43 protein-coding genes (2 of these 43 only partly in view) are annotated in these 57671 nt (G+C 62.6%); 24 read left to right on the top strand and 19 right to left on the bottom strand.

Annotation, left to right across the window (positions count from 1 at the left end):
• The 4 genes from GTW23_RS12645 to GTW23_RS12630 all read right to left on the bottom strand — a co-directional run.
• Positions 1 to 350, bottom strand: partial view of a TRAP transporter large permease gene (locus GTW23_RS12645; protein WP_152010849.1) — the start only. 946 nt of this gene lie to the left of the window's left edge; 350 of the gene's 1296 nt are visible here — the first part of the coding sequence; the start codon lies at positions 348 to 350; its stop codon lies beyond the left edge, outside the window.
• Positions 347 to 910 (bottom strand): TRAP transporter small permease, encoded by a 564-nt coding sequence (locus GTW23_RS12640; RefSeq protein WP_252916022.1) that lies wholly within the window; start codon positions 908 to 910, stop codon positions 347 to 349. The genes GTW23_RS12645 and GTW23_RS12640 overlap by 4 nt, the downstream gene beginning before the upstream one ends.
• 37 nt (positions 911 to 947) lie before the next feature.
• Positions 948 to 1952: a TRAP transporter substrate-binding protein DctP gene (dctP, locus tag GTW23_RS12635; protein WP_252916021.1), complete on the bottom strand. Its 1005-nt coding sequence runs from the start codon at positions 1950 to 1952 to the stop codon at positions 948 to 950.
• Positions 1953 to 2083: 131 nt separating this feature from the next.
• Entirely contained in the window at positions 2084 to 2764 is a 681-nt protein-coding gene (locus GTW23_RS12630; protein ID WP_193217377.1) for a GntR family transcriptional regulator, read from the bottom strand.
• Between the two features lie 221 nt (positions 2765 to 2985).
• Between GTW23_RS12630 and GTW23_RS12625 the strand changes: the two genes are divergently transcribed.
• The 9 genes from GTW23_RS12625 to GTW23_RS12585 all read left to right on the top strand — a co-directional run bounded on the left by GTW23_RS12625 (position 2986) and on the right by GTW23_RS12585 (position 20402).
• Entirely contained in the window at positions 2986 to 4023 is a 1038-nt protein-coding gene (locus GTW23_RS12625) for a Gfo/Idh/MocA family protein (RefSeq protein ID WP_152010853.1), read from the top strand.
• Positions 4024 to 4078: 55 nt separating this feature from the next.
• Positions 4079 to 4912 (top strand): shikimate dehydrogenase family protein, encoded by an 834-nt coding sequence (locus GTW23_RS12620; protein WP_252916020.1) that lies wholly within the window; start codon positions 4079 to 4081, stop codon positions 4910 to 4912.
• A gap of 170 nt (positions 4913 to 5082) precedes the next feature.
• A complete protein-coding gene (locus tag GTW23_RS12615) occupies positions 5083 to 6006 on the top strand; it encodes a hypothetical protein (protein WP_252916019.1) in 924 nt (307 codons plus the stop codon).
• A 388-nt stretch (positions 6007 to 6394) separates the two neighbouring features.
• Positions 6395 to 9538 (top strand): acetate and sugar kinases/Hsc70/actin family protein, encoded by a 3144-nt coding sequence (locus tag GTW23_RS12610; protein ID WP_252916018.1) that lies wholly within the window; start codon positions 6395 to 6397, stop codon positions 9536 to 9538.
• Between the two features lie 10 nt (positions 9539 to 9548).
• Positions 9549 to 10367 carry a hypothetical protein gene (locus GTW23_RS12605; protein ID WP_252916017.1) on the top strand — a complete coding sequence of 273 codons (819 nt, stop codon included), beginning with the start codon at positions 9549 to 9551 and terminating at the stop codon, positions 10365 to 10367.
• Positions 10368 to 10382: 15 nt separating this feature from the next.
• Positions 10383 to 11894: a hypothetical protein gene (locus tag GTW23_RS12600; RefSeq protein WP_193217378.1), complete on the top strand. Its 1512-nt coding sequence runs from the start codon at positions 10383 to 10385 to the stop codon at positions 11892 to 11894.
• Between the two features lie 5 nt (positions 11895 to 11899).
• Entirely contained in the window at positions 11900 to 14737 is a 2838-nt protein-coding gene (locus GTW23_RS12595; RefSeq protein WP_252916016.1) for a penicillin-binding transpeptidase domain-containing protein, read from the top strand.
• The gene (locus GTW23_RS12590) at positions 14734 to 18129 is read left to right on the top strand and encodes an FtsW/RodA/SpoVE family cell cycle protein (RefSeq protein WP_252916015.1); all 3396 of its coding nucleotides are present in this window, start codon (positions 14734 to 14736) and stop codon (positions 18127 to 18129) included. The genes GTW23_RS12595 and GTW23_RS12590 overlap by 4 nt, the downstream gene beginning before the upstream one ends.
• Before the next feature lie 170 nt (positions 18130 to 18299).
• A complete protein-coding gene (locus GTW23_RS12585; RefSeq protein ID WP_252916014.1) occupies positions 18300 to 20402 on the top strand; it encodes a hypothetical protein in 2103 nt (700 codons plus the stop codon).
• A 190-nt stretch (positions 20403 to 20592) separates the two neighbouring features.
• On the opposite strand, the gene GTW23_RS12580 is transcribed toward GTW23_RS12585, so the two are convergent.
• Positions 20593 to 21555 (bottom strand): hypothetical protein, encoded by a 963-nt coding sequence (locus tag GTW23_RS12580; RefSeq protein WP_252916013.1) that lies wholly within the window; start codon positions 21553 to 21555, stop codon positions 20593 to 20595.
• A gap of 148 nt (positions 21556 to 21703) precedes the next feature.
• On the opposite strand from GTW23_RS12580, the gene GTW23_RS12575 reads away from it, so the two are divergent.
• Together GTW23_RS12575 and GTW23_RS12570 are read left to right on the top strand one after the other, a co-directional pair.
• Positions 21704 to 24253, top strand: coding sequence for a hypothetical protein (locus GTW23_RS12575; RefSeq protein WP_252916012.1), 2550 nt, complete (start codon positions 21704 to 21706; stop codon positions 24251 to 24253).
• 202 nt (positions 24254 to 24455) lie between these two features.
• A complete protein-coding gene (locus tag GTW23_RS12570; protein ID WP_252916011.1) occupies positions 24456 to 24761 on the top strand; it encodes a hypothetical protein in 306 nt (101 codons plus the stop codon).
• Positions 24762 to 25176: 415 nt separating this feature from the next.
• Here the strand turns inward: GTW23_RS12570 and bcsN are convergent, their stop codons facing one another.
• The 4 genes from bcsN to bcsA are packed head-to-tail and all read right to left on the bottom strand — an operon-like array spanning position 25177 to position 32868.
• Positions 25177 to 26136: a cellulose biosynthesis protein BcsN gene (bcsN, locus tag GTW23_RS12565; protein WP_152010864.1), complete on the bottom strand. Its 960-nt coding sequence runs from the start codon at positions 26134 to 26136 to the stop codon at positions 25177 to 25179.
• A 6-nt stretch (positions 26137 to 26142) separates the two neighbouring features.
• Positions 26143 to 28260 carry a hypothetical protein gene (locus tag GTW23_RS12560; protein WP_152010865.1) on the bottom strand — a complete coding sequence of 706 codons (2118 nt, stop codon included), beginning with the start codon at positions 28258 to 28260 and terminating at the stop codon, positions 26143 to 26145.
• Entirely contained in the window at positions 28257 to 30620 is a 2364-nt protein-coding gene (locus tag GTW23_RS12555; protein ID WP_152010866.1) for a cellulose biosynthesis cyclic di-GMP-binding regulatory protein BcsB, read from the bottom strand. Before GTW23_RS12555 ends, GTW23_RS12560 begins: the two co-directional genes overlap by 4 nt.
• Positions 30613 to 32868: a UDP-forming cellulose synthase catalytic subunit gene (gene bcsA / locus GTW23_RS12550; RefSeq protein WP_252916010.1), complete on the bottom strand. Its 2256-nt coding sequence runs from the start codon at positions 32866 to 32868 to the stop codon at positions 30613 to 30615. The genes GTW23_RS12555 and bcsA overlap by 8 nt, the downstream gene beginning before the upstream one ends.
• A gap of 665 nt (positions 32869 to 33533) precedes the next feature.
• On the opposite strand from bcsA, the gene GTW23_RS12545 reads away from it, so the two are divergent.
• From GTW23_RS12545 to GTW23_RS12495, 11 genes are all read left to right on the top strand, one after another.
• Positions 33534 to 34448: a LysR family transcriptional regulator gene (locus tag GTW23_RS12545; protein WP_252916009.1), complete on the top strand. Its 915-nt coding sequence runs from the start codon at positions 33534 to 33536 to the stop codon at positions 34446 to 34448.
• 93 nt (positions 34449 to 34541) lie between these two features.
• Positions 34542 to 36206, top strand: coding sequence for a sulfatase-like hydrolase/transferase (locus GTW23_RS12540; RefSeq protein ID WP_252916008.1), 1665 nt, complete (start codon positions 34542 to 34544; stop codon positions 36204 to 36206).
• A complete protein-coding gene (locus tag GTW23_RS12535) occupies positions 36199 to 38289 on the top strand; it encodes a TRAP transporter permease (RefSeq protein WP_252916007.1) in 2091 nt (696 codons plus the stop codon). Before GTW23_RS12540 ends, GTW23_RS12535 begins: the two co-directional genes overlap by 8 nt.
• Before the next feature lie 32 nt (positions 38290 to 38321).
• Positions 38322 to 39293: a TAXI family TRAP transporter solute-binding subunit gene (locus GTW23_RS12530; RefSeq protein WP_193217380.1), complete on the top strand. Its 972-nt coding sequence runs from the start codon at positions 38322 to 38324 to the stop codon at positions 39291 to 39293.
• Between the two features lie 387 nt (positions 39294 to 39680).
• The gene (locus GTW23_RS12525; protein ID WP_152010871.1) at positions 39681 to 40433 is read left to right on the top strand and encodes a helix-turn-helix transcriptional regulator; all 753 of its coding nucleotides are present in this window, start codon (positions 39681 to 39683) and stop codon (positions 40431 to 40433) included.
• A 96-nt stretch (positions 40434 to 40529) separates the two neighbouring features.
• Positions 40530 to 41636, top strand: coding sequence for an ABC transporter ATP-binding protein (locus GTW23_RS12520; protein WP_252916006.1), 1107 nt, complete (start codon positions 40530 to 40532; stop codon positions 41634 to 41636).
• Complete coding sequence (locus GTW23_RS12515) at positions 41633 to 42571, top strand: ABC transporter permease (protein WP_252916005.1); 939 nt, start codon at positions 41633 to 41635, stop codon at positions 42569 to 42571. The genes GTW23_RS12520 and GTW23_RS12515 overlap by 4 nt, the downstream gene beginning before the upstream one ends.
• Before the next feature lie 70 nt (positions 42572 to 42641).
• Positions 42642 to 43418 carry an ABC transporter permease gene (locus GTW23_RS12510; RefSeq protein WP_382266291.1) on the top strand — a complete coding sequence of 259 codons (777 nt, stop codon included), beginning with the start codon at positions 42642 to 42644 and terminating at the stop codon, positions 43416 to 43418.
• 27 nt (positions 43419 to 43445) lie between these two features.
• On the top strand, positions 43446 to 44477 hold the full coding sequence (locus tag GTW23_RS12505; RefSeq protein WP_210385809.1) for an ABC transporter substrate-binding protein: 1032 nt from the start codon (positions 43446 to 43448) through the stop codon (positions 44475 to 44477).
• Positions 44478 to 44536: 59 nt separating this feature from the next.
• On the top strand, positions 44537 to 45769 hold the full coding sequence (locus tag GTW23_RS12500; protein ID WP_252916003.1) for a serine hydrolase domain-containing protein: 1233 nt from the start codon (positions 44537 to 44539) through the stop codon (positions 45767 to 45769).
• 38 nt (positions 45770 to 45807) lie between these two features.
• The gene (locus GTW23_RS12495; RefSeq protein ID WP_252916002.1) at positions 45808 to 47484 is read left to right on the top strand and encodes an amidohydrolase; all 1677 of its coding nucleotides are present in this window, start codon (positions 45808 to 45810) and stop codon (positions 47482 to 47484) included.
• A gap of 60 nt (positions 47485 to 47544) precedes the next feature.
• On the opposite strand, the gene GTW23_RS12490 is transcribed toward GTW23_RS12495, so the two are convergent.
• Both GTW23_RS12490 and GTW23_RS12485 read right to left on the bottom strand, forming a co-directional pair.
• Entirely contained in the window at positions 47545 to 48051 is a 507-nt protein-coding gene (locus GTW23_RS12490) for a flavin reductase family protein (RefSeq protein ID WP_324288350.1), read from the bottom strand.
• A gap of 13 nt (positions 48052 to 48064) precedes the next feature.
• Positions 48065 to 49156: an LLM class flavin-dependent oxidoreductase gene (locus GTW23_RS12485; RefSeq protein ID WP_252916001.1), complete on the bottom strand. Its 1092-nt coding sequence runs from the start codon at positions 49154 to 49156 to the stop codon at positions 48065 to 48067.
• A 109-nt stretch (positions 49157 to 49265) separates the two neighbouring features.
• On the opposite strand from GTW23_RS12485, the gene GTW23_RS12480 reads away from it, so the two are divergent.
• On the top strand, positions 49266 to 49820 hold the full coding sequence (locus GTW23_RS12480; RefSeq protein ID WP_252916000.1) for a winged helix DNA-binding protein: 555 nt from the start codon (positions 49266 to 49268) through the stop codon (positions 49818 to 49820).
• A gap of 12 nt (positions 49821 to 49832) precedes the next feature.
• Here GTW23_RS12480 and GTW23_RS12475 read toward each other — a convergent pair whose 3' ends face one another.
• Genes GTW23_RS12475 through GTW23_RS12465 form a run of 3 tightly spaced genes read right to left on the bottom strand, consistent with a single transcriptional unit; the run spans position 49833 to position 52358 of the window.
• Positions 49833 to 50321 carry a flavin reductase family protein gene (locus GTW23_RS12475; RefSeq protein WP_252915999.1) on the bottom strand — a complete coding sequence of 163 codons (489 nt, stop codon included), beginning with the start codon at positions 50319 to 50321 and terminating at the stop codon, positions 49833 to 49835.
• 7 nt (positions 50322 to 50328) lie between these two features.
• Complete coding sequence (locus GTW23_RS12470; protein WP_252915998.1) at positions 50329 to 51561, bottom strand: styrene monooxygenase/indole monooxygenase family protein; 1233 nt, start codon at positions 51559 to 51561, stop codon at positions 50329 to 50331.
• A gap of 20 nt (positions 51562 to 51581) precedes the next feature.
• The gene (locus GTW23_RS12465; protein WP_252915997.1) at positions 51582 to 52358 is read right to left on the bottom strand and encodes an SDR family oxidoreductase; all 777 of its coding nucleotides are present in this window, start codon (positions 52356 to 52358) and stop codon (positions 51582 to 51584) included.
• A gap of 163 nt (positions 52359 to 52521) precedes the next feature.
• Between GTW23_RS12465 and GTW23_RS12460 the strand changes: the two genes are divergently transcribed.
• Complete coding sequence (locus GTW23_RS12460; RefSeq protein ID WP_252915996.1) at positions 52522 to 53532, top strand: AraC family transcriptional regulator; 1011 nt, start codon at positions 52522 to 52524, stop codon at positions 53530 to 53532.
• 64 nt (positions 53533 to 53596) lie between these two features.
• Here GTW23_RS12460 and GTW23_RS12455 read toward each other — a convergent pair whose 3' ends face one another.
• The 5 genes from GTW23_RS12455 to GTW23_RS12435 all read right to left on the bottom strand — a co-directional run.
• Positions 53597 to 55042, bottom strand: coding sequence for an aldehyde dehydrogenase family protein (locus GTW23_RS12455; protein WP_252915995.1), 1446 nt, complete (start codon positions 55040 to 55042; stop codon positions 53597 to 53599).
• A gap of 170 nt (positions 55043 to 55212) precedes the next feature.
• Positions 55213 to 56463: a lytic murein transglycosylase gene (locus GTW23_RS12450; RefSeq protein WP_252915994.1), complete on the bottom strand. Its 1251-nt coding sequence runs from the start codon at positions 56461 to 56463 to the stop codon at positions 55213 to 55215.
• Positions 56464 to 56520: 57 nt separating this feature from the next.
• Positions 56521 to 56910 (bottom strand): RidA family protein, encoded by a 390-nt coding sequence (locus tag GTW23_RS12445; protein WP_252915993.1) that lies wholly within the window; start codon positions 56908 to 56910, stop codon positions 56521 to 56523.
• An 11-nt stretch (positions 56911 to 56921) separates the two neighbouring features.
• Complete coding sequence (recR, locus tag GTW23_RS12440; protein ID WP_152010884.1) at positions 56922 to 57527, bottom strand: recombination mediator RecR; 606 nt, start codon at positions 57525 to 57527, stop codon at positions 56922 to 56924.
• Positions 57528 to 57567: 40 nt separating this feature from the next.
• Positions 57568 to 57671, bottom strand: the 3' end of a protein-coding gene (locus tag GTW23_RS12435) for a YbaB/EbfC family nucleoid-associated protein (RefSeq protein ID WP_152010885.1). It continues 220 nt past the right edge of the window; 104 of the gene's 324 nt are visible here — the last part of the coding sequence; the start codon falls outside the window, past its right edge; it ends in the stop codon at positions 57568 to 57570.

Genomic DNA, 57671 nt, shown 5'->3' with positions numbered 1-57671 from the left:
GCATCGGCGACGGCCGAACCGGACATGCCGGAAAAGATCAGCGATGCGACGATGTTGACGTGGCCAAGACCGCCCCGAAAGCGGCCCACGGCTGCAACACAGAACTGCAGCAGCCGGTCTGAAATGGTGCCGGCGTTCATGATGTTTGCGGCAACGATGAACAGCGGCACGGCAAGCAGGATGAAGCTCTGGTAGAGCCCGTCCATCAGCACCTTGCCGGCGATGCCGACACCCTGGCCGTTCACCGTCAGGTAGACAAAGGAGGAGACAATGATGGAATAGGCAACGGGAGTGCCGATGCCGGCCAGAAAAAACAGGGTGAGCAGGCAGAGAGCAAACTGCAGCGTCATGGTTTCGCCGCCTCGTCGTGTCCGGGCTGGTCGATGTCGGCGCCATGGCGGAAGGCGCTGATCGCGCGCCAGCCATAGCGGGCCGCGACCACCACCAGGAAGAGAATGTAGATCGAATAGATGTCGCGCATCCGGATCCAGTCACCGAACAAGCCGTTCAGTGTGGCCGTCTTTTTCAACCGCAGAATGAAGAATTTCGACCAGGTCGGCTCCACCGACCAGAGAAGCCCCCCACAGACCGCTGCGCCACCGATGATGGCGAACCAGCGGCGCGCCTTCGGACTGACGTGGCCATAGATGACATCGAAGGTGACATGGTCGCGCTCGCGCACCACGAAGGCCGCACCCCAGAAGACGATCCAGACCCACAGCGCAAGGCACAGTTCCAGCGTCCAGCCATAGCGGCTCGGCTCGAGGATCGGAAACGCTTGCGCGAGCCACTCCAGCTTGGCGGAATAGCGGATCGCAATCTGCAGGATGAAGGTCACAAACATGGCGGCCATCATCGTGGCCGCCACAAATTCCGCGCCACGAAGGAACCATTTCACGATTGACGTCATGTCAGGTCCTCCGTGGCACCGGGAGAGTCCGGGAAGATCAGTTGCCGAGAGCGTTGATCTTGTCGAGGACACCTTCGGGCCAGCTGGCCGCGAATTCCGAGCCGACATATTGCGCCTGGACATGGGTCCGGAAGGCGTTGAGGTCAGGATCGTAGATGTCCATTCCCTTTTCGCGCAGGAACGACACGAGATCTTCTTCCTTCTTCAGCTGCGCCTGGCGGCCGCTTTCGGCAGCATCATCGGCGGCCTTCTGCACGGTTGCCTGCTGCTCGGGTGTCAGCTTGTCCCAGACGGCCTTGGAGAAGGCGACATAGTTCAGGTCGACCAGATGCGAGGTGAGAACCACCTGCTTGGTGACTTCGTAGAACTTGGCGTCGACCACGGTCGGCAGCGGGTTGTCCTGGCCGTCAACCGAACCGGTCGAGAGCGCGGTGTAGATCTCGGTAAACGCCATCGGAGTCGGGTTGGCGCCGAGCGCCTTGCCGAGGAACTGCCAGGCGTCGGAGCCGGGCATGCGCAGATTGACGCCAGCCAGGTCCGCCGGAGTCATTACCGTCAGTTCGTCCTTGCTCTGGCGCAGGTTGACGTTGCGGCGGCCGAGATACATCACCGACAGAAGCTTTACGCCGAGCTCGTCTTCGACCTTCTGCTTGAACGGATCCATCAGCGGATCATTGAAGACGGCGACCTGGTGCGCGGCGTTCTGGTGAACGTAGCCGGTGGCGAAGATCGAGAACTCGGGAAAGAATGTCGCCAGCTCCTGGGCAGAAGCGATCGACATTTCCAGATCGCCCGAGGCGATGGCTTCGAGTTCGCTGCCCTGTGCGATCAGCGAACCGTTGTAATGCGGCTGATAGGTGGCGAAGTCCGCCACCGCCGGCGCAAAGACGCCTGCCAGAGCAACCGAGCGCTGGTCGGTCTCCGATGCCGGGGTCGACATTCTCAGGGTGATCTTGTCCGCAGCAAAGCTCGCGGGCACGAAGCCGGCGGCAGCAACGGACACTGCGCATGCGAGCAGCATGCGGCGGGTAATGCTATTCATGGTTTTCTCCTCCCAATGACAATCCGCTGGCGTCTCGCCCTGGCGGATTTGACAAAAACCTGTCACAAAGTACGGGTCATTTCAACATACATAATCAGTTTCGTAGGATATTTCTGGCTCTACAGGGTTGATCAACGGTCCTGACTACCCTCCTTGCGTGAATTGACGATGAATTCGACACCGCCGAGAATATGCTTGCTCAGGATGTCCGAGGCGCGCTTCACGTCCCGCGCGAAGGCTGCTTCCAGCAGTTCCGCATGCTCGCGCGCCGCGTTTTCGCCCCTGAAGGCCAGCGTCAGCATCTGGTAGCGAAGATATTTGTCGAACAATTGCTCGTGCAGGTCCATCAGCGTCTCGGATCCGCATCCGGTGATGAGCGCGCGGTGAAACCCCCAGTCCGCCCTTTTCCAGTCCTCCCGCGCCGTCATGTCGCCGGCGATCATCCGGTCTTCGAGGCGGTGCAGCTTGTGATGTGCGGCCACCACCTGCGCTTCCCAGTCGAGATCGCCGTGCTCGAACGACCGGGCGATGGCATGCCCCTCGACCAGCAGCCGCAACTCCGCCACCTCCCAGAGATTGGCGTCCGAGACGCTGGCGACCTCGAAGCCCTTCTGCCCTTCGGCGACGACAAGCCCGTCCGACGTGAGCCGGTTGAGGATCTCCCGCAGCGTGGTCACGCTGACATTGTAGCGCTTGCGCAGGGGCTCAAGCCGCAGCTTCTCGCTCGGCCGCAACTGGCCGAATATGATGTCGTTCCTGATGTTGCGGTAGGCGCTGTCGCCGATCGTGTCGTGATCTGCCGCTTCAATCACGCTGTCACCTCCGGGTAATCGTCTTGACTGCAGGAAAGAATATAGGACATAAGAAATAATATAGGCAATTCGAGTTCGGGAGCAACAACAACCTGAACAGAATCCCGTGCTTTCTTCCGGCAGCAGGACCAGACCGTGTTTCATGGCGCACCCCTTATCAACCAGCCTGCAACAGGCATGCATGTGTTGCGGCCATTGGCGGGACTGAAAGGGAGCAGACAATGACCGGGCCGGTACGGATTGCGGTTGCCGGCGCCGGGCTGATTGGCAGGCGTCACATTGCGGCCATCGCTGCAACACCCGGCGTGGAGCTTCATTCGATAATCGACCCCTCGGATGCCGGCCGCGATCAGGCAGACCGCATCGGCGCGTCATGGCACGGCTCCCTGTCCGGGGCGCTGGAAAGGGACAGGCCTGACGGCATTGTTCTGGCGACGCCAAACCAGGTCCATGTGGAAAACGCTCTGGAATGCGTTGCGGCCGGCGTTCCGGCGCTGATCGAAAAACCGCTGGCGACCGACCTTGAGGCCGGCCATGATCTTGTCGTTGCGGGGGAAAACGCCGGCGTGGCCCTGCTTGTCGGACACCATCGCCGCCACAATCCGCTGATTGCAGCGGCGAGGAAGCAGATCAGCGACGGGCTATTGGGAGCACTGGTCGCGGTGCATGGCATGTTCTGGCTGATGAAGCCGGACGACTATTTTGACACCGAGTGGCGCCGCCAGCCGGGCGGAGGGCCGATCTTTCTTAACCTCATCCATGACATCGACCTGTTGCGGCATCTGATCGGCGAGATCGTTTCGGTCCAGGCGCTGGCCTCAAGCGCGGTACGGGGCAACGCGGTGGAGGAAACCGCTGCGCTGGTCTTGCGCTTCGACAATGGCGTGCTCGGCACCTTCAGCCTTTCGGACACCATCGTCTCTCCCTGGAGCTGGGAACTGACGGCTTCGGAAAACCCGGCCTACCCGCCCACCGGCCAATCCTGTTACTTCATCGGCGGAACGCATGGCTCGATGGAGCTGCCAAATGCCAGGGTCTGGACCAACCACGGAAAGCGAAGCTGGTGGGAACCGATCTCGGCAACCCACCACCCCGTCAGCCAGGACGATCCGCTGGTGCGCCAGATCGCACAGTTCGCGCGGGTCATCCGCGGCGAGGAACCGCCCCTTGTGCCTGCAAGGGAAGGGTTGAGAACGCTGCAGGTCATCGATGCGGTGCAGCAGTCGGCGCGCTCGGGCCAGACGGTGGTGCTGTCGTGAAACGGCACAGGCAACACGCGCGGAACGGACAGGCGGCATTTGCAATGAGGACAAGATGATCTCCGGCACCACCAGGCTGATCGCCCATCTGGGCGTCCCGACGGACTCGTTTCGGGCTCCGCTGATCTACAATCCCTGGTTCGAATCCCAGGGCATCGACGCCCGGGTCGTGCCGATGGGCTGCGAAGCGGAGGATTACCCGGCGTTCCTGCCGCTGCTTTTCAGGCTTCGCAACATTGATGGCGCGCTCATCACCATGCCGCACAAGGTGGCAACGGTGGCGCTGCTGGACGAGGCCAGGCCGACGGTGCTGATGTCAGGCTCGTGCAATGCGGTCAAGCGGGACGCGGACGGCCGACTTGTCGGCGACATGTTCGACGGTGAAGGTTTCGTGCGCGGCATGCTGCGCAAGGGCCGCCAGGCGAAGGGCCTACGCGCGCTCGTCGTCGGGGCCGGCGGTGTCGGCTCGGGGATCGCCGCGGCCCTGGCGCAGGCCGGTGCCGCCGAAATCGGGCTGTTCGATGCAAGGGCGGATGCGGCGGAGCAGCTTGCCGGGCGGTTGCGACGCCATTGCCCCGGCATCGGAATCTCGACGGGCTCCAATGACCCGGCCGGATGGGATGTGATCGTCAATGCCACGCCGCTCGGCATGAATGCCGGCGATCCGATGCCGGTCGACGCCGCGCGCATCGATCCGGCCGCGTTTGTCGGCGAAGTGGTGATGAAGCAGGCGGAAACGCCTTTTCTCGCTGCCGCCCGCGAGCGCGGATGCATGACCCAGATCGGGGCCGACATGCTGTTCGAACAGATCCCCGCCTATCTTGAGTTTTTCGGCTTTCCCGCGGCAACATCCGACGAACTGCGACGCATTTCCAGGCTGCAATACTAGAGGCCGGCCCGCCGCCCGGGACCCGCATTTGCATGGCGCGGCGGCAAGACCGCTGCCGGTTTCATCACATGCCGTTGATTTCCGTCCGCATGTCGATAAAGTCTTCATGCAATTGAGCCTGCAAGCACCCGTAGTACAGTCATGTTGATGAACTGCGAAGGGAGGATCTCGTGGAAACCGTTCCGGGCCAGGCAAGAGTATTGAGGTTCGAGGAGGTGTGTTACGGCAAGCCTGTACGCACACAGGACGGGCCCCTGCACGACAGCGCACTATACGGCGTCAACTCGGTCACGCCGGGCGTGGACAATCCGCTGCGCTATATTCCCGCAAATTTTCTCGGGAATGCGAACCTCACCTCGAGCATGATCGATCCCGGCTTTGCAAGCCGCGGCGCCCTGATCGTCAAGGCGGTTGACGAAGGGCTCGCCATCATGCGGATGCGCTACCGGGCCGAGGCCGGTGAAGGCGAGGGCGGCCGCCAGTTCCTGCTGTCGCGAACCCTGTTGCTCCCCGGGATCAGTTTCTGGCACGAAATCCCGCCGGGCCTGTTCTCCTGGTGCGAACAGGCACTGTTCGTACAACCCCACGTCTTCGATCAGCCGACATCGCCCTCGACAGGCGTCATTGAACTGCCCGCCTTTCAGCCGCGGGATGTCAACTGGTTCGACAATCTGAGCCAGCACCGGCAGATCCAGCTCGGCTCTGCCTTTCAGGCGATCACCAGGCGGATTGGCTGGACCGTGTCGAGGATGGTGGCCGAGGAGGAACGGCAAAGGCCGGCCGCCCTGATCGCGGCGGATCTTGACGTGATTTCATCCCTGCCACGGGAGTTTCCGCTCCGGCAGGGCGAGGCTGATCAGTTCATCCTCAACCTGGGCCTGGACCCGCAACTGACCCCGGGTGCGGTCAGCTACTTTCCGGGCTATCGCGGCAGTGCAATCGAGGCTCCCGATCTTCATGCGCTGCGGATCGCGATCAGCAACAACGATGAAAACCAGCCCGTCGGAGCCGACGTCAGGCACCCTTCAGCGACCTCTGACAGCCTCGACCGCAAGATCGGCAGCGAGCCCATCCCGTTGAAGTGGCTTTCATAATAATTTCAAAGAATTATGTTGCATTTTAATCATTAACTTAGTGCGCGGCTTACGGCCACGAACTGTTGCGCTAAGGATTTATAAACTATATCGTCCGGAGTCGGATGGGGTCAGTACTAGCGTTGGGTCTGTAATGTTGGATTGGGATCTAAGTAACCCAAAGAAAACGTATCTGCGCGTAGAGAATAATTCCGTGATCTGCGATCTTGGTGGTTTCTCGCGAACGGCTAGACTGTCTCATTCTACCCTAAATCCCAACGAAGTACTCAAGATATCTGTCGCCGGATACATCGAGGAAGCGCCATGGCTTGGCGCCTCTCTCAAAAATCCGGATACGGGCGAAACTTTATTTCAATATGACCTGAGAAAAGCCAAGAATATTGACCTAGTGCTTGAATGCACCCGGGAGCCGACCGAGGACGAGATCGCGGAAGCCTCCGGTGAGCAGTTTTCGCTTTCGGTGACGCTGCAGACCAAGCGGGCCGACGGCCAGTCGCAAAACCTGAAGGTCGAGCTTGCCAATCCGCGCCTGCAGACGCTGAAATGGCAGCCTCCCCTGGTCCAGGCGCGACAGGCGTCGATTCCGGAGCTCAGCCGGGTCGAAAAACAGGAACACGCGGAAGTCGACCTGTTCACCATCAATGTGAAGCAGCCCGTGACACGGCTGGAATATGGCGGGGCGCCGACCAGCGCGCTTGTTTCTGGCCGGCTGAGTTGCCGGGTCGACGACCAGATCCGCGAGGTGTCGGCAAACTTCACCCAGGGCGCGGCGGTGACGCGCTCGACCGCCGGCATCGCCTGCGAGTTGCGAGCCGGCGACGAGGTATCCATACCCTGCATCGTTTCGATCAACGAAATCTTCGATGCCGCGGAAGGCGCCGACAGCCTGCAGATGCAGTTCGACTGGAACTGCATTTTCAGTGACAAGACCCAGGCACCGCTTTCGGGATGCTACGATTTCGATCTGCAATTGCGCCAGGGCGAGATCCTCGCTCTCAAATACCGTGACGCCTCGGCCGTCCCCAACATGACCCGAAGCGAGACACCGTTTGCCGAACGCTTTCCACTGGAGTTCTCGGTGCCGATTTCCGGCGGTGGCGTCCAGTTCGAACTTGGCGACACCATCGAATTCGACGTCGTCAGCCTCGATGACAGTTGGGATGTCGTGGCTCACGCGCACATCCTGCCGGAGGGCGAAAAGAAGACGCTGACCAGCCGGGACGATTTCCAGCTGGTGCAGGACATCGCGGTCGAGCAGAGCGATGGCGGCAAGATCAGGATCCCGTTTCACAACACGACGCTGGACGAGACCGGCGACACCGACCGCTATCAGCTCTTCATCCGCTTCGAAGCCAGGCGGCTGAAGATCCGGGCGGGGATGTCGCTTGTCGCCGAGGACGACCTGTTCGAGCACAAGTACGGCATGGTCGTTGTTGATATCGTGTTGCGCCAGCGCGACCCGAAATATCTCATCTGCCTCGATTACGGGGCATCGGCGATTGCCGCCTGGTTCGGCAGGGTCGAGCGGAATCTGGCGCGGCAACTGATCCCGCTGGGCTCTTATGCCTACAGCCTGGCCGGTGCCCATCCGGAATATGATCCGAACAAGAAACGCTGGCAGAATGTTCTCATTCCCTCCACCATCGGACTGAACCCGGCCAAGCATGTGCGCTCGCGCAAGGCACCGCTGTCCTATGGCAATCTCTCCTATGTCGGCACCAAGCTGCAGGCGGCCGAGAAGAGAATGACCCTGTTTGGCCGGACCTACGACGTCTCGATCCCGGTCGACAGGGACTTTGTCACCGACGGCGAGACATCCGCATATCTGGAATTGCAGACCCTCATCATTCCCGATCTCAAGCGCATGTTGATGAATTCGGAACCCGGGTTCAAACACCGTATCAAGCAGTCCGTGATCGAGCGCACAGCCAACGGGCTGCAGGCCACCCGCGAGATCAATCTCGCCGCGCTGACCCGGGATGCGTTTCATGAGCTGGGATCCTACATGATCCCCAATTCGCTGTTCTATGCGCATGACCAGCTCGATGGGCCGATTGTCAGCGAAGCCGGCGACGAGCGCTTCGACCAATGGCTCGAGTGCGCCGACAGCGATGTTCAGGTGGTGGTGACCCACCCGAGCGGAATCGCTCATCACAAGCGCGAACTGTACAAGAATGCCGCCAGATCCTTTGCCCAGGGCCTGACCGGAACCCAGGACCCGCGCACGGCGCGTGAGCCCAAGCTCATTCCAGAAGCGCTGGCGGCGGCCTATTTCGGAATTTCCCGTTCGCCGGCCCGGCAGGCGGACACCCAGGTCTTCGCCTGCATCGATATCGGCGCCAGCACCGTTGACGCCAGCCTGATCGAAGTGAAGATGCGCCACGACAGCATCGAAAGCTGGAAGGTTTTCGCCCATTTCGGGGCGACAATCGGTGGCGCCAACCTGGATGAAGCGCTGCTCGCGATCGTGATCCAGAACCTGCGCGAGCTGTTCTCGTCAACCGATCCCATCTTCGAGGATCTCGAGATCGACCATCGGTTCCTGCGCGACGAAGCCCTCAAGACGGCCCTGCTGCCGCGTATCCGCGAAGCCAAGCGGGCGCTTTCGGAAAACCTGATGCAATATGCCGGATCCGACGGCGAGTACCGTTGGGCCGAAGAGGGCCCGGGCAGCACGTTCGCGGTCGAACTCAACGACATTCTCCGCAGCGCATCGCCGGGCCATTCACTGGAGGAACGCGACACCGCCATTCCCGGAACACAGGACAAGGTCCATCTGCGGGTGCGCAACACCCAGGCCGGGGGCCAGGCGGTCTGGATCGAGATTTCACCGGATCTGCTCGACGCCGGCAGCCCTGTCGCCAATCCCTCGCGGAGCAATCCGCAGACGGTGGCCCGCACCCTGGGCTACGCGGTGCCTGCAATGCTGATCAGGGAGGCGCGACGGCTCAACCTCGGGGATCCGCAATGGGTTGTCACCGGCCGCGCCAGCCTCTGGCCGTCGGTTTTCACCGGGATTGGCCGCACCGCCCAGATGCTTGGCCAGCCAGCCAGTGCGGTTCCGCAAAAGCCGTTCAGCGCAGACGACATGAAGAACGCCACGGTCTATGGCGCGGCCCGCCTGGCGACCGCCGGGCTGGAGATTACCGACGGCGCCGATCACTCCTATGCACTTGTTCTCCACGATGACGGGCGCGGCGTGGTCTCCGAAATCGAGTATCTCGACACGCGCTCGCGCTCGGAAGGCAACAAGAGCGTGCGCTTCCTTCCCAACCGCTGGCTCAGCCGCGTGCTGCCCGGGCTGGACGATGTCGGCAGCGACACCGACATAACCCGCGACGAGATCATCCGCCTTTTCGGCATCTTCGGCCAGAAGGTGGTGGTCGACCAGTCACAGGTCAAACCCGGCGGCCTGGCCGGAGGGCAGGACCAGCACGTCGAGATATCTTGGAAGCGAAGAAACTCGGATGTCGAGTTCACCGTTGGCGACATCATCGTCCGCCAACCGCGAAGTCGCTTGGCGGGAACCTGAGGGGCACAGGATGGCGGTGATTGGTATCGAGTTCACATCCGCAATCGCACAGGTGATCTTCACACTGCTTCTGCTCGCCGTCGTTGCCGCGGCGGTATGGCTTGTGCGCCGGCTGCGCCGGAGCGAGGCCAATCTGGAAACGATCCGGCGCGAGAACGCGAAACTGCGCAACGAAGTCGGCAACATAACCGGCTGGACGGCGAATGGCCGCCTGCCGGAAGACTGGCAGGAAAAATTGCGCACCGACAAGGCCGTTTCGGCCGGTTCAGCACCGGCGGTCAGCGCCGAAGCGGCACGGCAACCGGTTCTGATGGCTGCCCATCACGCGCTTGTGTCGGTGGAACCACCGCACTTCGCCACCAGCGACAGTGCTGACGAGATCAGCCGAGCCCACAAGCGGATCGTTGATCTCGTCGAGGGGCTTGCCGCCGAACGCATCGACCCGGTGCCCGCGCTTGCCAATGGCGACATGGACAAGCTTTTCTGTCTCTGGCGGCGGCTGGAGGGGTATTTCCCCGACCGCGCGGAGACCGATGCCTACGGCCTTGCCGCCTATGCGGTGCTCGAGTTGCTCAAGCGCAGGCAGGTCCAGGTCAAGGCGCCGCGGCCGCTGTCGGTCGAAAGCGTCAGGAACTGCGTGTTTACCACCGATGACAGCGAGAAGCTGAGAGACATCTCCCGCATCCGCACGGCGGCGTTTGCGGCAAGCTCGCGCCTGGCCAATCCGCAGGGAGGGGAAGAACTGGTGATCGATTGCGAACGTCCCGGATGGGAAGGGCCGAACGGCCGCAAGAACCCCCGAATTCTCATTCTCGATCGATCCTGGTGAGGCGCGGACCCATTCATGTCTCTTGGTAATCCAGTCCGCTACAGCGACGAATCCGACCGGCCTGTCGTGATGATCCCGGTCAAGCTCGATCTGCGCGACAACCAGGCGTTCTGGCGCCGCAATGTCTTTGCCATTCCCAAATCCGGCCTGCTTGGGTGGCTGTTCAAGCTTGGCAGCAAGGCGGCGAGGGATTTTCCCTGGGTTGTCGGCGGAAACCCGGATCCGTCCAAGCGCTCGGGCTGGTTCCAGGTCTCGCGCGGTTCGGTCGATGAGGTACTCTACAACATCACCGACAAGCTGATCATCGGGACCGCCAATGGCTCGGAGGTGGTGGAAGTCGCCTTCCAGCACCTCACCTTCGTCTCCGGTGCCGGCGGTGTCTGCGATACGGCGTCCGAAAGGGGGCTGGAGGAACGCATCTCCGAGAGCCTGAGCTCGACCCTGAAGGGCTATTTCGACCCGACCATCGGCATCCGCGTCGACTGCATGGTCAATCCGTCGCTGCCGTCCAACCAACTCAACATGTATCTTGGCGAAGGGGTCTTCGTGCCGCGCCGCGGCGAACGCCCGATCGGCTGGATCCGCTATTACCCCGATCCCTCCCGGCGCGATCAGTACAACGAGCCGCTCCTGCTCGATGGCCGGCCGGCCGGGCTGTACAAGGGACAGGGCGGGCTGGTGATCGGCATTGGCGAGAGCCTTCTGCATGCCGGGATCGATCTGGGGTCCAGCGAGGAGGTGCAATCCTCCTTCATGTTCATCAACAAGGATTCGGCGCTGGCACCAAGCGGGGCGGAAACCCGTTCGGGTGGCATCGATGCAAGCCTGTCCTTCTGCCGCAGCCACGGCAACGAGCCGGTGCCGAGCCGGGCGGCAGCCGGCGATGATCAATGCGACATTGCCTGGAAGATCGATTTTGTCGCCACTGCACAGGTGCCGGGACGGCTTGAGATCTGTGTCGATCAGCGCCGCTCGCGACTGCACTGGAAACCGTCGCCAAGATGCAACGCGGCGATAAGCTCGCTGCTGTTCGACCTGAGAGACCTGTCCCAGCGTGATGTCGACCGGGTCTGGATCGATCTCGACCGGGACAACATCCTGACCGCCTACGCGCTGCAGGTGCCGCGGATCTCGCTGGTCTGGGACTGCGAGAATGAAGAGCAGTATGTCTACGAATGGGGGCAGACCGGCGCACCGTTCAAGACGCCGGGAAGCGTTGGGCTCAAGTGCCGGACGATCGAGAACAACATCATCGAGATCGGCCGCGCCGATGGCGAACCGTTCGGTTACCTGGAACTGCCGGAGGTGCCCGACAAGGTGATCTTCTCCGACACATTCCAGTCGTTCAGCGGCTATCATCTCGACTGGCTCGACCAGTGCGGCCGGGTCTCCTTCGGCGATACGGTGCTTTCGCTGGGCGAAGCCTATGCCGAGAAGTGCTCGGGGATGCCGGTCTCGGGTTTTGAACCGGGGCAGACGCGAAAAGTCGTCGGTCCGCTGGTGCTGACCCCCTACGAGGGAGGCTGAGAGCGATGAAGGCCAGGCTGCTCGGTGCGCGCTATTTCCAGATCGTTGTGCTGACCCTGCTTGCCGGCATTCTTTATGCGGGTGCGTATTTCTTTGTCGAGACCTTCAGGATCAACCGTGTCTGGATGGAGCGCGTCGAGATCCCGAGCGCCCTGGCGTTCGATGCAACCACCTTCGATTTCCTCAGCGCGGGCGGCGCCATCTGGCCGGTGCGCGACGGGGTTTCGGTCTCGCTTGGACATGCCCCGTGCAACACGCTGGCGCTGCGCTCGCCCGAAACCGTCACCCTGGTCTCCGGCCCGGCGGGAGAGGACGGCCGCAAATACATCCGCGAACTGTGTGAATCGGCGCAGGGCGAGCGGATCCGCCAGGAGGTCGCCAACTTCAACCAGAGCTACCGGATCGTTGCGGTTTCAGACAACCGAGAGGCCGCCAGCGCTCTTCTTTCAGATGAAGGTGTGGCTTGCGCCGATGGCGTGAGCAGCGCCAGGCTGTTTGTTCCGCCGCGCTGCCTGCCGAACAAATGGGATGCAACGATTGCCGCCGATGGCAGGGCCGTCCAGTCAATCACGACCGCGACCATTTCGCAGTTCGACTATGCCTTCCTGGCCAGCGAGACCGAGAGTTTCTTCGCGGACTGGAAAGTCATCACGCCGGTTATCGATACGCAGACCGGCGAATCCGGTGAGTACCGGTTCACAACCAGCATGGCATTCGGCGACCTGCCGGTGAGTATCCGGACCATCGGTGCGGTCAAATCCGTTTCGGTCAACGGGACGCCGTTGAAAATCGACCCGACCACCTCCGAGGACGAGTTGCGTGAGGCTGCCGGAAAGCGCCAGATGGCGTCGCTGGCGATCTTCTGTGGCGACGATTCGCGGGGCATCGGTCACAGGGTTCGCTGCGAGGGCGAAAACCCGCGCGGACGGCCGACCGGATCGCTGCTATTGCTGAGCGAACCGAAAGGCCGGGTTGCCGATCTCGAACTGGTCATCGAGCCGTCGATCCGGATCGACCGCGGCCTCAGGCGCTATCTTGCCAACCGCGAAACGGAAGCGGCCGCGACGCCCGATGAGAAGGTCTCGCTCGGGTTCGGCCGTATCCGGGTTGCCTGCGACCTATCCGGATTCGAAACCGGCAAATCGGCCAGGGGGGCTCGCGATACCGGTTGCGAGCTGAGCTGGAACGTTCCGGACAGCCAGAGGGTGGAGCGCCAGTCGGAGCCGCTGACCGGGCTGGCGCTGGGCGATCTGCCTGTTCTCGATTCCCAAGGGGCTCTGACCCAGAAGGCTTTCGAGATCGGCCTCGCCCCGCTGCTCGGGCTTGGCACCGGGGATTCAGGCTCGGTGGCAGCCGCCCTGACCCGGACCGAGGCGGGAGAAAACCCGTCGCTGACCCTTGTTCCCGACTACCAGGAAAAGGCGCTGGCGGCGCTGGTACAGAATTACAGGTGCCCGAAGGACGAGGAACGATGCAGCCGCCGCGCCGACCTCGTCATCCTGGATGCCGAAGGCGAGGATGCCGGCGATGTTCTGGCCATTGCCAGCCTGCCGCAGCCGCGCACCGGAATGTCGTCGTGGGACATCGAAACGCTGGAACTGACGGCGTCTTCCAAAAGCCCGCTGGCAGCCTATGCCTGGCGTAATTACGATCTGCGCGGCACACCGGGGTCATCGTTCAAGCTGATCACCGCGCTTGCCGCCAGCCAGTATGTTCTCGACAGCGGCGATGCGGCGCTTGAGGAGGTCTTGCTGGGGCGCGCAAGCCCGAACCGGATTGCCGATCTCTTCGGTATCGTCGCCACCCGGCCTTCGTTCAACGGGCGCTGCACCCCCAACTACGAGGAGCGCGATCCGAAGAAACTCAACGCACTGCCGATCCTCGGCGCGCGCGACCGTATCGTCTTCTGCATGGGCAATTCGGCCTCTTCCGCCGGGGTGCGCAGCGGCATTGCCCACATTCGCGAAACCGGGGTCGAAAGCGGCTGCGGGGATACGCCCGCGCCCCGAGGCGGCCTGTGCGAAGCCATCAAGCGGTCCTCGAACCTGTATTTTGCCGGCATCGCCATGTATCTGGACGCCGACAAGCTTGTCGATCCGGAAACCGGGTTCGAGCACACCAGACTGGTCCCTGATCTGCTGCTGGCGCGCGAAGCCGAACGGTTCTTCCCCGCCGCGCGCAGTCCCGAGGCGATCGCACGCAAGAGCGCGCTCGACATTCTTGATGTCAATTATCCCGCCACGGGGCGCGGCCGGGCAAGTCCGCTCATCGTCGAAGCCGGATTGCCGGTACCTCCCGGTGAACCGCGGCGGCTGCGGCTGGCCCGCGGCGGCATCGGGCTCAGCGTTACGGCCAGCCCGCTGTCGATGGCCTCGGTCGCAGCCTCGGTCGCATCGGGCCGGATCGTCAGGCCCCACCTTGTGCCGCAGGAACAGCGTGGGCCGTCCAATGATCCGGAGGAAGGTCAGCCTTTGCTGATCGCGCCGCCTGAAAAACAGGCGCTGGCGGACAGCTTCCTGCGGGAAATCCGCGACGGCATGGCGGCCGTGGTGCGAAAGCAGGGCGGCACCTCGCGCAGCGCCTTCGCCAAAATTCCTGCGGAGCTGCGCAACTCGGTCTACGCAAAGACGGGAACGGCACCGGTGTTCAACACCAATGCACCCCCTGATGGACGATACGCTTCCTGGCTTGTCGGCTATGTCGATCCGGTACCCGGCCTTCCCGGGTTTGACCAGAAAATCGCCTTTGCCTGCCGGGTGGCGTTTTCCCCGAGCTATGGCGGCTCGGTGTGCGGGCCGATCGTGCGTGACTTCCTTCTTGCCTTGTACGAGGCGGAAAAATGAAGCTCGTGCGCTCCATCACATGGATCTTCGCCATTCTGGTGCGCCTGGGCTTCGGCCTGGGCACAGTGGCAGTGATCTTCTGGTGGCTGTTTGCGCTCAACACGGCTGCGGAAAACGCCCCCCGCTTCAGTTCGCTCAAGGACCTGACGCTGACCATACCGCCGGGAGAGGAAGTGGTGCTGGGACGCGCCGAACTGCTCCAGCCTGCCGGCGCCCGTTCGGCAGAATTGCAACATGTGCGCCTGCGCGCGTCCGAGGACGGCCGGCTGCTGATCAGCCGGGTGGCGGAGCTGCGCGATCTCAATGTCGAATTCGGTGGCAAGACCGAGGAAGGCTCGAGCGAACGTTACGAGATCTCCCGCGCGAAAGGCGCCGTCACGGTGCTTTCCGCCGGGTCCCAGTTCGTCAGCATCTCGGCCGGCGACGGTGGCGGGCTGAAGTTCGATGTCGAGGACTGGTCCGGCAGAACCTCCACCGCAGTGGTTTATCGCGACGGAGCGGAAATTGCGGTCAACGGGCAACCGGCCGCCGATTGTTATGAACAAAGCACCGCAAGCTGGGTGGTGTCCCAGGCGAACAGGCTGAGCGATGATGTCGTGCGCAGCCTGTCGGACTATCTCGAACCGGTTGGATTGAGCGACCTTCTGCGGCGAAAAGGCAGGACGACCATCGCCGTTCTGGGCGGAGAGGTCGACTGCACGATGCACCGGTATGCCCTGGTGGCCATGCCACGGGCCAACCCGGAACTGGAATTCATCGTCAGCAAGAACCTCTCCGACGATCGGCTGTTTGTTTCAATCTACCGCGATGCTCAACTGGTTCCCGTCAGTTTCGAAACCTGGGTGGACGGTACCCGGGTGCGCCAGAATTACGGCCGCACCGGCATCGAGGTGACAGTCGCCTCGACGGGGCCACTCGCGTATCCGCCGGTCACGCATTTCACGGCCGGCAAGACCCGGCATGAAATCGTTGCAAAGCCGCTGTCTGGCGGCGGCTGGGAAGTGCACATCCTGCCCAACCGCAGGATTGCGCTGTTCGACGACAGCGTTTGCGCACAGACATCCGACATCGTGGTGGAAACCGCTTCAGCCGAAGATTGCCCTCCACCGCTTGACAGTTCGCCCAATACGCTGCCGGAAGGGGCAAGCATCGAGGTAGCCAAGCTAACACTTCCGACAACGCTTGACCGGCTGTTCGTGAGCAGTCCCGAAGGGCTGGTCAGCGCCGAGATCCTCGCCCGGGGCGCGGCGATCTGCCTATCGCTGCTGATTGTTCTTGCGGTTCCCGGCGCGACCATCTGGCGCTCCAACGGAAGCATCGTGCGCGCGGTTTTCCTGACCCTCGCCGGTGGTCTGGTGCTGCTTCTGGCGCTGGCTCCTGACCTTGTTGCGATTGCCCGTCTGTTCATCGAGATTCCCGATGCGGCGCGCTGGCTTTTCTACGCGATGGGGGCGCTGTGGGTGTGCGCGACCATCGTTGTGACGCTCGACCGCTCCGGCGGCGCCGGCCTTTCGGCGCTTTGGCTGGTCCTGACCGCGATCATCGCGATCGGCTCGATTTCGATGTTCAGCATGAGCGCCGAGGGTCCCAATTCCGACTGGGAGCGCTTTTTCATCAAGCATAAGCTTGTGGTGCTCGACATCCTGCCGCTGTTCGTGATGGCACTGACCATCGTGTCTCCGACCGCGCTCAAGCTCAGGATCGGCAATGATTTCGCCGGGCGTCCCTCCTTCTTCTCACCGACGATGTGGCTGCTGGCGATCGTGTTTGCGCTGTTTGCAGCCTGGTTCTTCCTCGGGAACCAGACCGGTCTCGGTGGATCGATCCAGCCGGTCGAAGCGGGCAAATTCGCCATCGTCGTGCTTCTCGGCGCGTCACTGGCACAGTGGCTGATCCGGGCCCGCCTGCTGGCACAGGCCTGGTTCGGCATAACCCTGATCGCGGTGGTCCTCTCGGCGTTCTTCATCGCCGCGCTGCTGTTCGTTCCGGCGGTGAAGTCCGACTATTCACCCCTGATCATCATCAGTTCGGCAACTGCGATCACCGCGGTGGTCGGGGTCATGGCCATCGGCTGGCGGATCCGGGAAGAAGAATTCGACGATCTGCGTGACATCAGGCGGATTCCGCTTTCCTACGTGCCCTCGATCCGGGATTTCAGGCTGGGCGCCGGTCAGTTCGTGCTGCTGCTGATGGTCTTCGCCGCCCTCATCCTGGCGCCGCTGCTGACCGCCGAGCGCATTGCGCAGGTTTTCGAGCTGCTGGGGGGAAGGATCGAGTATGCGATCGCTGCGGGCATCGCGCTGATGTTTCTGGTTGCCATGCTGATCCGCACACTCACCGTTCCGCGCGCAGTCTTCATTCTGTTGCTCGGGCTGCCGCTGGCACTGATGGGCGCCTGGGCGATGATGCGCAATGAGATGGTCATTCTGGCGGTGTCCGTGACATGCCTTGCGGTCATCACAATCGCCGTCGCATTCCGCAATCGCGTCAACTGGACGCTGGCGCGGGTCGCGATCGCCGCACCTCTGATCGCGCTGGTCATGGCGGTGGCGCTGCGGGACGTGCCGACAAAGGCGGGGCTCGGGGTGCAGGACTGGTCCTGGTTTTACGGTCCGGACAAGCAGATCACCGAACTGGAAAAGGTGCTGGGTGAAGGCCGACGGCTGCCGGTCGAGCGGCTGATGAGCTGGGCCGACCTGCGTTTCGGCCGCACCGGCGGATATGAGGAGCCTCGGCAGCTGATGCTGCGGGACATGAACTTCCACGTTCTGAGATCACGGGCCACGCTTGCCAATGCGCAATGCGGGTTGAGCGCCGAACTGACAGCCGCACCCTACAATGTCGGCAAGGCCGTCGAGTGGCTTGGCGACGGGATCTCGAAGGGGCTGGGGATCACCTGCCCGGACGAGGCGCCACAGGCGGACACGCTTCGATGCACGCCGTCGACCCTGAAGGGGCCGGTGCGGCCGCATTGCGTTCCCGTGGTACAGAGCGATTTTGCCGCCACCTACATTGCCACCCGTCACGGCAATGCCGCCGCGACGCTGTTGATCGCGCTGCAGGCCTGTTTCATCTTCCTCGTCATCGGGCTTTATCTGAAACTGCAGGCCAAGCGATCGCGCGATCCGGTTGAAACGGGTGCGGACCAGGCGCTTGCCTGTATAGCGCTGGGCGCGGGCATGCTGTTTCTGATGCAATGGATACTGGCCTGGTCGAATGCCTTCGGCCTGTTGCCGGTGATGGGGCAGCCAATGACATGGCTGTCGGCGGGAACCAGTCATCACCTCTTCATGGCAATACCGGCAGCGCTGGTGCTTCTCGTGGCGACTCGCCTTGCGGGAATGAAAGCACCCGTGTTAACAATTCGTATACCGCCACGACGCCGGGGTTGATGACCATTCGTGTTTGAGTAAAGGGAGCAGGCGTTGAGATGGACAGCAAACAGAATGACGGGACTGCAATCCTAAGCACCACGCGTCTGAAGCAGACATTCATTATTGTCTTCGCTTTGGTTGCATTCTTCATGACTGCTTACGCGACAAGTGGTGGCGCTCGAATATTCATGACCGAGACCTATGCCTGGGTCGGCATAACAGCACTTGCTGTCGGCTTTCTCGCCTTTACATCGCTTGTACTGGGCGACGGCATCTCCTCCAACCGGCTGACGCAGGTGGCGCTGGTCATGCCGTTCTACCTGGTGGCGGTGGCGATCTGCTGGATTTCCTCCTTTGCGTCCTACCATCAGCAGTTTCTCAGCGTGGGCGGCTCCGACCTCGCAAATGCCGAGACCAATCTGCGCCAGATGGGGCTCTACGCTCACGATATCAGCCAGGACATGAACGATCGCTACGCCGACAAGCGAGCCACCCTGCTTTCGGACGAGGCGTTGAAGGATTATTCGATCCGGATGGGTGCGCTCACCGATGAACTGCGCGACCGTGACCGCAAGAAGGAGATCGCTTCCGAAATCCAGTCGCTGGTCGAAGCCAAAAAGGTCGAGCTCCGGAATCGCCAGGCCCAGCTCACCACGCGGCAGGGCGAAGCCGAGCGGGAGCTCTCCAGCCTCTCGACCCAGATCAACGCTCTGGAGAGCCTGGTCGCTGAACGGCAGCAAAGACAAGCCGCGACCGCCGACCTCGCCGACCAGCTGGAACTGGCCCTGAAGCAGGAGGAAGGCGAACCGGGCGTGCCACCCGGCGAGAAGGCCATTCTTCTGGCCGACGGGCTTGCCGGTCAGCTGGTGAGTGATCCCGCCTGCAATCGCAGGCGCCGTGCAGGCACCGGTGGCGGACTGGCCGGCACCTGCTACAACGCGCTGGGAGAAAAGCTCGCTGATACCCGGACAGAGCTGGTTGACGCCGACAAGCAGTACAGCTCCGCCCGCGACCAGTTGCTCGGCGCGAGCCAGCAACAGGCCGCGCTTCAGTCGGAGCTGGTCAAGATCGCTGCCGACATCGAGTCAGCCGCAAACCAGCTCAGCGAGGATGTCGCATCGGGTTACACCCTTGATGCCGGCGGCTTTCTGCAAAGCGTCAATGCCTTCGTCGATACACCCTCCCAGACTAGCTTCAGGCAAACCGCCAGCTACTGCCAGGTGGTCACGGAGATCCTGTCGGATCTCGAATCGATGTCGGACCTGCCCGCATGCGAACCGCAGCCGCTGATGGCTGTGTTCCGGCAGATCGAAACACTGGAAGCCGACCAGGCCGCCCTCAACCAGGTCTGCGAGGAGACCGATCGCCGCAAGCAGATCATCGACGGATTGCGCAACGACATGCTGGACCTATCGGGTCCGGAGCGGCTGAAGCCGATCACCCGCGCCTATGACGAGATGCGGGCAGACGTGCTGGAAACCTGTCTTGCCGCGGCCGAGGCGCGCGGACTGGAAGGGGGCCCCTATCGCGAGGATCTGGCCAGTCTCTATGACCGCATCAACCCTTCCCAGGACGCGATCAGCAAGGCAATCGGCAAGGTCGAGGCGCTGTTCAACGGAACGGCTTCGGCGCGGGATTATTTCCCCGCCCTGCTGGCTCTCCTGCAGGAATTGTCGCTTCTGCTCTCCAAGCTGTTCTGGGACGCCAATGCCATCGCCAAGAAGTCACGCCGCAAGGACGACATTGATGTCGCCGATCTCGACCTCGACGCCAAGCCGGACGACCCGGACTCGGTGCTGGCGGCCAAGAACGTCATCCTGAACGCGGTGTATGACAAGCAGGGCTATCTGCTGCCGCTGCTTTATGACGAGGATTACTCGCACGAAATGCGCAGCCAGATGCGGCTCATCGTCGACAGCCTGGTCCGCAAGCAGCTGGCCCGGAAAACCAGCCGTGGAATCCTGATTTCAGAACAGGGGCTGGCCGAGGTGGGTCGCCGGATCAGCCGGCACAACGAAGCGCTCGAGGCAAGAAACGCTGCGCCCGAGCCCGAAGCCAGCGTCCTGGAGACCACGGCTGTCGCCGACGGCCTGAACCCGGTGTCTGAACCGCGCGATGCCGCGGCCCGGCAGGGCGGTGAGGAAAGGCCTCCGGCAAGTGCGGCGGCAGCGCAGACAGCGCTCGCCGCTTCCGCCGCTGAAGCCATGGATGACACCGAGGCCAATCCGGCGCAGCGACCCCGCCGGCGCCGGCCCGTGGTGGTCAGGCCAAATTTCAGGCGTGAGATATAGAGCGGAGTCTGGTGCTCGCCCCTGGCGGCACCGGTTTCTGCTTCCCCGGAACGGCTCAAACTGCAGTTGCCAACGCCATGTCGCGACCGGATTAAATCTTGGTGCCGCCGGTCATCATTGATCGGATGCGGCCTCAACGGCTGAGACGGTACGTCATTTCAGCCAGGCCTGTGGGCTGTCGATGCGCTGATCAGACCGGGGAATTCTCGCTTGTCTCGGGAGACTGGAGCGCTGCCTTTGGCGCGGGCTCGGCGGCAACGGCCGGCTCCTGCCGGTCCTTCAGTATTCCGCTGAGGATCTCGTCGCGCGTGAACAGGAACGGGCTGTCGAGCCCGAGTGCTGCGAAGATGAACGGATCCGCGGTCATGTAGGGATAGCGGACATTGTCCGGTGTCAGCGGTACCGGGAACCGCGAATTGCCGGGGTCGAGGATCTCGGCACTTGCGTCTATGTTGGCACAGCCGAGTTGCGGGTGGAAGCCGTAACTCGACGTGGCGATGAAACGCAGATCGATATCGCGCTCCTGCGACGGAAACGGCCGGAAATCCTTGATGATGTCGAAGGCCGGGCGCATGTGCGCGTGCAGGATTGCGAGCACGGCTTCGGGCTCGGTCGCAATATCGCGCGAGCGATTGCCGAAGCGCAGGAGCAGCAGGTCGAACATGCTGATTGCGATCGCCACCCGCTCGAGGTTCTGAAACTCCGGCTTTCCGGCCCGCTCGAAGAAATCCTCGACCTTATCAATGAGCGCTTCGAAGCCCTCGTCGGTGCCGGCGTTCAGGGCAGAAATGACCAACACGATCCCCTTTGCCCGGGAGAACCATTCATCGAGCTCCTTGGCTTTCTCGGCATGCGGATTGGCCTTTCCGCCCAGTTCGCTGCTTGGAAAGGCCGCCTCGCCCGGAGCATCGCGGACGTGAATGGTGAACTGGCGGTTTTCAAGTCCGCCCGCCAGGTCAAGATCACTGCGCGACGGCAGATCAAGTTCAAGATCAAACCGGATATCGGTGACACTTTCGGTCGCGTCGGGCAGATTCCGGTAGTAACTGCGAAGTAATTTTCGGTTGACCCGATCGGTTTCGATTTTGATGTTATGAAGCTGCCGGAACCCGTGAAAGTTCAACTCGACGCATTTTGCGAAGTCGACGAACAAGTTCGTCTTCCCTGATCTCACCGGTCCGGTAAGGCCGACATGTATCTCGTCGTTAGCATTAACAGCCAATTCAGCTTTCCCTTTCGCTGAATTTCATTGTAGGTTTCTCCAAGCAATAAACCATTTGAATAGTACAGGAAAGAGTCGAATGGGTTATCGGGGCGGGGGTTGCGAGAATGTCTGGCTGGCCTGGGACGGCGAAGACCAGGCGGTGCTGGGATATTTTGCCAGCAAGGGCGAAGAGCTGGTCAAGCATCGCAAGGGAGCGATCGTGCTGTGCCATCTCAAGCCGCATGCCTTCCGTGAGGGCAACCGGTCGGGCATCGTCGTCGATGCATTCTCGATCGGTCCAGGCGAGAGCTTCCTGCGAACGCTTCGCCTGCCGCGCGGCACCCATTCCGTCGAATTGCTGATCGATGATGCGCAGACCGCCAGGCCACTCAAGGCCTTCGAGCTGGCGCGCGAGACCGATGGGCTTGTACCCAATGCGAGATATGGCAATGTGGTGATCGCGCTTCCGGAGGAGCCGGGAGACGACCCCGATGCCAGGTTCGTCTGGTCGGACAAGCGCATCCACCATGTCAAGAAACCCAATGCCCATATCGGCTGGGCCGGGTATTTCACATCCTGGCCCGTGCACGAAGCCGACGAACTGGCAAACGTCGTTGCCGTTTCCAGTTTCCGCCTCGAGGTTCCGCATCTCGAGGACGCGCTGCAGATCTTCCCGGTCGGCTATGACATCACCGAAGCCGAGCTTGTGGCGAGAGATGACGACGCGACCGCCATCACACGCGCCTCGGTGGAAAACGACAGGGTTCAGAACGCGGTTCTGACCATCGAGGGAAGCCGGCCGCTGTTGCAGGGGCTGTATTTCCTGCATGTCTCGGCGCATCGCCAGCGCGCCAACGAGTGGAGCGATATCATTGATATCGATCCCGGCACCTTCCAGTCGATCAGCGACAATCTGGTCGATGCCTACCGGCAGCTGCTCTCGCGCAGCGGCGACTGGGACGAGGCCGAGGTGGACGATGCCGGGCAAAACCTCATCGAGATCCTGACCCAGGAACATCGCTGGTTCGAACTCTCGTCACCCGACTACTTCGTCGATGTGGTCCCCAACGACACTGGCGAGAAGGTCAAGCTTTCGGTCTACGAGATCTCGGCCGGAGACCATCTGGTCTTCTATGACACAATGGGTCGCAAGCTGCGCGCAGGCCAGCATCTGAGTTCCGACAGCATCATCGCTTTCAAGGCCAACACCACCGGGCTGCAGCTGCTGCGCGGCGTCTATACCTCCAGCCACAAGAAGATCGCGGAAATCGATGCGCACCGGCCGGCCAAGCGCTCGTCGCTGACGGAGCCGAGCGATTTCGAATCGCTGCCGCCGGCCTTGAGCCTCAAACATGACCGGGTCGGAGCGCCCTATTCTCCCTTCGACTTCACTCCGTTGAAGGTCCACTCGGCGATCTCTTACGGCATGGGTGATGCCGATGGCGCCTTCGCCTGGGATGCGTTCACACAGGATCCGGCGCCGTGGCTGCTGGCCGATGCCATCAATCCGGATTTCTGGACCACCCGCGACGACTTCAGGGCCGCACGGGACGGCAATATCCTGGTCCGCGCGTTGAGCCTGCTGGGGCGGGAAGAGGCTTTCGTTGCGTTGCCGCAATTGGAAGACCAGATCGTTGCGGCCTTCCTGATCATGCGCCTGGCACGGACACCGGTGCTGCAGACCTGCGTCTACCGGATCAACGGCCTGAGCCCGGCCGGGGACGATCTGCCGGCGCTGGCGGAACTGGTCAATTTCATCGACGCCCGTCTGCGCGACGTCGAGTTCCGGGAGTGGCTGTCGTTCAGCGAACCGAAGATCTTCGAATCGCTGTGCGAGCCCGGCGGTCTGCCGCGGCCGATCGAACGGGGCATGCTCAAGCAGCTTTCGGAGGAGCTGAAACACGCCGGTGAAATTTTCGATGCATTCCACGGCGCTCTCGGCGAATCCGCCAAGCGCCCGGCTGCGGCCACCACCGAGGGCGGCCGCTGGCAGCCACAGGGCGCAAGCGAGGAGGTGCTGGAAAACCTGATTGCGACGCTGACCGAATCCGACCTCGCGCGGGACAAGGTGGCGGGCCACCATTACGAGTCCCTGCTCGCGCGGTTCGGCCGAAACGCCTATTACAGAAGCCGGATCGCTGCCGACATCTACAAGAACTATCCCGATCTGCTGCCCAATGACAGCAAGAAGCTGATGGAATTCCTGCGCGGGCTGCTGACCGAATCGGGCTGCAATTTCGATATGCGGAATTTTGACGAGAAGCTGGTCGGCAGTGTTGCCGAGAACATGCAGAATGTCGAGAACTGGCTGCTGCCCAACGCAGTCAACATGCGCAAGATGGCGCAGGTCGAGCTCGACAATGCCTCGATGAACACCCCGACCGACGAGAAGAAGAAGGCGGCCATTGTCGAGTTTGCCGCCGCACACGAGATGCAGAAGACCTGGGACGACATTTCCGACATCATCGTGCGTGCCGAAGAGGCGGGTATCCGGGTGCCGACGAAACTCCGGCGGCTGCAGCTGCTCTGGCCACGCGAGAGCTCGACGACGCTGAGCGAGTTCCTCACTTTCGAGCACAAGCACAAGCACATCCTCGGCCAGAAGCTGAGCGAAACCTACGGCTATGATTCCGTGCTGTATGCCTGAGCCGGTCTGCCGAACGCGGCTTACCGAATCGACCGGACAATACCGGCCGTAAGACCGGCAGAGGTCCGGTAGGACGGACATGGCGCACTTGCTTTTTTCGAGCGTGCACGATCCTTTCGTTGCCGATTTTTTTAGATTCTTCTGGAACCAATTCCGGCCCGTGGTGTTTCCCTGTTGTACGAATTAACGAAAGGGAAACATCATGAAAAAGCTCATCGCAGCAACCGCACTCACCGCCATTTTTGCCACCGGCGCATTCGCCGAGGGCGTTCAGCAGTACAATCGTTCGGCCATGGAAACCATGGCTGGTGGCGACACCGCCGTCGTCGACATCATGATGGATGCCGAAGGCAACGACCGCGAAGATGCAGACTTCCAGGCACGCTGGGACGGTGCAACTCCCGAGCAGCAGGCAGCTCTGAAGGACACCTGCGCACGCGGCATCGAAGAAAAGGTCGAGTTTTCGGAAGTCGGCGCCGCTCGCTGCAAGATCGTCACGACCAACTAAGGTTTACACCTTGACCAATTCGCCGGCCGGATCCTCCCCCGGCCAGCAGCAGCCAGCTGGATGTCTCATCCAGCTGGCTTTTTTGTGATTTCACCGTGACGCAAACCCCGGCAAGGACTTTCAGTGCCGATCGCTGAAAAATGGGTGACTTGCAGGAAGACTGCGCGCACATCGAAGACAGTATCCTGCCCGGCCGGGGAGAAGCGGCGGAGTAACGACTGTTTGTCGAAGTTGCCACTAAAGCGGCCAAGGCCGCCGGGAACGATCCGAGCCGCCCCACGCGATGATGCGGTGCGCCCGCGCACTCGCCACCTTCGGCAAGGTCCAGCTGCCATTCGAGACCTTGCTCAAACCCGTCATCGGCTTTCCTTTGCAGGAAGGCCGCATGTCGGCTCCCGAAACAACAAGAGCCCGACTACCTGCCGAGACCGGCCGGCAATGGAACAAGCGGGGCGCTTGACCGGGTAATGGTCGTTGCGCCGCTCTTGGCGACAAGAACAGGTTTCGTCGCTTGCGCCGCGCTGTAACCGGCGAGTTCCGCGGGCATCATCACCCGCGGCGTACCGGACACGGGACCCGCGCTTTCCGGTGGTGCCTTTTCGGAAGATGCACGCCTAACGCCCGTCTTGGCCGAGGTGCCGGCGGTCTTGATCACCTTCGCGGGCTCGGCTGTCGACATGTCGTATCCTCGCCGTCCGGTCACGCCAGACCCTTCGGCAAAGCGCAGCATTTCGATGGTGCCGGCCGAGATTTCGCGAAGCCGAAGGCCGCTCATCAGGGCGACAAGCGCCGCTTCGTTCATTTCCGGGTGGCAATAGCGCAGCCTCACTCTGGCCGCATAGCGGGACCCGGTCAAAAGACCAAAGCCCTTGCCCTTGCGTGTTTCACCGGAGATGTCGGCAGCGTTCTGCCAGGCGAAGATGCAGGATCCGCCAGCGGCCGCAGGACCGGACGCATAGCCGAACGGGCCGATCGAATTGCGGCCGATCGACGGCGAAATCTGCAGTCTCGCACCCGGAAGAGCTGTCCGGATCTCATTGATGATCTCGCGCTGTGTCGGGGCCCTGGTGTAGGACTTTGCGGACGAAGCAGGGGCGATGGACACCGTCAGTTCGTTCTCGCCGGCGAGATATCCCGCATTCGAATAGAGGATGCTCTGGTCGATCTGATCGGGCCTGGAGGATTGCCGCACGGCTTCCACGCGGCCCGCAACCGGCGGCAGATAGGCGGCGGCATAATCCGGCGAAACATCGGCGATCAGCGGCGGGCCGACGGGCTTTATCGAACCGGTGTAAAGAACGGCGGGGTCATCCCCGGTGGCGCATCCTGATACGGAAAACGCCAAGGCCATCATGGCCATGAAACGCGGCATCATTGGGGTTCAATTCCCTTCCCTGGTATTGATCATCTCGATTGCGGCCAGCGCGGCGGTATCGCGAATAACCATGTTGAGCTGACGGAAAATGGCCTTGGCCCGGTCCGAGCGACCGAGATGGTAGTAGGCCCAGGCACGCATCTGCATGAGATCCCGGGATTCGGCCACGAGCGCGGCGCGCGCATCGAGTGCGGCCAACGCGCTCTCGAACTGCTGCTGTTCGAAGGCGGAGCGGGCCCGCTGCATGTAGATCTCGACGCGAAGCTCGCGTTCGCGCGCCTGCGACAGCGGCCAGGCCGTAATCAGCGCCTCTGCCTCGTCAGTCAGCCTTGCACCGAGCAGGGAAAGCCCGGCACCATAGACCGCATCGGAACGCTGCTGTCCCGTGCCGCTCATGGCGACTTCGAAGGATGATCGCGCATCGTTGAACCGCTTGAGGCCAAGTTCGCACCAGCCGCGGATCAGGGCGACGGCGGGTTTTTGCGCAGATGCGCCGAGCCTGTCGATTTCCCGCAGGCAGGCAGGATAGTTTTTCGCTTCGAAATGCCGGACATAGCTTGTCTTGACGCCGCGCGCCGGTTCGGCGACCGAAGCAGCGTCCTTCCGGTCAGGCGTGGGTGCCGCGGCGATTTCCGGCCAGATATCCGGATAGAGCCCGCCATGTTCGGCCTTGAGGGCCGCATAGTCCTTTTTCCGGCCCTGCCGCAGCATCGTCAGGGCCAGGCCCTTGAGCCGGTCGGCCGTAGCCTCCCAGACATAGGACTGGCGGAACCAGGCCTCGGCTGCCTCGAACTGCCGGGAATTGTAGGCATACCAGCCAAGGATCTCGGCATGATCGGCCGCGCCTGTCTCCAGAATGGCGGTCGAATAGGCCAGCACGGCATCCTCGCTGACAATGGCCTGCCCCGGCTTGCCAAAGCGCGGAGACAGAACGTTGAGAAGGAACGCCGGATCGTCCGAGAGGACATCGAGATGGAGGCTGGCAAATTCGAAAGCCTGCTTGTCCTTCGCCTGCCTGGCGAGGCTCAGATACATGCCCTTGGCATTTTCCGGATCGGGCGCAATCTCCATCGCGGCGGTGAACCATTCCTCCGCCGCCTCCGGGTTTTCCAGCTTGAGATCGTGCCAACCGAGCAGCGACAGGTCTTCCGGCTTGCGGGACGTCCTGGCCTCCAGGGCCAGCAGGCCCACCGTCTCAACTGCCACAGGAGCCGCATCCTTCGAAGCGTTGAAATCCGCGACATCCTTTCGAGCCAGGTCAAGCCGCAGCGCGGATGGAAGGAAGGCCCCGTTCTCCTGCGGCCAGAGGCCTGCCGCCAGAACGCGGATTTCGGAGGCAGGAAAATCCCGCAATGCCTTCTGCAGGGTGACGACGAGATGCTCGTCGGAGAGCCGGTTCTTGCCCTGGCGATCGAGAAGGCCGCGCAACATGCGTGCCAACCCCTGCCTGTTTCCCGAAGCGGAAAGCGCGTCGATGCCCGTCCAGACGAGGTCCACGTCGGTTTCGGTTTCCGGGTCGATGCCGGCAGCGATATCGGCCACCGCCAGCCAGTCGCCCGCCTGGGCGAGCTCCGTCATGCGCACACGCAGCTTCTTGCGCGCCAGCTTGGTGGCAAAGTCCTGCGTCGGCTCCCAGGCTTGGTCGGCAGCCTTTCGGCGGATGATCTCGGCATCGATACCGGTGAAGTCATCGGCTGCGAACAGATCCCAGAGGCTGGTCTCGTCCGGAACGATCCGGTCGGCGGCGATGTAGAGATCCTGAGGTGGCACAAAGCCGGGATGCAGCGCTCGCAGACGCGCGAGCTCGGCCTCGACCCGGCCGGTCTGGCGTTGCTTTGCATAGTAGTAGAGGGCCGCGGTCTGCACCGGATCAAGCTGCGGGACCTCGGCGGTGGCAGGTTGTGCGGGGGCAGTGCCGGCGCCGGATTGCGAAACCTGCCGGCTGGCTGGCTCCGCCGGGAACGGCGGACGGGCGGCTTCGAACAGCAGGCCGCTGGCGTCGCCGGCAAGGCCGGAAAGAGAACCGCCAAGCAGGATTGCCATTGCCAGGCTGATTGAAAGGCCACGTGCGGGCCGGGGCCGTGATACTCCGGACTGCGTCATCTGACGGTCAAGCTTTCTCATTTGTCGGTCCTCACGCCGGCGCCCGGCACTGCCCGGCCGAGCCAGACGGCAAAGACCGCCATCAGGCCGATGACCAGCGCCACATAGATGCGGAAGTGGTCGGAAAACCAGGCCGCAGCAATACGGCGCAGATTGCCGGGACCGTAGTCGCTGATGTCATGGGAAAAGTGGCCTTGCGGCCGAATGGTCCTGATCGACCCTGTGTCCAGATCGAGAATGACCCTCTCGCCTTCCACCCGGTTCCAGACGGCGGGATCGGCGAGCATCTGCGATGCTGCGACCACATCCGACGAGGTGTCCGCGGTGAGCCAGGTGACCACGCCGGTGCCGGAGACACCGGGGCGCTGCCACAGCTCGGCCTTGCGGCGGGCCTCCTGCAGCGGCGCGGAATCGGAGGGGCGCTCGTAATTGAGCCACTGCCTGAACGAGCGGTAGGCATCATTTATGCCGGAGGTGAAGCTACGCACCGGAGATCCGGCGTCGCCGAGATCACGGGTTTTCTGGTGGAAGGCAGCAAGCAACGCCGCCGGGTCGGTCGTCATCGCCAGCGGAATGGCAGCACCTGGCAGATTGATCGACGAGGTCACGATCGGATCGGCGAAGTCGCTGGCCTGTGCAAAATCGATGACCTGCGCCGTTGTCTCTCCCGGTGCGGCGCCATTTTGCGACAGGTGCTCGATCTCGCGCCTGGGTGCGATGACGATGGCGTTCCCGGTGTCAGACGCCGGTGGACCGAAGGCAATCCGGGTGATGACCGGAGCCCGCGCCGCCAGACCCACCTTGGCAATCATGGTCATGGCTGCGGAGATCGACCGGGAGTCCGGTTTGAGCACATGGACGTCAACACCGGACGGGCCGGCATAGGGGTAGGCGGCACCGGCCATGGCGGCAAGTTCGGGAGACCGGGCCACACGGGCCAGCGCCGGAACCCTGATTTCGGTTGTATCGAGCAGGATGAAGCGGGGAACCGAGTCGTCCCTTTCGGCAAACAGACAGCGGTCGTCGGCCGCGCGCTCGAGCTCGGCCAGCAGTTCGATCTGGTTGCGGCCGGGGCGGAAGGCGCGCAATGGCAATTCCAGCTTGCGGCCGGAAAACACCTCGCCACCGGTGTCGCGCATCGGCAGGCTCTTGACGATGTGGCCATTGACCCGGACGAGCAATTGCGAGGTGGGCTTGAGCCCCGGCGATGTTGCGGCCTGCAGCGCCAGATCCATGGTGGCATAGTCCGCGGGGTAGAAATCGGCGGGTAGCACCATGTCAAAGCGCGTGTGGAACAGCCTGCCGCTGAAGGGTGTTGCGACGTAGCCCGCATCGGCAAGCGTGTAGACGCTTGATTCACCGGCGCGAATCTCGCCCTTGCGGCCGGCGCGAATGCCGCTGTCGAGCACCGGCTGGAGCGGTCCCTGGACGGCGCTGAGCAGCAAGCCCGGGATCTCGCCGGCCGAGGCGGCGCGCAGAACGACCCGGGCGCGCCCCGGAGCGGCAGCTTGCGACACCGAAAGGCCATAAGGTTCGTTGCCGCGAGTATCATCGAGCGAAGCCGGATCCTCGTCCACGGCGACGATCAGGTCGATGCCCGGACCATGACCTGGGCTACGGGCAACCGTGACCGAGAGATCATCACGGTTGAGGGCCAACGCCAGGGTCTGGAGTATCGGCGCCGCGCGGTTGAGCGCATCAGCACCCGCACCTTCGGGCAGGATCAGCCGCAAGTCGGTCAATCCGTTGTCATTGCGGCCGATACCGCGCAGCGCAGCAAAATCATCTGGCCTGACCGGCGATCTGGCGAGAAAACCGGAGAGGTTGCGATCGATCTCGGTCCACAATTCATAGGTCGCCTCCATCGAGCAATCGACCCGGTGATGCTGAACGGCCCGCAAACGGACCTCGTTCACCCCGACACGCAGAAGTGCGGGTGAAACCCGGATGGTCTGTTTCTCGAAACCCGATGGCGAGCGGATTGGAAACTCGCCGGCAGACGATCCGTTGATCATGACGGCGACCATCGATGCTTCCGGCATGACCGAGACAGCGTTGCGGTAGGCGATGACCAGATCTCCGCCCGCGGCAATGCTATCGGCATCGAGCACGAAGGTGAGATCGACGACGTCGTTTTCGCCTTCCAGCATCAGCGCCGAACCCGGCTGCTCGAATGAAACCAGGTTGGCGTTCTCACGGGGTGTCGAGCTGATGGCGGTTATCGGCCGGGTCGACAGGATGGTGCTTTCCCCAAGGCCGCGCAGCGACACCACCGGGCTTGCGGAGGGCGTCTCCGACAACAGGCTTTGTGCATTTGCCATGGGAAGGGCATGGCCACTCAGGAGCATTGCCGCGGCTGCGGAGAAAATCAGGTTACGCATGGGATCTTACTCCGCCGACCGGGGCCGTCACTGCCGGCGTTCTGGCCGGGATCTGGGCATTGTTGGGCTTGACCACGATCGGTGCATCGGCGTGGGAAACGATCTTGCCGGAACGGCCGAAACCGAACAGATAGGCGGTCGCCCGGAATGATTCGACGACGCTCCAACGGGCAAAGCGCAAGGTCCCGCGCACGATGTCGAGGCGTACCTGGCGGCGGGAGATACGCTCCTGCAGCACGGCCTGGTCGGAATACATGATCTCGGCGATGGCCATGAAGGTCTCCGGCCGTCGCTGCGGATAGGCAAAACCGAACAGGTTGGTGCCGTCGCACTGCCTGACCGAGCGGATGGCGACCGGAAACGAGACAGCGCGGCCACCGCGGCGGACTTCAATTTCGCCCGACCAGTCCGAATCCGGATCAATATCGGGTTCGTGCTCGGGAAACAGTACCGAGACCCCGCCGCTCGATGCGTCGACCAGGATGACAGTCCAGGTGCGCTGTCCCTGGCGCAACAATCCATGGCGGCGGATCGGAAGGCGCTGGTTGCGGCGCAGTTCCCGCCTTTCCGCCACCACACCCAATCCTGCCCCGGCGACGCCGAGATTGATCAGATTCCAGATCGCGACGATCATCAGCAGATCCGACGCGACCGGTTCGGTCGCAAGCCGCCAGACCGAGTAGACCGCAGCCGCCAACAGCACGAAGAAGATGACGAAATAGGGAACGGCGATCGGCGAGAGACCGTTCGAATCCAGTGTCTGGCCCTTTGCCGTGACGTTGAAGGTCGGCTTGCGCGGATTGCGGACGACGCTGACGATGGAGCCGACCAGCATGACCGACTGGATATACTCGTAGAGTTCTGACACCCAGGGCCAGCGGACCTTGCCATAAAGATAGCTCTGCATGGCGAAGGACGCGATCAGGTAGGTCAGTGCATAGACACCGAATTCCTGGATGTTGGCCTGATAAATCTCCAGCGAGAAGAAGATGTAGAGCAGCGGCGAGAGCATGAAGGCGAGCCGCGACAGGGGAAACAGCCAGAACAGGTTGATGCCCGCGTAGCAGATGCGCTGCCCCATGGTGAGACCCTTGGCCAGGAACGGCCGGTTCAAAATGAAGATCTGCAGCATGCCCTGGCACCAGCGGGCGCGCTGGCCGATGAAGGCGACGAAGGTTTCGGGCTGCAGGCCGGCAATCAGCGGCTTGTCGACATAGATAGAGTGCCAGCCCCTGGCGTGCAGGCTGAGCGCCGTCTCGCAATCCTCGGTGATCGACTGACCGGAAAAGCCGCCAACCGTATCAAGCGCCTTGCGTCTGAGCACCGCCGCCGATCCGCAGAAGAAGGAAGCGTTCCACTTGTCGAGGCCTCGCTGAAGCACCGAGTAGAACATCTCGTTCTCCGACGGCATCGCGTGGAAGGTCCTGAGGTTCTTTTCCAGCGGATCGGGATTGAGGAAATAGTGTGGTGTCTGCACCAGGAACAGTTTGGCGTCTTCCTTGAAGAAGCTCACGGTTTCCTTGAGGAATTCGCGCACCGGCGCATGGTCGGCATCGAAGACGACGACCAGTTCGGCCTTCGAGACCCGCAGGCCGTCATTGAGGTTGCCGGCCTTGGCATGATCGTTCTTCTTACGGGCGTGGTAGTGCACACCCATCGACTTGCACAGCGCCTTGAGCTGCTCGTGGCGCCGCGTGGCGGCAAGCGCAACCACGGGATCCTTGTGCGTGCGTTTTGCCTCGGTGCCGCCATCGTCGAGCAGCCAGACCGAGAGCTTTTCGCGCGGATAGATCATCGACTTGGCGGCGGCCAGCGTGGCTGCCAGCAGTTCCGGATCTTCATTGTAGGTCGGGATGAACACATCCACGGTCGGAAGCTCTTCGAGTGACCGGACCTTCGGCGCGACGCGCTTGAGCGGATCGGCAAGCATGAAGAAGCTGATTGCCAGCATCACCAGGCAGTACATCTCGGCGATGTAGAGCAGCAGGCCCGGAATGAAGTTCAACGGCTCAGAGAACGCCGGCAAGGTCTCGGTGGTGCGCCAGAAAGCATAGCGCAGCGCGAGAACACCGCAGAAAATGAACGTGATCAGACGGAAGACAGCGTTGTCCTGGCGGGTCATGCCGAAGAACATCACACCGAGAGCCGCAAGACTCAAAACCAGCTGTGCCTGAAGACTGAGTGGCAACCACAACAGGGTCAGCCCGAGAAAGCCGGCAAGCAGCGCCAGCCATTTAGTGCACATCATGTGCATGATTACCCCACATAAATTCCTTGACCCCGCGTCATGCGGAGGTGCCCCTTGAGCGTGGCGACACTAGGGAGCAAATCGTTCACAGATTGCTAAACAAAGTTTGCCAATCAGGATTTCAGAAGCCTTGGTTAACAAGCCCTTAACCCGGTCCAGGCGGCCATTTCGAGCGTCCGGACCGGCATTGCCGGCGGGTGCGGGAAACACGGATAAACAGGTCCATAAGGCAGGAAAACGGCGGGGCCATCCTGTTTCAAGCCGCTGAAACAGCGCCCGCACATCGATATGTTTGCAGTTTCCACGACGACCGGGACAAGTCACTTAAGCATTCGTTAACCATAAATGCACATTATCCGGTGATACCGGAGCAGGTTCGCGGGCTCGCGCCCGACCGGAAGCTGCCGCCGTGTCTGCCGCCTTTGCGGAAAGGAATGTGCTTATGACGTTCTTGTTCTTGATGTTGTGCGCGTTTGCAGGGATCGCTGTCTGGCCGTCTCGACAGCAGGCGCCCAGACCCTGCCAGTATGATTGGGACCGGGCAATCTAGGGTTCCGCGAACCAACGGAGCTCCAGCCGATCCGGATGATCCCGCCCGCCGCCGGGGACAGCTTTCCGCTGCGCCAATGCAGGCCAGGCCGGGTGGGGCCAGGTTGGGGAAGCCCATGAAAGTCACGCATGTCGAAACCATCGTTGCGATCGCAGAGGCCGGCAGTCTCAGGGCCGCGGCACGCAGCCTGAGGAAATCCCAGCCGGCACTGACGAAAACACTCAAGCAGGCGGAAGAGGAACTGGGCGCCAAGATCTTCGCCCGGGCAGCGCGCGGGGTGGAGCCGACCGAAATCGGACGCAAGATCATTGCGCGAGCGCGGATGATCAGCTCCGAGTTCCGCAAGCTTGACGAGGATATCCGCCAGATCCAGGGGGACGGCTCGGGCAATCTGCATGTGATCGTGTCGCCGCTGGCGGCGGTCCGCATCGTGCCCAAGGTGATGGACCGCTTCCGCAAACAGTTCCCCAATGTGCATCTCCAGGTGGCCGGCGGGCATCCTCCCGGAGCCCTTGCAGTGTTGCGCTCGGGCGAGGCCGATCTTGTCATCGGTCCGGTGCCCGCCAGGGATGACCGGGCGGGGCTGAGCATTCGCAATCTGGTGAAAACGCCAGTGGTCGTCATCACCGGCAAGGGCTCACGCTATGCCAACGCCACCCGGCTTGAGCAACTCGTCGATGCGGAATGGATCATGGTTGGCGCGCGCAAGCGCAGTTTCGGTATCGCCGCCGACTTCCTGGCGGCGGGCCTGCCGGTGCCCGATCCGATCACGACTTCGGACTCGATCACCTCGCTGTTAGCCATGATCGAGGGAAGCGACCGGCTGTGTTCGTTTCCCGGGCTGATGCTCGAAGAGATCATCCCGCGCTGGGAGATCGTGGCGCTGCCGCTTGAAGACACGGTCGAGCCGGTGCAGATCGGGCTCATCACCCTGGCCGACCGGCCGCTGACACCCGCCGGTCAAGCCTTTGCAGATGCGGTGCTGAACCGCGCCCGCTATCTGGCACCCGCATCCAGCGATAACCAATAGCTATACCAATGAACTAATTTCGTTTCGAGGCTATCGGTCTGTTTGCTATGATCTTCCCGGCCCGGGCGCAGATCCGGGTGTCTGGGAGGACACATGAACATCCTGTTCATCATGTATGACCAGCTCCGGTTCGATTACCTGAGCTGCGCGGGTCACCCGCATCTTCACACGCCGAATTTTGACCGGCTGGCCGAAATGGGCGTGCGCTTCAGCGAAGCCTATGTGCAATCGCCGATCTGCGGCGCGAGCCGGATGAGTTTCTACACCGGGCGCTACGCCTCCTCGCATGGGGCTCAATGGAACGGCTTTCCACTCCGGGTTGGCGAGGTGACGCTGGGCGATCATCTGCGCAAGCTCGGCATGGACTCCTGGCTGCTCGGCAAGACCCACATGAAGGTCGATGCGGAAGGCATGACGCGGCTTGGCCTGAGTCCGGACACGGTGATCGGCGCGCGGCAGTCGGAATGCGGCTTCGACGCCTTTATCCGCGATGACGGGTTGTGGGGCGCGGGGCCGGACGGGTTTTATGATTCCAAGCGCTCGCCCTACAATGAATACCTCAAATCCAAGGGCTATGACGGCGACAACCCCTGGGCGGACTATGCCAATGCGGGGGTCGACGCGGACGGCAACATGGCCAGCGGCTGGATGTTCATGAATGCCGACAAGCAGGCCAACATCCGCGAGGAAGACAGCGAAACCCCGTGGCTGACTTCCGAGACCATCCGTTTCCTTGACCAGGCGGAAGGCAACTGGCTGGCGCATGTGAGCTTCATCAAGCCGCACTGGCCCTATATCGTGCCGGCGCCCTATCATGACATGTTCGGCCCCAACAGTGTTCCAGCCGCACGCCGTCACGCGACGGAGCGGACCGATCCGCACCCGGTCTATGGCGCGTTCATGAACAACAAGATCGCTCAGGCCTTCCAGCGCGACGAGGTCCGCGAGAAGGTGATCCCGGCCTATATGGGCCTGATCAAGCAATGCGACGACCAGCTTGGCCGGCTGCTCGATCACCTGGAAGCAACCGGGCGGATGGAGGACACCATGATTGTGGTGACCTCCGACCATGGCGACTATCTCGGCGATCACTGGCTTGGCGAGAAGGACCTGTTTCACGAGCCATCGGTGAAAATCCCGCTGATCATCTATGATCCGCGCCGCGAGGCCGACGCAACCCGCGGCACCACCTGCGACGCGCTGGTCGAGAGCATCGACCTTGCGGCCACGTTCGTCGAAGCGGGGGGCGGCAAGGTGCCCGGGCACATCATCGAAGGCCGTTCGCTGATGCCCTGGCTCAATGGCGAAACGCCCGATGAGTGGCGGGATTTCGTGATCAGCGAATACGACTACTCGGTCACGCCGATGCGGATCGCGCTGGGCGTCAGCGCCGACGACGCGCGGCTGTTCATGGTCTATGACGGGCGCCACAAGCTCATTCATGCGGAAGGCGGGTTCCGCCCGATGCTGTTTGATACCCTGACCGATCCGGACGAATTCCACGATCTCGGCGGGCAGCCGGGGCACGAGGAAGTGCTTGCGGAACTCTACGAAAAGCTGTCGCGCTGGGGCCGGCGCAACGCCCAGCGAGTCACGCGCTCAGACGACGACATCGAGGCGATGCGCGGCGCCTCGGCGCGCAAGGGCATCCTGCCGTTCCTGGTGGACGGCTCGGAGGTGCCGGAGGAGCTGACAGTCAAGTACCGCGGGCCGGCACGGCAGGTCCATTTGCAGACGGAGCAGGATGGCCATGACTGAACATCTGCCGCCAGATCGCGCCGACAAACGGATTGCCGATCTGGTGGCGGTGGCGTTCGCGCTGATCATCGTGCTCTATGCAGCATCAGGGCCGCTGAGCGAATTCGTCCGCTGGGTGATTGCAAACGCCACAGACGGCTTTGACGAGATGTCGCGGCGCGACCAGCGGCTGGTTTTGCGGGAGCACTGGCTTGGTGCGGCACACCGCAGTTTCGAGCAGGGCTTCCTGCTGCCGACCGGACTGATCATCGGTCTGCCGATCACCCTCTCCTTCGTGGTCTCGGCGCTCACCCTGCACAAGAGTCCCGGCCTGCGCCGCGTCAACTGGGGGATGGCAGTGCTTTCGGTTGCGGTCTTCGCGGCGTGGATCGCCAAGATCTTTGTCTCCGATGCAGGCATGGTGCCATCGGTCTCAGGGGTGGATTACGTCGCCTTTTTGCTGGCCATGGTGCTGACGCTCTACCTCACCTACCGGATGTATGGCGGCTTCATCGTCGGTTTTTCGATCTTCTGGATCGTCTATTTCTTCGCCCGTGGCTGGCTGCCGGAATGGGCCGGCATCCTGGCGGGATCGGAAGCGACGATCGCGCAGAACCTGCGCACGATGGTGCTCAATTTCTGGGCCCAGACCGGCGGCATGTTCGGGCAGCCGGTTCAGGTGGTCACCGGCAATGTGCTGATCTTCATTGTCTTCGGCGCCATCCTGATGGGATCGGGCGCGGGTGACCTGTTGATGAAGATCGCCAACCGGCTGACCGGCGGGCTGACCGGCGGTGCCGCGCATGCGGCGGTTGCCAGTTCGGCACTGTTCGGCACGCTTTCGGGTGCAGCGATCTCCAACGTGGTCTCGACCGGGGTAATGACCATACCGGTGATCAAGAAATCGGGATTCAAGCCGGCATTCTCCGGTGCGGTCGAGGCTGCCGCCTCCACCGGCGGGCAGATCATGCCACCGGTCATGGGCGTGGTGGCGTTCTTCGTTGCCGGCCAGATCGGGCTCGAGTACCGCTACATCGTGGTCGCGGCGGTGATACCGGCGATCTTCTATTATCTGGGGACATTCCTGGCCGTCTATTTCGAGGCCCGCCGGCTCGGCATCGGGGCGCTGCCCGACGATGCCCGGCCGCAGCTGACCCGCGGCGAATGGGTCCAGACCCTGGTCTTCCTGGTCCCGCTCGGCGTGCTTTCCTACTTCCTTTTCGTCCAGCCTTCCGTGCCGAAGGCCGGGTTTTACGGACTTGTCGCGGCACTGTGCTCAACGCTTGCCCTGTTTCCCGATTTCCGCTCCCGCGAAAAAGTCTGGGGCGCCTTCGTCCAGGCTGGTCGCATGGCCGCTTCCATCGTCGTCATCGTGACGGCGATCGGTCTGATCGTCGGCCTGATCCAGACCTCCGGATTCGCCGGGCGGCTGTCGCTGCTGCTGGCGCAGGTGGCGGACGGACCGCTGTTCATGGTGTTGCTGATCGTCGCTTTCGGTGCGATCGTTCTCGGCATGGGGCTGCCGCCCGGGGCCACCTATTTCATCATCGTCATCGCCCTGAGTTCGGGCATCGACACGGTCGGCATCGCGCCGCTGACGCTGCATCTGTTCGTGGTCTTCTTCGCGATGATGTCGACGGTGACGCCGCCGGTTGCGCTCGCCGCCTTCGCGGCAGCACCTATTGCCGGGGCAGACCCGGTTCGCACAGGGTTCGAAGCCGCCAAGATCGCGCTTGCGGGCTTCCTCATTCCCTTTGTCTTCGTCTACCACCCGGCCGTACTCTACAAGCTCCAGGTGGTTTTCGAATGGTTCGGAGAAGGCGCTGCGGGTTCCCGCGCGATGATCGATATCGCAACGGTGAGCTGGGCCGATCTCGGCTGGATCATCATCGCCTTCACCCTGGCGATGTGGATGATCGCCTCGGCGCTGGCGGGATTTGACCGCGCCAGGCTGTCCGCGACCGAGCGCCTGGCGCGGGTCGCGCTGGGACTGGCCTGCCTATGGCCGCAGATGATCATTGCAGGACCGGCAGCGCTTGCAGGCCTTGCGCTGATCATCAGGGAACGCGCGGCGCAACGGAAAACCGTCGAGGCCATGACCTGACGGAGCAAGAATCAACACACGGAGGAAGAGAGATGAAACAGCAGACACTGGCGGCAACCGCCGCACTCATGATCGGCCTGGGAAGCGCTCAGGCCGAAACCCTGAAGATGGCGACAATCGAGCCGAGCCTGGGCCAGGCGATCACCATGGCGACCTTCGCCAACCTTGTGACCGACGCGCTCGGCGACATCGAAATCGAAGTCGCCGGCGGCGGCGCGGCAACGGTGCACATGCTCGAAGTCGGCCGCGGCAATCTCGACATGTCGATGGTCTCTCCGACCATCTACCGGCTGATGCAGAACGGCAAGGCGATGTACGCCAAGGAGCCCGAGGCACCGGAGCTGTCAAAGAACGTGCAGTTGCTGATGTGGTTCCCTTACGGCCAATATCACTACACGGTGCGCGCCGGCAGCGATATCGAGACGCTGGACGACATCGAAGGCGCCAGCGTGTTTCTCGGCCCTGCCGGCGGCGGTGCCTACAACACCGCCAAGGCATGGATCGAAGCAACCACCGGGCTTGTCGCCGGCGAGGACTATGAGGCCATCACCGCCAACTGGGCGACCGGATACCAGTCCTTCCAGGACGGAAAGATCGACATGTATGTCAATGGCTGCATCGATCCGTGCCAGCAGTTCATCCAGTTCACCGAGACCGAGGATGTCCGCTTCATCGGACCCGAGGACCATTCGGGTGAAGCCGTCACCAAGTTTCTCGGTTCGGACCGGACGCTCGCCGAAGTGCCGGCTGGCATGTACAAGGGCCAGAAAAACGAGAGCCCGGTGATGTCTCACGATACAGCCGTCGGCATCGGCGTACGGGCCGATCTCGACGAGGAGACCGTCTACCAGATCACCAAGGCGTTCTGGGACAATATCGGCAACATCACCTCGGAAGCTCCCTGGGCCAAGGCTTTGAGCATCGACTACGCGGTCAAGCCGCTGGGCGACATGCAGATCCATCCGGGTGCGGCGCGCTACTACCGCGAAGCAGGCAAACTCTGAGACACCAGGGGCCCGCCATCCCGGCGGGTCCCTTGCCACCCTGAAGCCAGGGCCAAGCTTGACGCCTGCACGCCGCTGCTTGGCGCGCAGCCCGTTCCTCAAGCGCTAATGACCACGATCGCACCGTAACCACGCGATGTGCCAACGGTCGCTCCGCAGAATATGCTGGCACCCGGCCTTGCGATTTGCCACCATGAGCCCTGGTTCGGGCATGCCGGGCGGGGTTTGTCAGCCGCGGCACGACCGGCCCAGGACTGCAGGTTGCCGGTCGCAACCTGCCAAACAGGATGACGATCCCGGGAATGGAACATTGAGCAATTGAGCGACGCCCCCCCTCCCACGACACATGTTGTCCCACCAGTTGTTTCAGGCGCACCGCAAACGCACATGGCGCGCGCCATAGCCGCCATCAACACCGCTGATTTCTTTCCCGCGATCCTTGATTACATGCGATCGGTCGTGCCGTTCAGCGGCGCCTTCATCACCCGTCTGCACAGGCAGCGGACGCCTGATCATATCTATGACAATGTCAGGGCCGAGCGTCACCGCGATGTCGTCGACCAGTATCTTGACACCGCCTATCTTCTCGACCCCGTCTACGACATCTTCCTGTCCGGCCGGAACCATGGCGCGATGCGGTTGCGGGACGTGGCGCCGGACCAGTTCATGCGGTCGACCTATTACCGCCGCTATTACCGGAACATCGCCCTCAGGGACGAGATGGCAATCCTGGTACCGCAGGGCGAGGCGGCAATCTTCTTCTCGCTCGGACGGCTTGGCAAGGAACCGCGATTCAGTGTCCGGGCCGTGCAAGCGTTTCGAATGGAGCTGGATGTCATAGCCGCTCTCACCGGCAAGCATTTCGAGCGCGGCCACACCGGACCGGTCGATGCAGGGCCTCAGCCCGCGGACCGCACGCTGACCGCGGCGCTCGATGCGTTTGGCGAAGGCATCCTCACAGCCCGCGAACGCGAGGTGGCAACGCTCATTCTCAAGGGCCATTCCTCGGCATCAGTGTCAACGGTGGCGGGCATAACCGTGGGCACGGTGAAGATCCACCGGAAGAACATCTACCGGAAACTGTCCATCTCCTCGCAATCCGAACTGCTGTCGAATTTCCTGCGCTCGGTACTCGACTGACCAGCCTATCCCCTTCGGGGTATTTACCCCCTCGAGCCGGGCTCCTAGCCTTTGGGCATGGAAAGTGAGCCAGATCGGCGGGGGCAGATTTATCGGATGACCGGAACAGAAATCGCCAAAGAGCGGAAGGCGGCGGTGTCGGTAAGGGCGCTGTCGAAGACCTTCGGACAGGGAGACTACGCGGTCACCGCGCTCGACAGCGTGGAGCTCGACATTCTCGAAAACGAGTTCTTCACGCTGCTTGGCCCGTCCGGATGCGGAAAAACGACGCTGCTCAGGCTGATCGCAGGGTTCGAGCTGCCGACAGAAGGATCGATCTCGCTGCAGGGCGAGGGCATTACCGACAAGCCTCCGCACCGGCGGCCGGTCAATACCGTTTTCCAGAGCTACGCGCTGTTTCCGCACATGACGGTGGCGGAAAACATCGGCTTCGGGCTGAGAATGCTCGGCAAGCCGACCGCGGAGATCAAGCAGACGACCGAGCGGATGCTGGCGCTGGTCCAGCTCGAGGCCATGGCCGGACGCCGTACGGACCAGCTTTCGGGCGGCCAGCAGCAGCGCGTGGCGCTGGCCCGGGCGCTGGCGCCGGCGCCAAAGGTGCTGCTGCTCGACGAGCCGCTGGCAGCACTCGATCTCAAGCTGCGCAAGAACATGCAGCTCGAACTGAAAAGCCTTCAGGCCGAGACCGGCATCACCTTCGTGTTCGTGACCCATGACCAGGAAGAGGCGCTGACCATGTCGGACCGGATCGCGGTGATGAAATCCGGCAAGATCCTGCAGATCGGCACGCCGCGCGATATCTATGACCGTCCGACGCATCGGTTCGTCGCCGATTTCATCGGCGACATCAACATTCTCGAAGGGACGGTCGAACGAACGGATGGCTACCTGGCGACGGTACGGCTTCGCGACGGGAGCATGGTCTCCGCGCATCTTGGAACAGCCTCGGCACGGTCCGGCAATGTCAGCGTGGCGATCCGGCCTGAAAATGTCCGGCTGGCAGGCGCGGGCGAGACGCCGACGCTCACCGGCGTTGTCGAGAACATCGTGTATTTCGGTGCGGCGACAAATCTCCACCTTCGGCTCGGAACCGGCGAGGAAATCGTCATCCGCAATCCGGGCGCGGTCGACGAGGGCAAATACCAGCCCGGCGCCACGATCGGCGCGATCATGCAGCCCGACCTGATCCGGGTGCTGGAATGAGCGACCGGCAACCTCCATCGGCGCTTGCCACCGCGATCGCAAACAACAGGCGTAGCGAACGCGCCACCCGGGCGTGGCTGCTTGCGCCGGCGCTGACAATCATCCTGGCGATCAGCATCCTGCCGCTTGGAATCACCATCGTTTATTCATTCCTGACGCCCGGCACCTATGGCGGCGTGACCTGGGAATTCAGCACCGACAGCTACGTGCAGTTCCTGTTCCAGCGTGACATTTTCGACGACACGCTGGTGTTCAATTCCGCCTATGTGTCGATCTTTCTCCGGTCGATCGGGCTTGCGCTGGGCGCCACCATCGGCGCGCTGATTCTCGGGTTTCCAACCGCCTATTTCATCGCCAGCAAGCCGCGGGAGCAACGCAACATCTGGCTGTTCCTGATCACGCTGCCGTTCTGGACCAACCTTCTGATCCGCACCTATGCCATGCTGCTGATCATCCGCGACGAGGGCATCATCAACATCATGCTGATGAAGGCCGGCATCATCTCGTCGCCGCTGACCATTCTCTACACCGACACCGCGGTGTTTATCGGCCTGATCTATTCGTTTCTGCCGTTCATGGTGCTGCCGATCTATGCGAGCCTCGAGAAGCTCGACTTCAGCCTGGTCGAAGCCGGCTACGATCTTTATGCAAACCGGCTGAAAGTGCTGTTCCACGTGATCGTTCCATTGGCCAAGCCCGGAATTGTCGCCGGCTGCATCCTGGTCTTCATCCCCGCTCTCGGCGCCTACATCACGCCCGAGCTTCTGGGGGGCGGCAAGAAACTGATGATCGGCAACATGATCGCCATGCAGTTCGGGGCATCACGCAACTGGCCGTTCGGGTCGGCTGCCGCGCTGATCCTGATGGCACTGGTGATTGTGGTTCTGCTGGTCAACGCGCTCGCCGCCAGAAGGGGAGCGTCAAACAATGGCTGACCCGACCACAGCAACGCCGGCATCGGGAAAACCGGGTCACCGCCGCAGGCGGGTTCGCGATCTCAGGGCCATGCCGGGTTTCACCACAACGGCCTGGATAACCATTGTCACGTTGTACCTGCCGATCCTGGTGCTGGTTGCATTCTCCTTCAACGAGAACCGGTCGGTGGTGCTGTGGACAGGGTTTTCGCTCGACTGGTACGCCAAGGCGCTGGAGAATGACGGGATCCGCAATGCGGCTTGGGTGTCGGTAAAGGTTGCGCTGTTTGCGACGGTGATTTCGACGATCGTGGCCACCATGGCGGCGCTGGCGACCACGCGGACGAAGAAGTTCGCAGGCCAGGGACTGGTCTTCGGTATCATCAACCAGCCGCTGATGATCCCCGAGATCGTCACGGCAATCGCCACGCTGTCGCTGTTCGCTCTGGTCAAGAAGATCACCGGACTCTCCGGCATCGGCTACCTGATGCTGGCGCATGCGGCCTTCTGCATTCCGTTTGCCTACATGCCGATCCGCGCCCGGCTTGAAACCATGACGCTGACACTCGAACAGGCCGCAGCCGATCTCTACGCGCCACCGCTGAAGGTCTTCACCCTGGTGACATTGCCACTGCTTGGACCGGGCATCGTCGCAGGTGCGATGCTCGCCTTCGTCGTCTCGCTCGATGATGTGATCATCACGCTGATGATTGCGGGACCGGGGGAGACCACGCTTCCCATCTACATTCTCGGCGCCATCCGGCGCGGGATCACGCCCGAGATCAATGCCGTCTCGACCATCCTGGTCGCGGTCTCGGTTTTGCTGGTCATACTGCTGTTCGTCGTGCAGCGGCGCATGCAGCGATAGGACGGCTAAAGAAAGAGAGGAACAACGATGAAAACCATATTGAGGCTTCTCGCCACCGCATCCGCCGTGGCATTCGCATCGTCGGCGGCAATGGCCGCGGGCGAACTGAACGTCTACAACTGGGGCAACTATACCTCGCCCGAGATGATCAAGAAGTTCGAGGAAAAGTACGACGTCAAAGTAAATCTGGACGGCTACGATTCCAACGAGGCAATGCTCGCAAAGGTCAAGGCGGGCGACACCGGCTATGACATCGTCGTTCCCGGCGACTACATGATCAAGGTCATGATCGGCGAAGGGCTGCTCGAGGAAGTCAAGCCGAACGAGATGGAGAACTTCAAGAACGTCGATCCGAACTGGGTCGATGTCTGGTGGGATCCCGGCCGCAATTACTCGATCCCCTACCAGTGGGGAACCACCTCGTTCACCGTCGACACGGCCATCTATGACGGCGAGATTGATACTCTGGCCCTGCTGTTTGATCCGCCGGAAGCGCTCAAGGGCCGGATCAACATGCTCAACGACATGAACGACGTGATCAATGCCGGCCTGCGCTATCTCGGTTACGGCCGCTGCAATGGCAACCAGGACGAGCTGCGTGAAGTGCTTGCCCTGCTTTCCAAGGCCAAGCCGCACTGGCGGACGATGGACTATGCGGTGATCGAGAAACTGACCTCCAAGGACGTCGACATCAGCCAGAGCTGGAACGGTGCTGCGATGCGGGCCCGGGCGCAGCGGCCGACGCTGAAATACGCCTATCCGAAAGAGGGTTTCACCGGCTGGATGGACAATGTCGCGGTGCTCAAGGGTGCGCCCAATCTCGACAATGCCAAGCTGTTCATCAACTTCATGATGGACCCGGAGAACGCTGGTATGACGTCGAACTTTGCCCGTTATGCCAACGGCATTCTTGGCAGCGACAAGTTCATGGAGCCTGAAATGCTCTCCGCGCCAGAGATCGTGATGCCTGCCAGCGCACCCGCTCCGGACTTCGTCACCCCCTGCCCGCAGGAAGTTGTCGATCTCTACAACAAGATCTGGACCCAGCTGAAGCAGTAGTCCCTGAGCCGGCGCGCGGGACACCCCGCGCGCCGCCACCCAACCGAGAAAGAATGTCCATGTCCGACACCGGAAAGGTTGAACCGGCTATGCCCAAGACCGCCCGGCAACTGGGGATCATGCAGGGTTTTCCACCCCCGCCGGAAAAGCGACCGACGCTTGCGAACTGGGATCTCCCGCCGTTCAACCGCTGGGCGTTCCAGAACGTGCGCAGCCTCATACCAACCGTCGATGTGTTTCGCGGCTTCGGTCCGGCAAGTACGCTCGATGAAGCCTACGAGGATCTGAGCAACATCCGGTTCCAGCGGGAGAACGGCACGACCGTTTCCATTGATCGCTTCCTCGGCGAAAGCTATGGCGATGCCTTCCTGGTGATGCACCGCAACCGCGTTGTCTTCGAGCGCTATCTCAACGGGATGGCGCCGGAAACACTGCATCTGTCGCAGTCCGTGGCGAAATCCGTTGTCGGCCTTCTGACCGGAATTTTCATATCCGATGGCACGGTGGATCTCGATGTGCCGCTGGCAGACATCGTGCCCGAACTCACGCAGTGCGGCTATGCCGACGCGACGCTCGACCAGGTCCTCGACATGCGCTCGGGCGTTCGCTTCACCGAAGACTACAACTTGCCGGGCAGCGACATGACCCGGATCGACATCGCCTCCGGCTGGCGTCCGCATGTTGCCAGCGCACCGCGCCCGACGATCCGCGAGGTCATTCTCAGCCTGCCGAAGCACAGGCCGCATGGCGGGGCGTTCGAATACCGCTCGATCGAGACGGACGTGGTCGCGTGGGTACTGGAACGGGCGGCCGGCAAGTCTCTCGCCGAGCTCGTCAGCCAGCATCTGTGGCAACCCATCGGCGCTGATCGCGACGCCTATTTCACCGTTGATGAAGCAGGCACCGCGCTTGCCGACGGCGGTTTCAACGCGACGCTGCGCGATTACGCGCGGCTGGGGATGCTGACACTGAACAACGGACGGGCCGGCGGGCAGCAGGTTGTCCCGGCTGCCTGGATCAACGGAATTCAGACCGGGGACAGAGATGTCTTCGGCGATCCCTACACATCCGTCCTGCCCGGTGGAGCCTACCGCCGTTTCTGGTGGATTCGCGATGCGGACAGGGGCGACATCTGCGCCCGCGGTGTGTTCGGTCAGCTGATCTATGCCGATCCGAAGAGCGAATTGCTGGTGGTGAAGCTGTCGACCTGGCCGGATTACGTGATTCCGTCGCTGACCCGCGACACGTTCCGCGCCATCGACGCGATCCGGGCAGCCCTGAGCGACCGGTAGGCGGCGGGGTTCTTGCGGACAAGAGCAACAAGCAAGGGATGAGACCAGTGGCAACCGCAGACATGATCATCACCAACGGCGCGGTCCTGACGATGGATCCGGATCTGCCGCGCGCGTCGGCGGTCGGGATCAAGGACGGACGCATCATCGCTGTTGGCTCCGTCGACGAGATCTCTCGCCTCGCCGGTCCTGGCACTGAGATCATCGATGCGAAGGGCGCGACGGTGCTGCCGGGCTTCATCGAAAGCCACATGCACCTGTTCATCGGCGGCGCGGAGCTTGAGAACCTTCAGCTCGACGGATGCGCCGACCTCGATCTTCTTGCCAGGGAGCTGACCGCCTTCGCGGCCAACAGACCGGATGCGCCGCTTCTGGTCGGCCAGGGTCCGGATTACGGCATCTTCGGCGACACGGCGCCGCGCCTGGTCCTCGACAAGATCCTGCCCGGGCGGCCGGTGGCGCTGATGGCGCATGACCACCACACGGTCTGGGCCAATACCGCAGCACTTGAAGCCGCAGGCGTGCTGCACGGGCTCGAGACCTCCGACGGGCACGAGGTGGTGATGGGCGCCGACGGTCTGGCAACCGGCGCGCTGCTGGAGCCGGAGGCCTACAGCCCGGTGATGCGGCTCGGCGGCCAGGAGCGGACCATGCTGGGCTTGGCTAGCGGCCGCGAACCGGATCCCGCGCCGTCGCAAGCCGAACGTGCCATCGACCTCGCGCATTTGAGACGCGGGCTGGCGCATGCGGCGAAACACGGCATCACCTCGATCGTCAACATGGACGGCAATATCTACACGCTGGACCTGCTCGAAGAGCTCCGCTCGGCGGGGGAACTGACCGCGCGCGTGCGGGTGCCATTCCACTATGTCCCCGAGATGAAGCCCGAAGACCTTCAAACCGCGCTCGAGATGCGCGCGCGCTGGTCGGATGAATGGCTGGCGTCGGGGTTCGTGAAATTCTTCATGGACGGCGTCATCGACAGCCGCACCGCCTTCATGAAACACGATTACCCCGGTCAACCCGGATACCGCTCGCACGGGCGGTTCGCGGCGGAGACATTCGCCGGGCTTGCAACGCGGATCGATGCGATGGGACTGCAGATCGCGGTGCATGCGATCGGCGACGCGGCGGTGGCCCGGGTGCTGGACGGCTACCAGGCGGCGCGCGCGGCAAACGGCGCGTCGGGCCTGCGTCATCGCATCGAGCATCTCGAACTGGTCGATGACAATGATTTCGCCCGCATCGCGGCGCTCGACGTGGTTGCCTCGGTCCAGCCGCCGCATGCGCCCGGGTGCAGCGGGCTGCCGCTGGAGCCGACCCTGAGCAATATCGGCCGGGACCGGTGGGGCGACGCCTTTGCCTGGCAGAAGATCGCAGGCCCGGGGGCCGCGATCGCGCTGGCGTCCGACTGGCCGGTTTCCGACATCTCGATTCTCAAGGGGATCCACTCGGCGGTGACGCGGACGGCATGGGTGCCGGAGGTGCCGGACCAGCGGTTCTCGCTTGAAGCCGCACTCAGGGGTTATACAATCGGCGGCGCCTATGCCGAGCGCAGCGAGGCCTACAAGGGTTCGCTGGAAGTGGGCAAGGTGGCGGACCTGGTGATCCTCGACCGGGATATCATGGCTGTTGCGGATCACGACGAGATCAAGGATGTCGCGGTCGTAGCCACGATCTGCGGCGGGCGGGTGGTGTTTCAGGCCGGGGCCTGAAAGCCAGCAGATAGCCCGGAGGTGGAACCGGCGGAACCTTTGCCCGCCGGTCCCGTAGTGTCAGTCCGCCAACCCGCGGAAGGCGCCGTTCCAGTAGATCATCGCGCCCTGGCCGGGGCGGGTCCGGATCTGCTGCACCCGGCCGATGATGATCGAATGGGTGGCGCGGTCGATCATCTCCTCGACCGTGCAGTCGATGCCGACCACCGCGTCCTCGAGCAGCGATGCGCCGGTTCTTGCCGTGACCCAGGACGCCCCGGCATATCGCTCGGGGCCCTTGGCGCCACCGAAGCCGGTGAAGCGTTCAGCGACCGCCTGGTGACCCGCGCCAAGCACCGACCAGCCAAAACAGCCATATCGCTCGATCAGCGGCCAGGTCGATGAGGAGCGATTGACACAGGCCAGCAGCAGCGGCGGATCCGCCGACAGCGAGATGGCGGACGTCACCACCAGTCCCGACCGGTCGTCACCCTTGCCCGCCGTCAGGACGCTGACATTGCCGACGAAATTGCGCATGGCATCGCGGAATTCGCCGGTGGAGGGCAGACGCTCGATGACGGCGTCCACGCCTCCCTCGCGCTCAGCGGATGCCTGCGGCATCGAGCTTGGGCAGGACTGTGTCGCGGAAATAGGGGAATTCCTTGACGTAATCGACAAACGACAGCGTGGTGCCGGCGAAGCCTGCGCGATGCAGCGACAGGATGCCTTCGGCCACCTGGTCGGGAGTGCCGATCAGCGGGAAACCGCCATGGCCCATGGCGAAGCGGTCGCGGATCAGCGCCAGAAGGTCATGCGGGAAGCTGTGCGCATGGGCGAATTGCAGGCGCACGAGATTGTCGACCGCTTCCCAGTCGGCATTGGTCTTGGCGGTATGCTCGAGATAGGCAAGCGCCTCTTCCTCGGTCGGGCGGCAGATGACATGGGAGAATGTCAGCACATCGACCTTGCGGCCCTTGGCCTTTGCCTGATCCTTGAGTTCCCTGATTTCCTCGGTCGAGCGCTCAAGGTCGATGGCCGGGGTGAACAGGAAGTTGGCATTGTCGGTGGCAAATTCACGGCCCTGCGGCGAACCCGCGGCATTGATGATCGGAACATCGCCGCGGACCGGCAGCGGATCCCCGTGCACGCCCTTGAGCTGGAAGTGTTTTCCGTCCCAGTCGAAATAGTCTTTCGAGGCCCAGAGCTTGCGGACGACGTCAAACCACTCCTGCGCGTAGCCGTAGCGGGTTTCGTGGTCGTCGGGCAGGCTCAGACCGAGCGCCTCGTATTCGGGCTTGTTCCAGCCTGCGACGATGTTGAGCCCGGCACGGCCGTTGCCGATATGATCGATCGTGGCGATCTGCTTGGCCACCACGACGGGGTGATTGGCCGCGGTGTGAATGGTGGCAAACACCGAGATGTCCTTCGTGGACGCCAGCAATCCGGCAGCCCAGGTCATGGTCTCGAGCACACCGCCGTGGAAATCGGTTTCGCCGCCGTAGCCGATCCAGCGCGCGATCGGCAGCATGAAATCAATGCCCGCGTCATCGAGCAGGCGGCCGAGGGCGAGATTGTTTTCCCAGGAGTTGACCCATCGCTCCTTAACCTTGGTCACGCTCATTCCCGATGAGCAGTTCGACGAGAATGTACCGAGCAGAAAGCGGTCATCCGCCAGCATCATGTTCCTTGTCATAGTCGCTGTTCCTTTATTGGCTTTAATTTATAATAGAAACTCTATCTAAAAATGCGATTGCGTCAATATGTTTTAGGAGTAAAATTTATCAGGACTTAAGGAGCACTTGATGAGCAACGGCCCCAAGCCACCCGAAGACGAACCGGCACATCGCGAACTCGACTACCGCTGGCACCTGGCCAAGAGCGATGTCGAGGTCAGTACGACGGAACTGGAGTTTGCGCTGATGCGCACCTTCGAAGGCTTCGGGCGATGGCAATCGGAATGCCTCGCGGGCGTCGTGGATGTCGCGGCCTCGGGCCCCGAGAATGCGCTGCTGCACATCATCCGGATGAACGAGCGTCCGAAGACGATCAAGGACCTGGCACGGCTGACCAACCGGGATGATGTCCCCAACATCCAGTACAGCCTGCGCAAGCTGATAAGTGCAGATCTGGTTCTCCGGGAAGGCTCCGGCCGCTCGGGCGTGACCTACCAGGTCACCGAGAAGGGCCGTGCCGTCACCGAAGCCTATGGAGATTTGCGCCGGCGCCTGCTGATCGCGGCTGTTGCCGACGTGCCGGACCTGGCCGAGCGGTTGCGCGCGGCCACGCAGACACTCAATCTGCTTTCCGGCATCTACGAGGAAGTGTCACGGGTGGCGGCGACCCATCGCCGCCGCTGAGCGGTTGGCCTGTCAGAGCGGCTCGAGCCGGTGGAAGCGGGACTGGCCGTAGACCAGCGGCGCGCCTTCGCTGATCCTGATCTGCATGATCTCGCCGATGAACACCGTGTGGCTGCCGGCCTCGAGCATTTCCGACACGTCGCAGGAAAACCCGATCAGCGCTTCACCCAGAAGCGGCAGGCCGCGTTCGTCTTCGACCCAGTCGCCTTCGGCAAACTTGTCCTCGCCGGTGACACCGTCGGCACCGGCGAACCGCATCGCCAGCGGGCTCGCCGGGTCGGGCAGGAGATTGACGTTGAAGGTTCCGGTTTCGCGGATTGCCGCGCAGGTGCCGGTCTTGCGGTTAACGCAGGCAAGAAGGCTCGGCGGTTCGGCCGAGACCGAACAGACAGCCGTGGCGGTGATGCCGCGCCGCTCGGCCCCGTGGCGGGCGGTGATGATGGTCACCGCCCCCGGAAAGCGGGCCATGGCCGCGCGGAATGTGGCGTGATCGATGCCCATGCCCATCTCATGCCGCCTTGAGCTCGGAGAGATAGGCCTCAGCCGCATCGGGATCGGCGAACCAGGGGAAGAAATCACGCGGGTCGTCAAAGCCGTTGGCCATGCGGTGCGCCAGACGCGGCTCGACGCAGGCGGTGCCCATGATGTTGAGGATGAAGGGCGGCGGCGGCTGCAGCATCATGTTGGTCCAGGAGACCACCCATTGCGCGTAGTCCCAGAACTCGTCGAACGTGCCCTGCATGAAGGCCGCGTCAAACGGCTTGTCGCCATGCGCGACGATCCGCTTGAGATAGACCGCGGCTGCCTTGGCGGCATTGTTGGAGCCCTGGCCGGTGATCGGATCGTTGAGGCAGACCGCGTCGCCGAGGCCGAGAACCTGGCGTCCCGAGGGAAGCGTACCAATCGGCTTGCGGATGGTGGGGGCGAAGCGGCCGGCGAGAATGCCATTATCGTCGGTCAGTTCGATGCTCTCGCAGCGCGCGGCTTCCCAGGGCAGGAAGGTCTCGAGGATCTTCTTCGAGGTGGCCAGATGCTGCTCGGGTGTCTTCACATCCCCCCAGCAATCCATCGGACCGCCCGGCACACCCTCGAACACCATGATTTCGCCGGGGCCGGAGGTGGTCAGCGCCGGGAAAACGAAATACTCGCCGACACCGGGGATCAGGTTGAAGCAAACCGCCGAGTGCTCGGGGCGCGGCGTCATGCCGGTGACATAGGTCAGCGCCAGGGCCCGCTGCGGGGTCTCGTAGGGTGATTTTTCCGCGTCGCGCTCGAACAGGCGGCCGATGTCGCCCTTGCCCGAGGCGACGATCACCAGATCGTCCTGCCGGCTGTAGTGTTCCAAATCGGCAATCGTCGCATCCTTGATGGTCAGCGTGCCGCCGAGGCGCTCGAATTCGGCCATCCAGGCCGGGATCTTGACCCGCTGGTCGACCGAATAGGCGCTGTTATCGAGCTTGCCGGTCCAGTCGATGGCCTTGTTGCCGGAGCCGTCCGGCGCCGGTACCTGGAAATTGATGCCATCGACCGGCGGGCAGGTGTCGGCCCAGAAGTCGATGCCCAGTTCGCGTTCATGCTCGACCGAATTGTGAAACATGCACTGGCTCGACATCACCTTGCCCTGGGCAATGTCCTCGGCGGTGCGGTTCTGGACGACGCGCACCGAATTTCCGGCCTTGATGAGGCCGATGGCAAGTTGCAGGCCGGACTGGCCGCCGCCGATAATCGTGATCTTTCTCATGTTGTTCCCCATTTTTGGTTTTATTCCATCAGAAGCGGTATGGCCGGCGCCGCGCGCTCCGGGCCCATGGCGGTGTAGCCGCCGTCAACCTGGATGTCGGTTCCGGTGATAAAGCTGGCCTCGTCCGAACACAGGAAGAGAACCGAAGCCGCAACCTCTTCCGGGTCCCCGGTGCGTCCAAGCAGATGGAAGGGTGCGGCCACCCGGTCGGTCTTGGCGCGGTCGCCACCGGTCAGCTCGTCCATGATGTTGGACCAGGTCCAGCCGGGCGAGACCGCGTTGACGCGAATGCCTTCGGGCGCCAGGTCCATCGCCTGGTTGCGGGTCAGCTGCAGGATCGCGGCCTTGGAGACCGGGTAGAGCCAGCGGCCGGTCTGGGCGACACGGGCCGAGATCGATCCGAAATTGACGATGGCGCCCTTGTTTTTCGCGAGTTCCGCCCGTGCCGCCTGCATCAGCATGACCGAGCCGACAATGTTGACGTCGAGGCTTTCCAGCCATTCGGCGCGGGTCGATTCAACGCCATTGTCGAGATAGGAGCAGGCGACGTTGACCAGGAAATCGATGCGACCGAATTTCTCTTTCGTGGCTTTGACGAGAGCGGCGATCTGGGCATCGTCGCGCAGATCGGTCTTCAGGAAGCCGATGCCGTCGCCTGTCAGCGCCTCGCCCGCTTCCGCATTGATATCGGCGATCATCACCTGAACGCCTGCATTCCGGAATGCCTTGACGATGGCTGCGCCTATCTTGGTCGCGCCACCGGGCACAATCGCCACTTTCCCGTCCAGTCCTCGCATCGGCGTTCTCCCCTTTTCGTTGAAGAGAAGTTTGGGCCAATCAAACCGGGCCGCCATCCGGTTTGAGCGCTGACTATCCGCAAAACGAAAATTTCTATCGTTCGGGGGAAAAACGTGCTTTCATGCAAATGCATGTTTGCCAACAACGGTGTCGGGAGCGCTGATGTTGCCTGATCCCATGACCCCGCGCCCGCTGGCGCGGTTCAGCCTGTTCGAAAGCAGCGATCTCGATGAGGCGCGCGAAAGGGTTGCGCGGGTGTTCTGCCCGCACCGGCTGGACATGATCGGGCGCGGCAGTTTCGATGCCTGCCACAATCATGTCAGCGGCGAGCGGCTGTCCCTGAATTACATCCAGTACGGCGCCAAGACCTTGATCGCGCCCGGCGAACTCAAGGATTTCTACCTGCTGCAGATCCCGCTTTCGGGCGGCGCAGCTATCAGCAACGGGCCGGACCACTATTACTCCTGCCCGGACAAGGCGGCGGTGCTCAATCCGCACCTGCCGACCACGATGATCTGGGACGAGGGGTGCCGGCAGATCCTGGTCAAGGTGGAGCGCGAAGCCTTGCAGGATCATCTGTCACAGCTTCTCGGTTCGGGCGCCAGCAAGCCGCTGACCTTCTCCGGACCGCTGGACCTGACCAGCGATGTCGGTGCCGCACTTTACGGCCTGATCATGCACCTGGTGACAGAGGCCGACAACGGGCAGGTGATGCTCTCGTCAGGCGGCCTGCTGGCCCGCCAGCTCGAATCCGTGATCCTGTCGGGGATCCTGGAAGCCGGACAGCACAATTATTCGAGATATCTCAGGCCAACGCGTTCGGCGGCGGCCCCGCGGCACGTGCGCAAGGCCGAGGAATTCGTCCGCAGCAATCTCGACAACCCGATCTCGCTTGACGATATCGCCAATGCCGCGGGGGTCACGGCGCGCTCGCTGCAACTCGGCTTTCGCAATTTCCGCAACACCAGCCCGATGGCGCTGCTGCGCTCGGAACGGCTGCGCCGCGTGCACGAGGAACTGATGGCCGGCGCGCCCGGGGCCTCGGTGACCGAAGTGGCGACCCGCTGGGGATTTTCCCATCTCGGCCGGTTCTCGCAGATCTACAAGGCAAAATACGGGCAGTCTCCGAGCAAGACGCTGCAGAACGGCGCGAGCATCGGGTTTTCGGACTAGAAACGAGTACGGCCCGCCCCGATCAGGAGCGAGCCGCTGCACGAGGGCCTGTTCAAAGCCCGGATCAGTTGACGTCGCTGTCCCAGCCGGAGATGGCCTTGGCTTCGAGGAACTCCTCGATGCCCCAGACGCCGCCTTCGCGGGCGCGGCCCGAGGCCTTGACGCCGCCGAAGGGCGAACCGGCGCCGCGCGACTTGCCGTTCATTTCGACCATGCCGGACCGCAGGCGACGGGCCATGCGGTTGCGCTTGGCACCATCCTGGCTCTGGACGTAGTTGGTCAGCCCGTAAATCGTGTCATTGGCGATCTCGACGGCATGTTCTTCGTTGTCGAAGGGAATGATCGAGAGAACCGGGCCGAAGATCTCCTCGCGGGCAATGGTCATGTCGTTGGTGACGTCGGCGAAGATGGTCGGGCGGACGAAATAGCCGCGGTTGAACCCTTCCGGTCGGCCGGTGCCGCCGGCGACGAGACGCGCGCCCTCATCAATGCCGGTCTGGATCAGGCCCTGGATCTTGTCGAACTGGGCGGCAGAGACCACGGGGCCAATATGGTTGCCTTCATCATGCGAGGAGCCGACCTTGGTCGATGCGGCAACCTCGATGGCCTTCTCGACGGCCTGGTCATAAACCGGGCGTTCGACCAGCATGCGGGTCGGTGCGTTGCAGCTCTGGCCGGTGTTGTTGAAGCAATGGCGGACGCCACGCTCGACCGCCTTGGCGTCGGCATCGGCAAAGATCACATTGGCGCCCTTGCCACCGAGTTCCAGGCAGACGCGCTTGAAGGTGTCGGCGGCGGCCTTGGAAATGGCGGCGCCGGCGCGGGCCGAGCCGGTGAAGCTGATCATCTCGACATCCTTGTGGGTCGAAAGATCGGTACCAACGCCGACACCATCGCCATTGACGAGGTTGAACACACCGGCCGGCACGCCCGCGGCATGGACGATCTCGGCAAAGACGATCGAGGACAGCGGCGCCACTTCGGACGGCTTGAGCACCATGGTGCAGCCGGCGAGCAGCGCCGGGATGACCTTCAGCGTCACCTGGTTCATCGGCCAGTTCCAGGGCGTGATCAGCCCGACGACGCCGATCGGCTCCATGGCGATGCGGTCATTGGGGGCATGCGACCCGAGCGGCCGGATGAATTCGATGTCCTTGAAGGCGGTGATGAAATTGTCGATGTGCCAGGTGCCGGACGTGACCTGGCTTGAGCGTGACATCGCAATCGGCGCGCCCATTTCCAGGCTGATGGCCTGGGCCATGTCCTCGGCGCGCTCGGCATAGACTTCGCGGATCTTCTTGACGTAGCCGAGCCGGGTCTCGGGATCGGTCCGCGACCAGCTGTCAAAGGCTGCCTTAGCGGCGGCGACCGCCTTGTCGGTGTCTTCGCTCGAGCCGAGCGAGATCACCGCGCAGGCTTCCTCCGTTGAAGGATCGATGACCTCGCAGTCCCGCGCCTTGCTGGGCGAAACCCATGCACCATTGATGTAAAACTCGCGCTTCTCGATCATGTCATTCTCCATTCGTGTACAGACGCCACAGATAGGCGCCGCGTCAGCCCAATGCAAATCTGTAGGGGCGGCGGGCAGGCAAAAGCAACCTCGATTTCGCCGGGGAGGTTCAATGTTATTGATGCCTGGATGAATTGCGCTTCTACCAGCCCTTTTTCGACAAAGGACGGCTAGCGGATGGTCTTGAGCAGGGCCGCCGTCGGAAAACAGGTTGGCTTCTGGCCGTTTTTCGACTGCCACTCGCCGATCGACCGCCGCGTCTTGTAGCCGGGCAGGCCATCGGCGCCGCCGACATCGTAGCCCTGTCTTTCGAGCGAAGACTGCAGGCGGGCGATGTCGGAGCGCAACATCGCACCGGTGTCCTGCCAGCGGGTGACAAAGGCGCCGCCACCATAGGCCATGCGGTCGGCGAGATTGCCGATGAACAGGGCGTAGAGATCGGAATTGTTGTATTCCTTGATCACGTAGAAATTCGGCGTGACGACGAACTCCGGGCCGTAAATGCCCGCCGGCACCAGCACCATGCCCGGCGCGCGGCGCTCGTGCTCGGGAAACGGCCTGCCGGAAATGCGGATGATGCCCATCTCCGTGAGCGCGGCTATCGGCCGTGCCCGGTCTGGGCCTTCGAGCGCGCAGGTAACCCCTTCCGGGATGACGGCTTCAAAGCCCCAGTCACGGCCGCGCACCCAGCCCGACTTTGCCAGGTAATTGCCGATCGAGGCCAGCGAATCGGCGGTCGAGTTCCAGATATCGATCTTGCCGTCGCCGTCAAAATCGACCGCATGGTCGAGATAGCTCGACGGCAGGAACTGCGGCTGGCCCATGGCGCCGGCCCAGGACCCCTTCAGCGCGGGTGCCGGAACATCGCCGCGCTGAAGGATCTGCAATGCAGCCAGGATTTCCCTGCGGAACAACTCGGGCCGGGTCGACATGAAGGCCTTGGTGACGATGACCCGTACGGCGGAATGGGGGATCTTTGCCCGGCCGAAGCCCGATTCACGGCCCCAGACCGCGACGATGATGGCGGCAGGGACGCCGTAGCGCTCCTCGATCCGGCGCAACAAACCAGCATGCTGGTTCATCAGCGAGCGGCCGGAGGCTGCAAGACCCTGAAGCCGCTTCTCGCTGAAATAGGCGCCGGGGCTGCGGAATTCGGCCTGGCTCTGGGCTCGGGCTTTTGGCTTTGGAAAACCCGGCGGCGCCAAATCCGGCAGATCCCAGTCGAGAGTGACACCGGCGAAAGCGCTGTCGAATACCTGTTTGGATACACCGGCGCGTTTTGCGTCGGGCCAAAGGTCAGCTTCAAGCCACTGGCGGAACTGGGTTTCGACCCCGGCCTTGGTCGCGGCATGCGACGTTGGCACCGCGAAAGCGGTCACGGAGAAAGCAAGGATGACGGTCAGAAACAGGGCGCGAATCATGGCTCCAGCCTAACCCGACAGGCGTGTCGGGAAAATGGCGCCGGAAGAACCGGTTGCTCAGTGTTCAGAAAATGCCTCGACCTCGATTTCCGTCAACAGGTCGGGATGGGCGAGGCCCGCGACGATGACATAGGTCGAGGCCGGCGCATGGCCCTCAAGAAACTGGTCCCGGAGCTCGCGGTAGGCGCTCACATTGCCCGGCGCCACGTCATAGACCCGGATTGCCACGATATCGGTGATCCGGATGTTGCAGGCGGCGAGTCCGGCGAGGGCGTTGCGCCAGGCCTGACCTGCCTGTTCGCGGTAGCCGGCGAGCATCTCCCCGTCCGGAGTGACGCCAATCTGGCCGGAGATGATCAGGCGGCGGCCGGGAGACGCCATCTCGACAGCCTGGACATAGTTGGACGCCGGTTTCGGCATGGTGTCGGGATTGAAAAACCGCGGCATCGTTACGTCTCCTAGAAGGCGGTGCGGGCGCGAATGGCCGCTGCCAGCGTGCCCTCGTCGAGATAATCCAGCTCACCGCCGACCGGCACACCATGGGCCAGGCGGGTAACCTTGATGTCGAAGCCGGACAATTGCTCGGTGATGTAGTGCGCCGTCGTCTGGCCTTCGACGGTGGCGTTGACAGCAATCAGGATCTCGCGGACGCCGCCCGCCGCCACGCGGTCGACAAGCTTTGCGATCGACAGATCATCCGGGCCGACGCCGTCGAGCGGTGAGAGAGTACCGCCAAGCACATGATAGCCGGCATTCATCGCGGCTGCCCGCTCGAGCGCCCAGAGATCGGCGACGTCCTCGACAACGATGATGACGCTCTGGTCGCGGGTCGGATCCGTACAGACCGTGCACGGATCGGAGGTGTCGGCATTGCCACAAGTCGAGCAGATGCGGACCTTGTCGAAAGCCTCGTTCATGGCCAGCGCCAAGGGCCCCATGAGTTGATCCTTCTTCTTGATCAGGTGCAAAGCTGCGCGGCGGGCCGAGCGCGGCCCGAGCCCCGGAACCCGCGCAAGCAGCTGGATCAGGCGCTCGATTTCCGGCCCGGTTACACGCTTCTGCATTTCAGTCTGTCCTCACCAAGAGCCGATCCCTGCGCAAGGCCTAGAACGGCAGTTTCATGCCGGGGGGAATCGGCAGTCCGGCAGTCAGTTCCTTTGTCCGCTCGGCCATCATCGCCTCGACCTTGGCCTTGGCGTCATTGTGGG

The organism is Parahoeflea alexandrii, assembly GCF_024105735.1.
GTDB lineage: Bacteria > Pseudomonadota > Alphaproteobacteria > Rhizobiales > Rhizobiaceae > Hoeflea > Hoeflea alexandrii.
The sequence above is the reverse complement of the archived record's forward strand: the minus strand, read 5'-3'. Positions and strand labels throughout refer to the sequence as shown.

Bases quoted from the DNA above. Each gene is read 5' to 3' on its own strand.
- GTW23_RS12480 (WP_252916000.1), top strand. From the start codon at position 49,266: ATGAGCAACGGCCCCAAGCCACCCGAAGACGAACCGGCACATCGCGAA.
- GTW23_RS12485 (WP_252916001.1), bottom strand. From the start codon at position 49,156: ATGACAAGGAACATGATGCTGGCGGATGACCGCTTTCTGCTCGGTACA.
- GTW23_RS12590 (WP_252916015.1), top strand. From the start codon at position 14,734: ATGAAGCTCGTGCGCTCCATCACATGGATCTTCGCCATTCTGGTGCGC.
- GTW23_RS12620 (WP_252916020.1), top strand. From the start codon at position 4,079: ATGATCTCCGGCACCACCAGGCTGATCGCCCATCTGGGCGTCCCGACG.
- GTW23_RS12520 (WP_252916006.1), top strand. From the start codon at position 40,530: ATGACCGGAACAGAAATCGCCAAAGAGCGGAAGGCGGCGGTGTCGGTA.
- GTW23_RS12545 (WP_252916009.1), top strand. From the start codon at position 33,534: ATGAAAGTCACGCATGTCGAAACCATCGTTGCGATCGCAGAGGCCGGC.
- GTW23_RS12570 (WP_252916011.1), top strand. From the start codon at position 24,456: ATGAAAAAGCTCATCGCAGCAACCGCACTCACCGCCATTTTTGCCACC.
- GTW23_RS12505 (WP_210385809.1), top strand. From the start codon at position 43,446: ATGAAAACCATATTGAGGCTTCTCGCCACCGCATCCGCCGTGGCATTC.
- GTW23_RS12450 (WP_252915994.1), bottom strand. From the start codon at position 56,463: ATGATTCGCGCCCTGTTTCTGACCGTCATCCTTGCTTTCTCCGTGACC.
- GTW23_RS12475 (WP_252915999.1), bottom strand. From the start codon at position 50,321: ATGGGCATCGATCACGCCACATTCCGCGCGGCCATGGCCCGCTTTCCG.
- bcsN (WP_152010864.1), bottom strand. From the start codon at position 26,136: ATGATGCCGCGTTTCATGGCCATGATGGCCTTGGCGTTTTCCGTATCA.
- GTW23_RS12510 (WP_382266291.1), top strand. From the start codon at position 42,642: ATGCCGGGTTTCACCACAACGGCCTGGATAACCATTGTCACGTTGTAC.
- GTW23_RS12605 (WP_252916017.1), top strand. From the start codon at position 9,549: ATGGCGGTGATTGGTATCGAGTTCACATCCGCAATCGCACAGGTGATC.
- GTW23_RS12600 (WP_193217378.1), top strand. From the start codon at position 10,383: ATGTCTCTTGGTAATCCAGTCCGCTACAGCGACGAATCCGACCGGCCT.
- GTW23_RS12495 (WP_252916002.1), top strand. From the start codon at position 45,808: ATGAGACCAGTGGCAACCGCAGACATGATCATCACCAACGGCGCGGTC.
- GTW23_RS12465 (WP_252915997.1), bottom strand. From the start codon at position 52,358: ATGCGAGGACTGGACGGGAAAGTGGCGATTGTGCCCGGTGGCGCGACC.
- GTW23_RS12575 (WP_252916012.1), top strand. From the start codon at position 21,704: ATGGGTTATCGGGGCGGGGGTTGCGAGAATGTCTGGCTGGCCTGGGAC.
- GTW23_RS12625 (WP_152010853.1), top strand. From the start codon at position 2,986: ATGACCGGGCCGGTACGGATTGCGGTTGCCGGCGCCGGGCTGATTGGC.
- GTW23_RS12585 (WP_252916014.1), top strand. From the start codon at position 18,300: ATGACCGAGACCTATGCCTGGGTCGGCATAACAGCACTTGCTGTCGGC.
- GTW23_RS12595 (WP_252916016.1), top strand. From the start codon at position 11,900: ATGAAGGCCAGGCTGCTCGGTGCGCGCTATTTCCAGATCGTTGTGCTG.
- GTW23_RS12540 (WP_252916008.1), top strand. From the start codon at position 34,542: ATGAACATCCTGTTCATCATGTATGACCAGCTCCGGTTCGATTACCTG.
- GTW23_RS12445 (WP_252915993.1), bottom strand. From the start codon at position 56,910: ATGCCGCGGTTTTTCAATCCCGACACCATGCCGAAACCGGCGTCCAAC.
- recR (WP_152010884.1), bottom strand. From the start codon at position 57,527: ATGCAGAAGCGTGTAACCGGGCCGGAAATCGAGCGCCTGATCCAGCTG.
- GTW23_RS12535 (WP_252916007.1), top strand. From the start codon at position 36,199: ATGACTGAACATCTGCCGCCAGATCGCGCCGACAAACGGATTGCCGAT.
- GTW23_RS12500 (WP_252916003.1), top strand. From the start codon at position 44,537: ATGTCCGACACCGGAAAGGTTGAACCGGCTATGCCCAAGACCGCCCGG.
- GTW23_RS12640 (WP_252916022.1), bottom strand. From the start codon at position 910: ATGACGTCAATCGTGAAATGGTTCCTTCGTGGCGCGGAATTTGTGGCG.
- dctP (WP_252916021.1), bottom strand. From the start codon at position 1,952: ATGAATAGCATTACCCGCCGCATGCTGCTCGCATGCGCAGTGTCCGTT.
- GTW23_RS12460 (WP_252915996.1), top strand. From the start codon at position 52,522: ATGTTGCCTGATCCCATGACCCCGCGCCCGCTGGCGCGGTTCAGCCTG.
- GTW23_RS12515 (WP_252916005.1), top strand. From the start codon at position 41,633: ATGAGCGACCGGCAACCTCCATCGGCGCTTGCCACCGCGATCGCAAAC.
- GTW23_RS12560 (WP_152010865.1), bottom strand. From the start codon at position 28,260: ATGAGAAAGCTTGACCGTCAGATGACGCAGTCCGGAGTATCACGGCCC.
- bcsA (WP_252916010.1), bottom strand. From the start codon at position 32,868: ATGATGTGCACTAAATGGCTGGCGCTGCTTGCCGGCTTTCTCGGGCTG.
- GTW23_RS12530 (WP_193217380.1), top strand. From the start codon at position 38,322: ATGAAACAGCAGACACTGGCGGCAACCGCCGCACTCATGATCGGCCTG.
- GTW23_RS12470 (WP_252915998.1), bottom strand. From the start codon at position 51,561: ATGAGAAAGATCACGATTATCGGCGGCGGCCAGTCCGGCCTGCAACTT.
- GTW23_RS12455 (WP_252915995.1), bottom strand. From the start codon at position 55,042: ATGATCGAGAAGCGCGAGTTTTACATCAATGGTGCATGGGTTTCGCCC.
- GTW23_RS12555 (WP_152010866.1), bottom strand. From the start codon at position 30,620: ATGCGTAACCTGATTTTCTCCGCAGCCGCGGCAATGCTCCTGAGTGGC.
- GTW23_RS12525 (WP_152010871.1), top strand. From the start codon at position 39,681: ATGGCGCGCGCCATAGCCGCCATCAACACCGCTGATTTCTTTCCCGCG.